Genomic DNA, 55,451 nt, shown 5'->3' with positions numbered 1-55,451 from the left:
GGTGGGACGGGTTGCACTCGGGGTGCCCGTGACGCGACGGACCGTCGCCGGACGGGGGCTCCGGTACGCCGCCGGGCGCACGCGTGCGGACCCCGGTACAGGGACCGGGGTCCGCACGACGCCAGGGGCGCTAGTCCTCCTCCCCGCGGTAGGTGTAGAAGTCGTCGACGAACCGGCGGGCAAGCCGGGGTACGCGGCTGGTGACGCCGAAGTAGCCCCGGGCCCCGAGCAGCGCCAGCCGGCCGACGACCGGCTTGTACATGCGGTCGTCGCCGCTGGTGCCGCTGCGGTTCAGGGAGTCGGCCACCCGCGCGAACCCGTACGGCACCATGACCGCCTCGTAGTCGGCGACCGCCTGCACCAGCGTCTTCTCACCCGCCGCGGCGAGCCGCAGCTGCCGGCACAGCAGCGCGGCGTCCCGCAGGGCGGTGTTCGCGCCGACCCCACGACCGGGTGTCATGGTGTGGATGGCGTCGCCGAGCAGGGTGACGGTGCTGCTCTTCCACGGTGGCACCGGCTCGCTGGTGGCCACCTTGATCGGCAGGGCGCTGTCCGGGTCGGCGTGGGCCAGCAGTTGCCGCAGGTGCGGGTGCCAGTTCCTGGTGAGCTCCAGGGCGAGCCCGATCAGTTCCTCGCCGCGGCGGTGCATGACGTCGGGCGGGAACCGGCGGGCGGTGCTCCAGATCACGAGGTTGACGTTGTCCCGGGTGCTGTCGTGGGCCCGCCCGGGCCATCGTTCGAGCAGCGCCGCGTCGGCCGGGTCGAGGCCGGGCTTGAGCGCGCCGTCGCGGTCCCACGGGAATTCCATGACGTGCAGGACGCCCATCATGCCGCCGGTGCCGAAGATGAGGGTGATGCCCTTCTCGATGCGCTCGGGCAGCAGCGCCCGCACCTCGGCGGTCAGCGGGATCCGGGTGGCGATGTTGATGGTGCCCGCGTCCCGGGTGACGGCGTGCGGGAGGTACTGGCGGCGCACCGCCGAGTGGGTGCCGTCCGCCGCCACCAGCAGGTCGCCGTCGGCGCTGCTGCCGTCGGCGAAGTACGCGGTGACGCTGCCGTCGTCGCGTTGCTCGTACCGGGTGAGGGTCTTGTCGAAGTGCACCACGTCCTCCAGGCCGGTGAGCAGGACCTGGCGCAGTGTCATCCGGGCGACCGACCGTTCGGTGTTCACCGGGTCGGTGTCCGGCCGCAGCGGGAACGACGCGGTCTGCCGCATCCGTTGCGTGATGACGGTGAAGTAGCGGGGGGAGCGGGCGCAGGTCGCGAGGTAGGTGCGGAACAGCTCCGGCGGGAGGCACTCCCGAAGTGCCCGGCTGCCGGTGGGCCCGATGCCCACCCGGTAGCCGAGCAGGCCCTCGTCGCGGGTGCGGTACCGCTCGTGGACGGACACGCTGATCCCCGCGCGGCGCAACCCCTGCGCCAGGCACAGCCCGCCGGTGCCGGCCCCGACGACCAGGACGTGTGGTCCGCTGGCGGACACGACGCGAGTCCCGGTTCAGCCGGCCGCGTGGGGCGCGGCGGCCTCCGCGGCGTCCCAGCGGTAGAAGCAGCCGGCGATCGCGTCGCGGGGCGAGCGCCAGGTCGGCAGGTACGGGGTGGTGTGCGCGGAGAGCCGCTCGTTGACCTGCCGGTAGAGCGGGTGGTTGCGGGCGCCGGCGAGGGCGTCCGGGTCGACGTCCGCGGTCTCCATCAGGTGGATGCACAGGTCGTGCAGGCAGTACAGGGACCGGTGCGTCACCCCGGTGAGGCTCGGCAGCTCGGTGGCGTCGGATTCGGCGAAGATCTGCGCCACCCGGCCCTCTGCGCCCGGGATGATCCTGCTGACGATGAGTAGACGGCTCATGGGACTCCTTCCGCCGGTGGCGCCCGGGCCGGTGGGCCGGGGCCGTGTGGTGCGGTCCACGCTGCCTGCGCGGCTGTCACCTGCCCGTCACGTCGGCCGCCGGCCCGGTGACGCGGGTCAGCGGGCGCGGGGGGTCGCCCGCGCGGCCGCCGGCCGGCGTACCGGGGTGTCGCGGCTGGCCTGCCGGATGGGTCCGAGCGTCTCGTCGAGCAGGGCGGTCATCGCGGCGGACGGTTCCAGCCGCAGTTCCCGCCGCAGCAGGTCGCGGTAGACGTAGAAGGCGTGCACGGCTTCGAACGCATTGCCCTCGGCGAGGTGGATGCGGACCACCAGGCGGTGCGGTGTCTCCCGCAGCGGCTCGGCGGCCATCGCCTCCAGGGCCGCCTCCAGGGCCTCGCCGTGCCGGCCCGCGGCGAGGTAGTGGTCGGCCAGGCCCTCCAGCATGTGCAGGCGCAGCTGCCGCAGCCGTTCGCGTTCGGCCAGCACCCAGTCGTCGTACCAGCCGGGGAGCAGGTCGTGTCGGCCGGCGGCGAGCGCGGCGGCGGTGCACGGGTCGTCGCCGTCGCGGACCCGGGCGGCGGTGCCGACGAGCGCGTCGACGTCGACCCGGACCTCCGGGCCGAGCCGTACGGTGTCGCCGCTGGTGGCGAGCGGGCAGCAGGGGTCCTGCCGCAGCCGCCACAGGGCGGTGCGCAGCGAGGACAGGGCGCGCTCCTCGGGGGCGTCCGGCCACAGCAACCCGGCCAGGTGGCTGCGGGTCGCACCGGGGCGCAGGCCGACCAGCGCGAGGACGCGTTGCAGGCCGCGCGGCACCACCACCGGGGTGTCGCCGTGCAGGAGCCGGAACCCGCCCAGCAGGTAGAGGCGGATGGGGGCGTCCGCGCGATCGCCGGTGGTCGGCATGGACGGATCAGCGGCCACGGCGTACCCCCTGCGCAACGCTCGTCGGAGAGTCCTCGACTGGTGTCCCCGGCGCGGCTGCCCATACCCCGGTGTCGGGTCCCCTGTGCCGCGGCACGGCGTCGCGCGTCACGGCCGCCGGGCTGACCGTGACGAAGATTATCAATCCGATCACTCTGAGTCAATGTATCGACGGGGATGTCGACAGCCGCGAAACCCGCTCTGAACTGCTCATTTTCGCTTCCGTCCGGTGTGGCTCCACAGCGGATGCACAGCCAGCGTCAACGCACCGTCACCAAACTGCTGGGTTCGGCGTCGGACCGTGACGCGGTGGTGACGCCCGCGGGGCCAAGGTGTCGCCAGTCGTCCGGCTCGGTCGGCGTCCGGCGCCACCGGCGTCCGGCGCCGTGGGGGGAGGCCCAATCCATGGACCGTTCGTTGATCGTCGCGAAGGTCGACCCGACCGCCGAGGCGCGCGTCGCGGAGATCTTCGCCGATTCCGACGCGACCGAGCTGCCCCGCCTGGCGGGGGTCCGGCACCGGTCGCTGTACCGGCTGCACGACCTGTACGTGCACCTGCTGGAGACGGCGCTGCCGGGGGAGGGCGCGGTGGCGACGGTCCGGGGCCACCCGGAGTTCGCCCGGGTGAGCGACCGGCTGCGCCCGTACGTCTCGCCGTACCTGCCGACGTGGCGGGAACCGCGCGACGCGATGGCCCGCTGCTTCTACCGCTTCGACGCCCCCGGGGCGGGGTCGTGACCGCCACCGCGCCCCGCGACGAGCAGCTCTGGTCGCGCTGCGCCGGCTGCGCCAGCCTGCTCTACCGCAAGCGGCTGCGGCGCAACCTGGACGTCTGCCCCGACTGCGGCACGCACGCCCGGCTCGACGCGCCCGCACGGCTGGCGCAGCTGGTCGATCCCGCCTCGTTCACCGCCCTGCCGGACCACGCCGCCCAGGTGGACCCGATCGGGTTCGTCGACGTGCTGCCGTACCCCCGCCGCCTCACGGCCGCGCGGGCCGGTACCGGGCTGGCCGAGGCCGTCGTCTGCGGCACCGCCGCCATCGGCGGGCACCGCTGCGCCCTCGCGGTGATGGACTTCCGGTTCCTCGGCGGCAGCCTGGGCTGCGCGGTCGGGGAACTGATCACCCGGACCGCCGAACGGGCCCTCGCCGAGCGGGTCCCCCTGGTCCTGGTCACCGCCTCCGGCGGGGCGCGCATGCAGGAGGGCGTCCTGTCGCTGATGCAGATGGCCACCGTCAGCCAGGCCATCGCCGCGCTGCGGGAGGCCGGCGTGCCGAGCGTCAGCGTCGTCACCGACCCGACGTACGGCGGGGTGGCCGCCTCCTTCGCCACCAACACCGACATCGTCATCGCGGAGAGCGGCGCCCGGATGGGTTTCGCCGGCCCCCGGGTGATCCGCCAGGTCACCGGTCGGGACCTGCCCGACGGCTTCCAGACCGCCGAGTTCCTGCTGCGGCACGGCCAGGTGGACATGGTGATGCCCCGGCACGCCCTGCGCGGCCGGCTGGCGGCGCTGCTCGCCGCCGTCGGCGGCGGGCTGCGGGGGCCGCGTCGCGGCGTACCCCGGCAGGAGCGCCCGCCGGTCGAGGCGGGACCGGCCGGCGGGGCGGGCGTGGCCCGCGGCGGCGAGCGGGACGCCTGGGAGACGGTACGGCTGGCACGGCATCCGGACCGGCCGACCACGCTGGACTACCTGGAGTCGGCGTTCGACGGCTTCGTCGAGCTGCACGGCGACCGGCTGGGCGCGGACTGCCCGGCGATCGTCGGCGGGCTCGCCGAGCTCGGCGGCCGGCCGGTCATGGTGATCGGGCACCAGAAGGGCCACACGACCGCCGAGTTGATGGCCCGCAACTTCGGGATGGCCAGCCCGGCCGGGCACCGCAAGGCGCTGCGGCTGATGCGGCTCGCCGCCCGGTGGGGCCTGCCCGTGGTCACCCTCGTCGACACCCCGGGCGCCGACCCGGGGGTGGGCGCCGAGGAGCAGGGCCAGGCGGCGGCGATCGCGGAGAACATCCTCACCCTCACCACCCTCCCCACGCCCGTCGTCGCCGTCATCACCGGTGAGGGCGGCAGCGGCGGCGCCCTGGCCCTGGCGGTCGCCGACCGGGTGCTGATGCTGCAACACGCCGTCTATTCGGTGATCAGCCCCGAGGGATGTGCGGCGATCCTCTGGCCGGACCGGTCCGCCGCCCCCCAGGCGGCCCGGGCGTTGCGGCTGACCAGTGGGGACCTGCGCCGCCTCGGCGTGGTCGACGCCCTGGTGCCCGAGCCGGCCCCGGCCGCGCACGACGATCCGGCGGCGGCCGTGCGGGCGGTGCGGGAGGCGGTGCTGGCGCACCTGCTGCCGCTGCTCGACGTGCCCACCGCGACCCTGGTCCGCCGGCGCCGGCAGCGGTTCCGTCGCTTCGGCGCCGCCCGCCTCGGCGCCCGGGTGGGTGCCCGGTGACCGCCGGGACGGCGCCGGTCGGCGTACCGGCGGTGAACGGCGGCCCGGGCGACGGACCCGCCGGTGCCGGCCGACCCTCTGGCACCGGGGTCACGGCCGGCACCGGCGTCCCCTCCGGCGCCGTGGCTCCGGCCGGCACCGGCGTCGTGGCTCCGGCCCGCGTTCCAGGGGAGCTCGGCGCGGCGGGTGCGTCCTCGGCCGGCCCGGCGTCGGACGTCGCGCTGGCCGCGCTGCGCCGGCACGTGCGGGACCTCGTCGGGGACCTCGACGGGCCGGTACGGCGGATCCTGCTGCGCAGCGGCGACACGGTGCTGGAGGTGGAGTGGCAACACCCGGCGGAGAGCGCCCGGCCGCCGGCGCCGCCGGCCGTGCCGCCCGCACCGCTCCCGGCGTCGGCCGACGCGCCGCCGCCCGTCCCGGCCCCGGCCGTCGCGCCGGCCCGGCACGCGGTGCGCTCGCCCATCGTCGGCACCTTCTACCGGGCGGCGGAGCCCGGCGCGGCGCCGTTCGTCGCGGTCGGCGACCGGGTCCACCCGGGCCAGGTCGTCGGGATCGTCGAGGCGATGAAGCTCATGAACGAGGTGACCGCGGACCGGGCCGGGCGGGTGGCCGAGATCCTCGCCGACGACGGCCAGCCGGTCGAGTACGACCAGCCGCTGCTCGCGCTGGACCCGGCCTGAGGTGATGGGGGCCATGTTCGAGAAGGTGCTCATCGCCAACCGGGGCGAGATCGCCCTGCGGGTTCTGCGCGCGTGCCGCGAGCTGGGGATCCGGACCGCCGTCGTCTACTCCACGGCGGACGCCGACTCGGTCGCGGTGCGCCTCGCCGACGACGCCGTCCTCATCGGACCGGCGGCGAGCCGGCGCAGCTACCTCAACGCCGCCGCGATCGTCGAGGCCGCCCGCCTGGTCGGGGCGCAGGCCGTGCATCCCGGGTACGGGTTCCTCTCCGAGGACGCCGACTTCGCCGAGATCTGCGTCGACAACGGGCTGACGTTCATCGGCCCGCCCCCGCACGTGATGTCCGCGCTGGCCGACAAGTCGTCGGCGCGGGCGCTGATGCGCCGGGCCGGGCTGCCCCTGCCGCCGGGCAGCGTCGCGCCGGTGCCGACCGCTGCCGACGCCGCCCGGGTGGCCGCCGAGGTCGGCTACCCGGTGATCGTCAAGGCGGCCGCCGGCGGGGGCGGGCGCGGGATGACGGTCGTGCACACCCCGGCCGAGCTGCCCCGGGCGTACGCGCGGACCCGGGCCGCCGCGCAGGTCGCGTTCGGCGACGACCGGGTGTACGTCGAGCGCTACCTCACCGGCGCCCGCCACGTGGAGGTGCAGGTGCTGTGTGACGCCCACGGCAACGGGGTGCACCTGGGCACCCGGGACTGCTCGGTGCAGCGCCGCCACCAGAAGCTCGTCGAGGAGGCCCCGGCGCCGGCGTTGTCGGCCGGCACCCTGGACGCCATCGCCGACTGCGCCCTGCGCGGCGCGCTGGACGTCGGCTTCACCGGCGCCGGCACCCTGGAGTTCCTCGTCGACGCGGAGGAACACTTCCACTTCCTGGAGGTCAACTGCCGGATCCAGGTCGAGCACCCGGTCACCGAGATGATCACCGGCATCGACCTGGTGCACGAGCAGCTGCACGTCGCCGCCGGCGTCCCGCTGCGCTGGCGGCAGGAGGACATCCGCCCGCACGGCGTGGCGATCGAGTGCCGGGTCAACGTCGAGGACCCGGACCGCGACTTCGCGCCGACCCCCGGCCGGCTGGAGCGCTTCGTACCGCCAGGCGGGCCGTTCACCCGGGTCGACACCCACGGGCACCCCGGTTACCTGGTCGGGCCCCACTACGACTCGCTGCTGGCCAAGGTGGCCGTCTGGGCGCCCGACCGGGAACTCGCCCTGAACCGGCTGGAACGCGCGCTCGACGAGTTCGACATCGCCGGCCCCGGAATCCGCACCACCATCCCGTTCGTCCGCCGCGTGCTCGACGACGCCGGCTTCCGCAAGGGGCGCTACTGCACCGGCCTGGTCGACCAGCTGCTCGCCGTCCCGCCCGACGCACCGAGGAGGAACACATGACCGTCACCCACGGCCGCCCGCTGACCGCCGACATCACCGACATCCTGGTGACCCACTGCGGGCTCGACGCCGACGCCGCCGCACGCGCCCCGGCCGCCTCCCTCGAGGAGCTGGGCATGGACTCGCTCGCCCTGCTCGAACTGTCCGCCGTCGTGGCGGACCGCTGGCAGGTGCGGATCCCGGAACAGACCGGCCAGCTCAGCATCGCCGCCGTGGCCGAGCTGGTCGCACGGCGCGCCGAGCCGCCCGGGCACACCGAGAACAGCGTCCACATCGCCGCGCCGCTCCCGCTGGTCTGGGACGTCACCAACGACGTGGCCGGCTGGCCGCGGCTGTTCACCGAGTACGCGCTGGCCGAGATCCTGCACCGCGACGGGGACACCGTGCGCTTCCGCCTCACCATGCACCCCGACGAGAACGGCATCGCGTGGAGCTGGGTCAGCGAACGCACCGCCGACCCGGCCACCCGGGAGGTGTGGGCGCACCGGGTGGAGCCCGGCCCGTTCGAGTACATGCGGATCCACTGGCGCTACGCCGAGGAGGCCGGCGGCACCCGGATGACCTGGGTGCAGGACTTCGCGATGAAGGCCACCGCGCCGGTCGGCAACGCCGAGATGACCGACCGGATCAACGCCAACAGCGCCGTGCAGCTCGCGGTGATCAAGGAGAAGATCGAGCGGCTGGCCGCGGGGACGGGGGCCGGCGATGAGTGAGCAGACGAGGCGGCCGGTCGCCGCCGCCGACGTCGCCGCCGACACCCGTCGCGGTGGCGAACTGCGCGTGCTGCTCGGCCCCCGCACCGTCGGCAGCACCTCCGGGTTCATGGGCGTCGCCACGCTGCGGCCCGGCGAGCGCATCGCCGAGCACTACCACCCCTACAGCGAGGAGTTCCTGTACGTGGCGCGCGGCGCCATCACCGTCGACCTCGACGACGAACCGGTGGCGCTGGCCGCCGGCGAGGCGCTGTTCGTGCCGGTCGACGTCCGGCACCGGCTGCGCAACACCGGCACCGAGGACGCCGAGGTGGTCTTCCACCTGGGCCCCCTCGCGCCCCGCCCCGAACTCGGTCACGTCGACACCGAACTGGTCGCGCAACGGGGCGGGTCGTGACCGGGCGCCGCTCGGTGGTGACCGGTGTCGGGGTGGTCGCCCCCGGCGGCGCCAGCCGGGACCGGTTCTGGAAGGCGATCACCGAGGGGCGCACCGCGACCCGGCGAATCACGTTCTTCGACCCGTCGCCGTTCCGGTCCCAGATGGCCGCCGAGTGCGACTTCGACCCGGTGGCCGCCGGGCTCACCGAGACCGAGCGCCGCCGCGCCGACCGGTACGTGCAGTTCGCCCTCGCCTGCGCCGCCGAGGCCGTCGCCGACGCGGGACTCGACCTGACCGACGCGCAGCGCGACCGCGCCGGCGTCGTGCTCGGCACCGCTGTCGGCGGGACGATGGCGCTGGAACAGGAGTACGTCACGGTCAGCGACGGCGGGCGGCGCTGGCTGGTCGACGCGACGCGCGGCGGCCCGTACCTCTACCAGGCGCTGGTGCCGAGCAGCCTCGCCGCCGACGTGGCCTGCCGGTACGGCCTGCACGGCCCGGCCCAGGTGGTCTCCACCGGCTGCACGTCCGGCATCGATGCCATCGGGTACGCCCACCAGCTCATCGCTGACGGCGAGGCCGACCTGGTGCTCGCGGGAGCCGCCGACTCGCCCATCTCCCCGGTCACCGTCGCCTCCTTCGACGCGATCAAGGCGACCAGCCCGGACAACGATGACCCGGCCCACGCCTCCCGCCCGTTCGACGCCGACCGGCACGGCTTCGTGCTCGCCGAGGGGGCCGCGGTGCTGGTGCTGGAGGAGGCGGAACACGCCCGGCGGCGCGGCGCGCACGTCTACTGCGAGGTGGCCGGGTACGCCAGCCGCAGCAACGGCTACCACATGACCGGTCTGCGCCCGGACGGGCTGGAGATGGGGCTCGCCATCACCGCCGCCCTCAAGCAGGGCCGGATCCGCCCCGACGAGGTGTCGTACATCAGCGCGCACGGCTCCGGCACCCGGCAGAACGATCGGCACGAGACCGCCGCGTTCAAGCGGGCACTCGGCGAGGCCGCGTACCGGGTGCCGGTCAGTTCGATCAAGTCGATGGTCGGGCACTCGCTCGGCGCGATCGGCTCGATCGAGATGGCCGCCTGTGCCCTCGCGATCGAGTTCGGCGTGGTGCCGCCGACCGCGAACTGGACCACCCGCGATCCCGAGTGCGACCTGGACTACGTGCCCAACGAGGCCCGCGAGCTGCCGGTCGACGTGGCGCTGTCGGTGGGCAGCGGGTTCGGCGGCTTCCAGTCGGCCATGGTGTTCCGCCGGCTGCCGGCGGTGACGCCGTGAACGGCGCGCGTCGGCGCGGGCGCGCCGCCGGCCGGCGCGGCGGGGTGGTGCGGCGGTGACCGCGCGGGCGGTGGTGACCGGGATCGGGGTGGTCGCGCCCAGCGGCATCGGTGTCGAAGAGCACTGGCGGACCGTGCTGGCCGGCACCCGGCGCACCGGCCCGATCACGCTGTTCGACCCGACCGGCTACCCGACCCGGTACGGCGGGGAGGTGCCCGGTTTCGACGCCGCCGCGTACGCCGACAACCGCCGGCTCGTGCAGACCGACCGGTGGACCCACCTGGGGTTCGCCGCGACCCGGCTCGCCCTGGCCGACGCCGGGCTGCCCGAACGGGCCCCCGACCCGTACGGCTACGCCGTCACCCTGGCCAGCTCGTCGGGCGGGAACCTGTTCGGGCAGCGGGAACTGCAACGGCTGTGGGGCGGGCCGACGCGCACGGTCGGGGCGTACCAGTCGATCGCCTGGTTCTACGCGGCGAGCGTCGGCCAGCTCTCGATCCACCACCAGTTCAAGGGCCCGTGCGGGGTGCTGGTCGCCGAGACGGCGGGCGGGCTGGACAGCCTGGCGCACGCCGCCCGGGCGGTCCGCCGGGGCACCCCGGTGGTGATCGCCGGGGCGACCGAGTGCCCGCTGAGCCCGTACGCTCTCGCCTGTCAGCTGGCCTCCGGGATGCTGAGCGACGTCGCGGACCCGGAGGGGGCCTACCAGCCGTTCGACGCGGCGGCGAGCGGCTACCTGCCGGCCGAGGGCGGCGCGGTCTTCGTGGTGGAGGAGCTGGGGCACGCGCTGGCGCGCGGCGCCCGGGTGTACGGCGAGGTGACCGGCTGGGGCGCCACCCACGACGCCGTCCACACCGGACCGGACAGCGCCGGCGACCCGATGCAGTACGCCCGCGCGATGCGACTGGCCCTGGACCGGGCGGACGTCGGCGCCAACGACGTGGACGTGGTGCTGCCCGACGCGCTCGGCGTTCCCCGGTACGACCGCAGCGAGGCGACCGCGCTGCGTGCCGTCTTCGCCGACCGGCCGCCCCCGGTCACCACGGCCAAGCCGCTGACCGGGCGGGCCCACCAGGGCGGCGCGGCGCTGGACGTGGCGACCGCTCTGCTCGCCTTCGCCCACGACACGTTGCCGGCGTCGACCGGTCCGGACGAGGTGGCGCCGGGCTGCGAGCTGGACTTCCTGCGGGCGCGCCGGCGGCCCCGCAGCCGGGTCGCGCTCGTCTGCGCGCGCGGCTTCGACGGTTTCAACAGCGCGCTGGTCCTGCGCGGGGCCGCGCCGACGGAAGGAACGGCGGCATGAGCGAGCAGCGGGCGCGGGTGGTCTTCCTGGTACGGGTGCCGGAGGAGCGGACGGCGGCGTTCCTGGCCGCGTACGAGGCGGTGCGGCACCTGGTCGCCGGCGGGGTGCCGGGGCACCTGGTCGACCAGGTCTGCCGCTCGGCGACCGACCCGGAGCAGTGGTTGATCACCAGCGAGTGGGTGAGCCTCGCGGACTTCGAGGCGTGGGAACGCAGCCCGGAGCACCGGGACCTGGTGCGGCCGATGCGGGAGTGCTTCACCGACGCCCGCTCGCTGCGCTTCCACATCCACGCCCAGACTCCCACCCTGGCCCCCGCCTGACCCCCGCTTGATCCCTGGCGCCAGCCGGCCCGCCCGCCGGCCCGCCCGCCGGCCCGCCCGCCGGCCCGCCCGCCCGCAACGGCGTGCCGCCGCGGTGCCGATCCCGGGTGTCGGGGGAGAACCCTCACCAGGTAGCTGTCGAGCTGCCCCATCCATGAGACCAACGCCCAGTGGAACGCCATGGGTGTCGGCTGCCGGGATGACATCCATGGCGTTTCACCCGGCTCGGCGCCGGCTCAAGGACGGCTGGTCTCACGGGTGGGGCAGCTCGACAGCGTTGCGTCGCCTTTACCCGGCTTCGAGGGTCGGCTCAAGGATGGTTGGTCTCACGGGTGGGGCAGCTCGACAGCGTTGCGTCGCCTTTACCCGGCTTCGAGGGTCGGCTCAAGGATGGCTGGTCTCACGGGTGGGGCAGCTCGACAGGGTCGCATTGCCCTACCCGCCTTCGCGTCCGGGTCGGCATTCGCGGGCGTCGGAACGAGCCGTCCGCGCCCGGCGGTCGCACCCCGGGGACGCCGACGCCGGAACCGGCGTCCGCCCGTGCTGGCCGCCCGTCTGGGTGACGGGCACCACGGGTGGCCCGGCCACGGGATCCCGAAACCGCCATCGGCCGTCCGGGTGGCCGGGCGCGCCGTACGCACGAGGCGTCATCCGGCGGTTACCCTCTGCGGGCGCACCCGCCCGATCCTGCCCCGCGAAGCGGCTGTCGGCAATCCGGCCGGCCGCCCTTTCTGATCTAGCCATTTGCATCTAGCAATGGATCTGAGGCCTGCCGTAGGGTCTGCCGCAGCACCCCGACGATCGCTTCTTATGGGCAGAGATGCCCTATTTGTGCTGGGCGGTGAACGGCAGTGAGCGTGGACCCCTCGACCGACGATCCTAAGGCGACAGACCCCGAATGGGTCGACGACATTCTGTTCACCGGTCGGCCGACCGACGTTTGCCTCCGTCTGCCCGACCCGGTCGACCGGGGCGCGCTGCACCGGCTCGTCACCGAGGCGCAGACCCGCCTCGCCGATGCCGGGCTGCGCCCCGGCGGTGCCGCCGCACTGCGGATGCCGCCGTCGCTGGCGTACGTGGTGAACCTGCTCGCCACCTGGCGCAGCGGCGCGCAGGCGATCCTGCTCGACCACCGCCTCACCGACCACGAGGTCGGTCGCGCGCTGGAGCGGCTCACCCCGCAGGTGGTCGTGGCGCCGGTCCGCAGCGGCGGCGGGGCGCTGCGCGTCTTCGTCGACGTCACCGAGGGCGTCACCCCGTACGCCGACCGCCCGGCGGTCAGCGGCCACGCGGTGATCCAGCTCAGCTCCGGCTCCACCGGCCCGTCCAAGGTGATCGGCCGCACCGCCGCCGACCTGGTCGCCGAGGTGTACCGCTACACCCGCATCGACGGGGTGGCGCTGCCCGGCGAGCGGATCATCCTGCTCCCGTCGATGGTCCACGTGCTCGGCCTCGTCGGCGGCCTGCTCTACGGGCTGCACGCGGGCGTCGAGCTGGTCCCGCCGGAGCGGCTCAGCGGCGACGCAGTGCTCGCCGCGATCGCCGCCGGCGACACCCCGGCCACCGTGCTCGGCGTGCCGTTCCACATCGGACTGATCGCCTCCACCCGGCCGGACCGCCCACTGCCGCAGTTCAAGCGGATGACCACCGGCGGGGAGCTGGTGCCGGCGGCGGTCGCCCGCGCCTTCGCCGACCGGTTCGGCGTGCCGCTGGGCAACATGTACGGGATGACCGAGGTCGGTGTCATCGGCACCGACCTGTACGGGCGGCACCGGCCGTCGATCGCCCCGGCTCCCGGCATCGAGGTGCGCGCGGTGGCCGGCGAGCTGTGGGTGAGCTGCCCCGCCTCCCCCTACGTCGGGCTCACCGACCCCACCCGGTGGTCCGACGGGTGGCTGCACACCCGCGACGCCGGCACCGTCGATGCGGACACCGGGCTGGTCACCGTGCGGGGCCGGCTCGACTCCCAGGTCTCCGTCGGTGGCATGAAGGTCGACCTGACCGAGGTCGAGGCCACCGTCGCCGAGCTGCCCGGGGTGGCCGCCGCCGTGGTGGTCTGGGACGACGGCATCACCGCGTACGTGCAACCGGACGGGCCGCTGTCGGAGGAGGTCCTGGACAAGCTGCTCGCCGAGCGGCTGGCCGGCTACAAGCGCCCCCATACCCTGCGCCTGCTCGATCAGCTGCCGCGCACCACCACCGGCAAGCTGGTCCGGTCGACCGATGCGCTGCGGACGGCGGCGACGTCGTGACCGGCCCGCTGCACCGCCTCGAGGACCTCTCGGTCCCGCCCGACCGTGGCCTCGACGACGATCTCCACCGGGCCCGACAGGTCGGCGACCGCGACCGCCAGCACGAGGCCCGTGCCCGTGCACGGATGACCGACCCGGACCGTCCGGCTTCCCGGCACCGGTCGCAGCAGTGGTCCCTCGCCGTCGGGCGCGGGCATGCGCCGACGCAGACCACCGTCGCGCAGGCCGACGCCGAGCGCCTTGCCGACGGCCTCCTTCGCGGTCCACAACCGCAGGAAGTCCCGGTCGCGGCCGGACGGAGGCCGGCCGGCGAGCCAGGCCGCCTCGGCCGGGTCGTACCAGCGGCGGGCGAGGTCCAACGCGGGCAGCGGCCGGCACCGTTCGACGTCCACGCCGACCGGCCCACCGGACCGTACGGCGACCGCCACGACCCCGCCGCTGCGGCTCAAGCTGGCCGGCAGCTCGACCGGTCCGGAGTCCACATCGGACGATGCGCCGAGGCGGACCAGCGGGATCCCGCCGGGCCGGTGACCGACCACGAACTCCGCCTCGGGGCGGTCCAGCAGCGCGGCGGCGGCCCGCCGCAGCAGCCGCCTGGCCGGGGCCGGCCGACCGCCGCAGTCCCCGCCGACCCACACGCACACGGTGTCCCGACCGGGCACCGGTAACTGGCTCACGGAAAGAGGTTAACCATGAGAGCCGAGGTCCGCGCCTTCGTCGTCGAGCAGCTCGCCGACATGAACTACGACGTGGAGGACATCGACGACGACACCACGCTCGGCCCGTCCGGGGTCGACCTGGAGTCCCTCGCCCTCGCCGACCTGGCCGTCCGGGTCGAGGACCGGTACGGGCTGAAGTTCGCCGACGACGAGTCCGAGAAGCTGGCCCTGATGACCGTGGGCGAGTTCACCACGATGGTCGCCGACCGGGTCGCCGGGGCGACGAGCGACCACTCCTGATGGCCGGTCAGCCCGACCTGGGGCGAGCTGACCTGGTGACCATGCTCGCCGACCTCACCGGCCGACCGACCACCGACGTGCCCGAGCGCATCGGCTCGATGGAGCTGGCCTGGCTCGTGCACCTGGTCGAGCAGCGCTACGACCGGCGGCTCGACCTCACCGACGACCAGCTCGCCGGGATCCGTACCGTCGACGACGCCCTGGCGGTCTTCCGGACCTCCCTGACCGTCGCCGCCGATGGCTGAGCGGGCCGGCGTCCAACTCACCGGTGTGTACGCGACCAGCGCCCTCGGCAGGGGGGCCGAGGCGCAGATCGCCGGGGTGCTCGCGGGGATCCCCGCGTTCCGACCGGTCCGCCGGTTCGACACCGGGCCGTGCCGGGTCGACGCCGCCGCCACGCTGCCGGAGGTCGGCGACCTCGCCGACGAACTGGCCGAGGCGGTGGAGGCGGCGTGTGGGGCGGCCGGACTCGACGCCGGACGGCGCGCGGGGGCGGCCCTGCTGCTGGCGGTGCACGGCGGGGCAGCGGTGCCGGCGCTGGGGGCCGACCTCGCCGCCGCCACCGGCTTCCGGGGCGTGCGGACGTACACCACCGCCTGCGTGTCGGCGACCAGCGCGGTCGCCGACGCGGCGGCGCTGATCCGGCGCGGCGACGTCGACCGGGCCGTGGTCGCCGCGGGCTACCTGGTCGAGCCCGACCAGTACGCGCTCTTCGACACCGGCCGGGCCCTCGCCACCGACGCGGCGGTCCGCCCGTTCAGCGCCGGGCGCACCGGGCTGCTGCTCGGCGACGGCGTCGCGGCGGTCGTGCTGGAGCGTGCCGACGTCGCCCGGCGGCCGGTGGCGGACCTGCTCGGCTGGGGCCGCGCCGGGGACGCCTTCCACCCGTGCCGGCCGGAGCCGACCGGGCGCGGCCTGGCCCGCGCGGTGGCCGCCGCGCTGCGCCGGGCAGCGCTGACGCCGGAGGCGATCGGGTACGTCAACGCCAACGCCACCGGCACCGGGTACAGCGACGCCGCCGAGGCGGCGGCGCTGCGGACCGCCCTCGGGCCGGCGGCGGCGCGCACCCCGGTCAGCTCCACGAAGGCGCTGCACGGGCACGCCCTGGAGGCGTCCGGCCTGCTGGAACTGGTGGTGACCGTGCTGGCGCTGCGGCACGGCAAGCTGCCGGTCAACGCCGGCTGGCTCGGCCCCGACCCCGACTGCCCGCTGGACGTCATCCGGGACGCGCCCCGTCCGGCCGCCACCCCGTACGCGCTCACCCTCAACGCCGCCTTCGGCGGCGCCAACACGGCTCTGCTGGTGGGTGCCGCATGACCGGGACGCGAACGCCGGGTGTGCACGCCGAGGCGGCCTGGCCGGAGCCCGGGGACGGCGCGCCGCCACCGCTGCCCGGGTTCGTCCACTCGACGTTCAACCCGCTGGTCGCGGCCGTCGCGGACCGGTGCCTCACCCGGGCGTACGGGCGGGCGCCGGCACCGGACGGCGAGCGGACCGCGGTGGTGCTGGTCAGCGCGACCGGTGACGAGGCGAGCGCGGCGCACGTCCGAGCCACGGTGGCCGGCGGCGGCCGGCCGGGGCCGCTGTTCTTCTTCCAGTCGGTGCCGAACAGCGTGGCCGGTCACGTGGCCGCCCGCTGGGGGCTGGGCGGACCGGTGGTCTGCCTCGCGCCGGCCGGCGACCCGCGCGCCGCCGCGTTCGCCGAGGCCGACCTGCTGCTGCACGACGGCGACGCCGACGCGGCGTTGCTGGTCCTGATCGAGAAGGCACCGGACGGCGGTGCGGAGTCAGCCGTCGCGGTGCTACTGGGGGGAGACCGACCATGAGGACGAGGGGACTGCGCGGCGTGCTCGCCGCCGACGACCGGCTCGGCGCCGGCAACGTGCTGGCCCGGGTGCTGGCGCACGGCGCCGACCCGGACGGGCCCGGCCTGACGTTCGACACCGCCGTCGACGGGCACCCCGCCGAGACGCCACTGACGCTGGGGCAGCTCGACGAGCGGGTCGCGGCCCGCGCCGCCTGGCTGCGCGAACGCGGGATCGCGCCCCGCGACCCGGTGCCGGTCTGGGCCACCGCCGCCGCCGACATGGTGCTGAGTTACCTCGCGCTCACCCGGCTCGGCGCGATCCCGGCGCTGATGAACGGCAAGCTGCGCCCGCAGATCGCCGCCGAGTACATCCGCCGGCTGCGCGGCGTCGCGGTGCTCGCCGACGACGCGCACGCCGCGCTGCTCGCCGGGCATGACCTCGGCGTGCCGGTTCTCGGTACGCCGGCCGAGGCCGGCACCGGCGACCCGACCGCCGCCCCCGCCCACCACCGGCACCACCCGGACGATCCGGTCGTCATCACCCACACCTCCGGCACGACCGGCGTGCCGAAGGCGGTGCTGCACTCGCACGCCAGCCTGTTCGCCGCGACGCGGCACCTGCTGTCCATGCCGCAGGCGCAGGGCACCAGCCGGATCCTCAACGCGCTGCCCGCCCCGCACACCGCCACCGTGCTGATGGTCAACCAGGCCCTCGGCAACCGGGCGGAGATGTTCCTCCTGTCCGACCAGGACGGTGAGCGGGTGCTCGACGCGATCCAGCGCTGGCGCCCGGACGGCGTGTTCGGCTTCTCCGTCACCTGGGCGGAGCTGGCCCGTTTCGACCTGTCCGCGTACGACCTGGACTCGGTGCGGCTGTGGTTCAACACCGGCGACTCCTCGCACGAGCCGCACATCCGCCGCCTGGTGGCGGTCGGCTCCCGGGACGTGGTGACCCGCGACGGTGTCACCCGGGTGCCCGGGTCGGTGTTCATCGACGGCCTCGGCTCGTCCGAGATGGGGCACTCGATGTTCCACGTCACCCACACCCGTGACACGAACCGGTACGGCCGGTGCATCGGCCGCCCGTACCGGTTCACGAAGGTCGCGGTGCTGGACGCCGACGGCGACCCGGTGCCCACCGGCGAGGTGGGCTGGCTGGGCATCGACTCACCGTCGCTGTTCCGGGGCTACTGGAACGACTCGGTCACCACGTACCGGTTCCGGCAGCGCGGCTGGTACCTGACGGGCGACCTGGTGTACGCCGACGCCGACGGCCGCTACTACCACCTGGACCGGGCGGTGGACTCGGTCGACGCCGGGAACGGGAAGCGCTTCTACACGGCGCTGTCCGAGGAGCGGATCCTCGCGGCCTGCCCCGACGTCACCGACTGCACCGTGGTCATCCTGAAGGAGGGCGACCGGGTCGTCACCGACGTGCTGCTGGAACTGGCGGCCGGCGCGGACGAGACCGAGGATCGCACCGGCGCGGTGCGGGCCGCGCTCGGCGCCGACGTCGGCGCGACCCTGCGCCGCGTGGTGCCGGTCCGCTCCGACGACATCCCGGTCACCGTCACCGGCAAGGTGCGCAAGGTCGCCCTGCGGGAGCGCTACCTGAGCGAGGCGGCCTCATGACGGCAGTCATCACCGGGATGGGCCTGTTCACCCCGGCGGGCCGCGGCGTCGAGGCCACCTTCGAGGCGCTGTGCGCCGGCCGCTCCGGCCTCACCCGACCGCCGGAGGGTCACCCGGCGGCGGGCTCGCTGGAGGTCGCCGGGGTGCTGCCGGAGATCGACCCGCGGACGGTCTCGTCCGGTCCGGACACGAAGGTGCTCGACCGGATCGTGGTGCTGGCCCTGCTCACCGCCGCCGACGCGCTCGCCGACGCCGGCATCGAGGTGGGCCGGGACGTCGCCCCGGAGCGGATGGCGGTGATCGTCGGCGGGGTCGGTGGGATGGCCACCCTGGAGGCCCAGGTGCTCAGCCGGGCCGCCCGGGGCCGGGCCGCCGTCAACCCGTACCTGCTGACCGGGATCCTGCCGAACATGCCGTCGGCGCGGATCGCGATCCGGTACGGCATCCGCGGATACAGCTCGTCCGTCGGGACCGCCTGCGCCTCGGGCGCCCAGGCCGTCGCCGACGGGGTGCGGCTGATCCGGGCGGGCGAGGCCGACGTCGTGCTCTGCGGGGCCAGCGAGGCGCCGCTGTTCCCGACGTTCGCCGACACCTTCGGCAACGCCCGGGCGCTGGCCCGGGGCTGGGACGACCCGGCGGCGGCGAGCCGCCCGTTCGACACCCGCCGCAACGGCTTCGTGCTCGCCGAGGGGGCGGCACTGCTGGTGCTGGAGAGCGCCGAGCATGCCGCCGCGCGTGGCGTCAGCGGGTACGCCGAGGTCGCCGGCTACGGCGTGACGACCGACGCCTACCATCCGACCGCACCGCGGCCGGATGGCGCCGGCGCGGCGGAGTGCATGCGGCGGGCCCTCTCCGGCGGCGGGGTGCCGGCGGCGCAGGTCGGCTACGTCAACGCGCACGGCACCGGCACCAAGCTGGGCGACGTCGCCGAGACCACCGCGCTCACCGAGGTCTTCGGCGACCACGGCGTGCCGGTCAGCTCCACCAAGGCGCTCACCGGTCACCTGCTCGGCGCCTCCGGCGTGCTGGAGGCGGCGGCCACCGCGCTGGCGCTCGGGCGGGGCCTGCTGCCGCCCACCTGGAACCTCGACGACCCGGACCCGGCCTGTCCGGCCGACCACATCCGCAAGGAGCCCCGGGCGACCGAGACCGGGTACGCGCTCACCAACTCCTTCGGCTTCGGCGGCCAGAACGTGAGCCTCCTGCTCGCGCGGGCCGCCCGGCCGAGGAGATGACGGCACACGATCCGCGGGCGGGGAACGCCCGCCCGGCAAGTCACGGGGGGAACCGTGCGAAGGGCTGGGACATGGACATCCGTGGGATAGACCACATCGAACTCTACGTGGGGGACGCCCGGCAGGCCGCGTTCTACTTCGGCCGGGCGGTGGGCTTCCACCTCTGCGGCCAGGGCGGACCGGAGACCGGGCTGGCCGGGCAGCGGTCGCTGCTGCTCCGGCACGCCGACATCCGGATGGTGCTCACCTCCGGGCTGACCGCCGAGCACCCGGCGTCGCGGTACGTGCAGCGCCACGGCGACGGCATCGCCGTCGTCGCGATCGAGGTCGACGACGCCGCCGGGGCGTACGCCGAGCTGGTGGCCCGGGGTGCGACCGGCGTCATGCCGCCGACCATCGTCACCGGCGCGGACGCCGAGGTCGTCGTCGCCGAGGTGGACGGCTTCGGCGACGTCGTGCACCGCCTCGTCGAGCGGCGCGGGGACCGGCGGGAGTTCCTGCCGGGCCTGGTCGAGATGCTGCCCCCGGAGGACGACACCGACGAGCAGCTGCTCGCCGAGATCGACCACCTGGCGGTGTGCGTCCCGGCGGGGCAGCTCGCCGGGACGGTCCGGCAGTACCGGGAGGTGTTCGGCTTCGCCGAGATCTTCCACGAGTACATCGAGGTCGCCGGCCAGGCGATGAACTCGACCGTGGTGCAGAGCCCGTCGGAGCGGGTGACGCTGGTGGTGCTGGAGCCGGACACCACCCGGCGGGCCGGGCAGATCGACGCGTTCCTCGACCAGCACGCCGGCGCCGGGGTGCAGCACCTCGGGCTGCGCACCGACGACATCGTGGGCGCGGTCGAGACGCTGCGCCGGCGCGGGGTGCGCTTCGCCGGCACCCCGGGCAGCTACTACGACGCCCTGGAGGCACGGGTCGGCCGGGTCGACGCGCCGCTGGAGCGGCTGCGCGAGCTGGGGGTGCTGGTCGACCGCGACCACGGCGGGCAGCTGCTGCAGATCTTCACCGAGTCCATGCACGTACGCCGGACGCTCTTCCTGGAGCTGATCGAGCGGCGCGGTGCGCGGACCTTCGGCAGCGGCAACATCAAGGCGCTCTACGAGGCCAAGGAACGGGAGCTGGCCGCGGCGGGGGCGACCGCCGCCGTCGCGGCCGCCACAGCCCAGGGGGTGACGGCATGACCACGACCGAATTCGACCCGACGCTGACCGCCGAGGAGGAGGCGCTGCTCCCGTCCGACGAGGACGTGGCGTTCTACGCCGAGCACGGCTGGTACCTGTCGAAGAAGCTGCTCACCGACGACGAGGTGGACGCCCTCACGGCGGCCGCCGACCGGTACTACGCCGGGGAGCGGGACCGCCGCCTGCCGGTCCGCCCGTCGAAGCTCGCCTACTGGGAGCCGTCGAAGGGGCCGGTGCAGCGGCACAACGACTACGTCCACCACGAGCACGACGGCCTCGGCGCGCTCCTGCGAAAGCCGCTGATCGGGGCGGTCGCCGCCCGGCTCGCGCGGGCCGACGAGATCCGCGTGTTCCAGTCCACGCTGATCTACAAGCCACCCATCAACGGCGAGCCGTCGAACATCGTGCCCTGGCACTTCGACAAGCACTACTGGGCGTCCTCGTCGTCGGAGCGGATGCTCACCGCGTTCATCCCCTTCCACGACTGCGGGGAGGAGATGGGCACGATCACGATGGTCGACGGCTCGCACCGCTGGCGGGAGATCGGCGCCGACGACACGGTGGTGCGGCACTTCGCCGACCGCGACCGCGACCAGCTCGAGGAGATGCTGGCGCGCAACGCCGCGCACAACGGCGCCGAGATCCGCAAGGTCCCGATGGTGATCCCCAAGGGACACATGAGCTTCCACCACTGCCGCACCTACCACGGCAGCGGCGCCAACGTCAGCGGACGGCCCCGGCAGGCGATCTCGCTGCACCTGCAGGACGGCGACAACGCCTGGCGGGCGTACCCGCTCTCCGACGGCACCCTCGCCGCGTACAACCACGACGTGCTGGTCCGCCGCACCCACGACGGGCGGCCGGACTACGCGGACCCCGAATACTGCCCGGTCATCTGGCGCCACCGCGCCCAGCAGGGAGGCTGAAGCATGTCACGCTACGACTGGGGCCGGACGCACCCGGGGATCGAGCGGCTGGAGAAGGCGGTGACCGCCCGCCGGGACGTGGTGGTGCAGCACCCGCTCTACGCCAACCTCGACACCCACGAGGCGCTGGTCACCTTCATGGAGCACCACGTCTTCGCGGTCTGGGACTTCATGTCCCTGCTCACGTCGTTGCAGCGGCAGCTCACCTGCGTGACGGTGCCGTGGATCCCGACCGGCCCGACCGGCAGCCGCCGCCTCATCAACGACATCGTCATGGTGGAGGAGAGCGACGAACTGGGCGACGGCTACATCAGCCACTTCGAGCTGTACGTCCAGGGCATGCGGGAGGCCGGCGCCGACACCGGCCCGGTGGAGAGGCTGATCGACCTGCTGCGCGCGGGCCGGCCGGTCACCGAGGCGCTGGCCGAGGCCGGGGTGCCGAGCCCGTCGGCGGCGTTCGCCGCCACCACCTGGCGGATCATCGAGACCACCCCGGTGCACTGCCAGGCCGCGGCGTTCGCCTTCGGCCGCGAGGACCTGATCCCCGAGATGTTCACCCAGGTCGTCGCCGTCAACGAGCGGACGCACCGGCTGCACAAGTTCGTCGACTACCTCGAGCGGCACATCGAGGTCGACGGCGAGCAGCACACCCCGATGGCGATGCAGATGCTCGCCGACCTGTGCGGCGACGACGACGTGAAGTGGCAGGAGTGCGCCGACACCGTCAACACCGCACTCGCGGCCCGCGCGAAGCTGTGGGACGACATACTGGCCGCGATCAAGGGGAACGCGTGACCGACGCCGAGCCGGTCCGGCTCTACCGGACCGTACGGCTGATCCGCCGGTTCGAGGAGCGGGCGATCGAGCTCGTCCGCTCCGGTCACGTCGTCGGGGGCATCCACCCCTATCTGGGCCAGGAGGGGATCGCCGCCGGTGTGTGCGCGGCGCTGCGCCCCGGCGACGTGGTGGCCGGCACCCACCGCGGGCACGGGCACGTGCTGGCCAAGGGCGCCGACCCGGCCCGGATGATGGCCGAGCTGTGCGGCCGCGTCACCGGCCTGAACCGGGGCCGGGGCGGGTCGATGCACGCCGCCGACTTCGGTGTCGGGGTGCTCGGCGCCAACGCGATCGTCGGTGCCGGCGGCGCGATCGTCACCGGGGCGGTCTGGGCGCGCCGCCGGCGCGGCGAGGACCTGGTCGGGGTCAGCTTCCTCGGCGACGGCGCGGTCAACGAGGGGATGTTGCTGGAGGCGTTCAACCTGGCCGCGCTGTGGCGGGTGCCGGTGCTGTTCGTCTGCGAGAACAACGGCTACGCCACCACGATGCCGGTGGCCGGCGCGGTGGCCGGCAGCATCCCCGGCCGGGCCGAGGCGTTCGGGATCCCGGCGTCCGTGGTGGACGGTCAGGACCCGGAGGCCGTCCGGGCCGCCACCGCGGCCGCCGTCGGCCGCATGCGCGCCGGGGGCGGCCCCGAGTTCCTCGAGGCCCGTACCTACCGCTTCGACGCCCACCACACCTTCGAGCACGCGGTACGCCTCGAGTACCGCCCGCCGGAGGAGGTGGCGCGGGGCCGGTCCCGGGACCCGGTGGACATCGCCGGTTCCCGGCTGGCCCCCGACCGGCGCGCCGAGGTGGACGCGTCGGTGGAGACGGTGCTCGACGCGGCGGTGGCGTACGCCCTGGCCGGCCCCGAGCCGGATCCGGCCGGCGCGCTGGAGCACCTGTACGCCAGCGGGCTCACCGCCCGTGCCGGAGGTGGGTAGATGCCGAGGCTGTCGTACCGCAAGGCGCTCAACCGGGCGCTCGCCGACGAGCTGGCCCGCGACGAGGAGGTCTTCCTGCTCGGGGAGGACATCCGGGTCGCCGCGTCGAACGTCACCGCCGGGCTGCTGAAGCGCTTCGGCCCCGAACGGGTCCGCGACACCCCGCTGTCGGAGCAGGCGTTCACCAGCTTCGCCACCGGCGCGGCCCTCGCCGGGGCACGACCGGTGGTGGAGTTCCAGATCCCGTCGCTGCTGTTCCTGGTCTTCGAGCAGATCGTCAACCACGCGCACAAGTTCCCGCTGATGACCGGCGGGCAGTGCGCGGTGCCGGTCACCTACCTGGTGCCCGGTTCCGGCTCCCGTACCGGGTGGGCGGGGCAGCACTCCGACCACCCGTACAGCCTGTTCGCCCACGTCGGCGTCACCACCGTGGTGCCGGCCACTCCGGCGGACGCGTACGGGCTGCTGGTGTCGGCGATCCGCTGCGACGATCCCGTGGTGGTGTTCGCCCCGGCCGGCGCGATGGAGGTCCGGGCGGACGTCGACGACCTCGCACCGGTGCCGCTCGGCCGCGGGCGGGTGCACCGGGCCGGCGACGACGTCACCGTGGTCGCCGTCGGGCACCTGGTGCACGACGCGCTCGCCGTCGCCGACGACCTGGCCGACCAGGCGTCGGTGGAGGTGTTCGATCCGCGCACGCTGTATCCGTTCGACTGGGACGGCCTGCTCGGCTCGGTCTCCCGCACCGGGCGGCTGGTTGTCGTCGACGACTCCAATCGGTCCTGCGGCATCGCCGGGGAGGTCATCGCCACGGTGGTCGAGCGGGTACGGCTGCACGCGCCCCCGCGCCGGGTCACCCGCCCCGACGGCGCGGTGCTGCCGTTCGCTCCGGCGCTGGACCGGGCCGTGCAGCCGGGCCGCGAACAGCTGCGCTCCGCCATCCAACACGTCTTGAAGGACGGGTGAGACATGACCGACGTCGACTACCGCTGGCCCTCCGCCGCGCAGGCGTGGCTGGACCTGCCCGCCGACCTGCGGGCCGACCTGGTGGCCGCCGGGGCCGCGTCCTGGCGGGAGATCTTCGACGGCCGGGCCACGTACAACAAGCAGTGGCGGCTGGCCCGCCCGCCGGTGATGGACGAGACGTCGCTCGGCGTGCTCAACGCCGTCTGCGACCGGCTGGCCCAGCTCATCTTCGAGGCCTGCCGGCGGCGGGCCGGCACGGCGGGGGAGCTGCGCCGGCTGCTCGGGGTGCCCGAGGGCGAGACCCGGCTCCTCGACGACGCCGAGCCGCTGAGCGACGCGCTGCTCGCCGCGTTCCGCCCCGACGTCCTGCTCAGCGACGGGGTGCCGCGGGTGGTGGAGTACAACATCGACAGCAGCCTCGGCGGTGCGTTCGACGCCGACACCACCGTCCGGCGGTTCGTCGACGTCTACCGGCGGCGCGGCCTCACCGACCGCGCCCGGCTGGAACCGGCCCCCTCGGCGGTCGACCTCCGGTTCGCGGCCATCCGGTCCGGCCTGGCTCTGCCCGACGGGGCACGGGTGGCGATGCTGATCGACTTCGACGCCGAGTACCCGGGGCTGGACGACCCGGAGCGCTTCTTCCGGCTGCTGTCACCGGTGGTCGAGCGGGCCGCCGCGTTCGGCCTGGACCTGGTCATCACCCCGGTCTCGCAGGTGACGCTGGACTCCTCGTCGCGACTGGTCGCGCGCGGCGCACCGGTCGACGCGGTGTTCCGGCTCTTCGTGCCCAACCGGGTGACCCCCGGCGCCGGCGTGGACGCCCTGGAGGCGGCGGTACGGGCGCGGAGCGTACCCATGTGGGTGTCGGCCGCGGCCTGGCTGATCGCGAACAAGCAGGCATTCGCGTGGCTCTGGGACGACGCCGACGCGCTGCCGGCGGCCGACCGGGACCTGGTCCACCGCTACGTGCCGCGCACCTGGATCCTGACGCCGGACCTGGTGGACCGGGCGGTGGCCGACCGGCACGACCTGGTGGCCAAGCCCGCCGACGGCTCCGCCGGGGTGGACGTGCTGATCGGCCGGGAGACCGACGCCGAGACCTGGCGGGAGGGGGTGAGCCGGTTCGCCGCGCGGGGCGGCTTCATCCTCCAGAGCTACGTGAAGGCCGACGACGTGCCGCTGGACTTCGTGCACATCGAGACCGGCGAGACGGTCTCCGCGGACGTGCCGCACAGCATCGCGCCGTACCTGTTCGGCCGCCAGTCGGCCGGGGCGTGCATCCGGACCGGCTTCCCCGGCTGCGACGGCGTCCTCAACCTGGCCCGCGGCGTGCTCCTCTCCGGCCTCCTGGTGGTGGACTGACACCTCGGCCGGCCCTCGTTGATCAAGAGGTTTGCGTCCTTCCCCACCGCGTGTCGTGCCGCAAACCTCTTGATCAACTCATCCGGGCCTTCCGGGTGCGGAGGTGGTGCGACAGGCGGCGGAGGGTTTCCGCTGCGGCGATCGCGTCGCTGCGGGCGCTGCCGTGGCGGCCGTCGCTGCTGTAGATCGACGGGTCGGCGGTCAGCGGGTGGTCGGTCAGGTGCACGTGGACGGTGCCCAGCCGCTCGGCCAGGGCACGGGTGTGGTCGGCCAGGCGCCGCATCCGCGTCCCGAGGTTGGCGCGGTGCACCTCCGGGACGGCCGGGCTGTGCGAGACGTCGAACATGCCCACCGTGATGACGTCCGTCCCGGCCGCCTGCAACGCCTCGACCATCGCGGTCAGCTCGGCGTCCACCGCGTCGGCGTCGTACGCCGGCCGGAACGCGTCGTTGCCGCCGCACACGACCAGCGCGAGATCGGGCCGGAACTCCAGCGCCGGGCCGAGCTGGGTGGCCCGGACCTCGTGCGCCCGCAGCCCCCGCGAACCGAGATTGAGGTACGCCAGATCCGGCGCGGCTGCGCGCAGCTCGGCGGCGATCCGGTCGGCCCACTGCACGTCCGGATAGCCGTCGACCGGCTCGCAGAGCCCCTCGGCCACGCTGTCGCCCAGCACCGCGAAGCGCCGCCACGGGTGCCCGCTCAGCAGCGCCGCGCTCTCGCCCTCCCGCAGACACCACGGATCCGTCGCCTCGGTCATCGTCGATGTCATGCCGGGACGCTAGCGCAAGGAAGGGCCCCTTGTTAACGCCTCCGGTACAGGAAGGGCCCCCTGTTAACACCTTGCCCCGGGCAGGATGGGTCCGTGGTTCAGGTGGCGGTGTGCGGGCCGGCGACGGCGACGGACGTCGAACTGGCGCACGCCCGCCGGGTGGGGGAGTTGCTGGCCGAACGCGGCGCGACCGTCCTCTGCGGAGGCGGGGGAGGGGTGATGTCCGCGGTCGCCGCCGGCGCGCGATCCCGTGGCGGCCTGGTGATCGGCGTACGCCCCGACGACGGCACCGCCCCCGGACCCGTCGCCGACGTCACCGCCACGGTGGTCACGAACATGGGGCAGGCCCGCAACGCGATCCTGGTGTGGAGCGCCGACGCGGTGATCGCGGTCGGCGGCTCCTGGGGGACGCTCAGCGAGGTGGCGCTGGCGATGCGGCGCGGCACCATTCCGGTGGTGGTGCTCGGCGGCTGGCGGATCGTCGACGCCACCGGCACCCCCGTGCCCGGCCCGTTCCACGTATTGACGCCGGAGGAGGCGGTCCACGCGATCGACGTCTAGTGCACCGGCCGGCTGCTTCCTCGTTGCCCGCGCTGATCAGTCCGGAAGAGGCATCATCAGCGACGCCAGAACTGCCGTGGTGCGTACCCCTCACGCCGTAGCCAGTGCTCGGTGTAGACGATCCGCTCCGCCTCGATGACCACGAGCGTGTCCTCGGGCGGTTCGGACAGCGGACGCCCACGCTCCGCGTGTGCGCTCTCCCACCGGAACGCCGCCCAGTAGTGCGCGCGGTCGGGATGCTCCGGTCCGAGCACCCGGGCGGTCCCGAACACCTGCGCCCCGCGGCAGCTTGCCAGCCCGACCAGAGGTGCGAAGATGCCGACGGACACGCGCGGGTCGCTGGATGCGTCGCTCGGCGATGGTCAGCCCAGCAGGGCCAGCAGGTTGCTGGGATGGACAGCGGTCAGGTCGGCGGGACCGGACGGGTCGTACTGGTGGCCCCAGCCGGCCGCGACGGACCGGGCACCCGCGGACCGGGCGGCCCGGAGGTCCAGTGTCGAGTCGCCGACGTACGCGCTCCTCCCCGGCTCGACGCCGAGACGCCGGCAGGCGAGCAGGACGCCTTCCGGGTCCGGCTTGGGCCGGTCGACCTCGTCACCGCCGACGACGACCGTGAAGTGCTCCGCTAGTCCGGTGCGGTCGAGCAGGATCTCCGCGGCGGCGTGGCTCGCGCCGGTGAACAGGCCCACCGGCACCCGTCGGGCGGCCTCCGTCAGCAGGGCCGCCACCCCGTCGTAGACGGTCACCCGATCGGCCACCGAGGCGAGTTCGTCGTGGTACCGCGCCACGTCCGTGTCGCTCGCGGGCCGGCCGAGCAGTGCGGTGAGCAGTGCCGCGGGCGCGCCGAGCGGATACCCGGCGATGATCTCTTCGTCGGTGTGCTCGCGGCCGCCACCGGCGACGACCGCCGCCCGGTACGCCGCGGGGACCGCGGCGTGCGACTCGATCAGCGTTCCGTCCATGTCGAAGACCAGCCCCGCCACCGGGACCCCCGCGAGTGCCACGGGTCGAGGTTAGCGGAGCGTGATCGAAGGCGGCCTCGGCGCCGGGCTAGCCGGTCTCGGCGCGGTGGGCGGCGGCGAGGCGTTTCGGGGCTCGGGCGTACCAGGCCTCCACGATGAGTTCGGTCAGCTCCGCGACGCCGATGCGGTCCAGCCGGACCAGGACGGCGGGGTATCCGTCGAAGTGCGGGGTGGTGAAGTAGACGGCCGGGTCGTCGGCGAGCAGGGCCTCCTTGACGCCCAGGTCCGGGACCTGTGCGCCGAGGATCGGGCCGTCCGGCGCGGCGGCGCCGAGCGCGTCGAGGTCGGCCGGGCGCAGCGGCCGCTCCCACACGAAACCCTTGCCGCGCACCTTCCACGCGGGCATCCCGTCGTACGAGGGCGCCTCGGTCGTCTCCGGCAGGGCCAGCGCGATGCGGCGCACGTCGTCCCAAGTGGCCATGCGCCTGACCATACGCGGGCCGAACCCGCCGCGCGGGCCCGTCGCCAGCCGTTAAGAGGGGACCCCTTCTCTACCGGAGGCGTTAACAAGGGGCCCTTCCTTACCGCGCAGCGGTTGGGGGCGGAGGGCGGCGGCCAGGGGAAGGGCGGTGACCACGAGCGTGAACAGGGCCGCCACCACCAGCGCCGGCCCGAGGCCCAGGGCGGTGACCGACCAGCCGCCGAGCAGGGCGCCCAGCGGCAACCCGGCGAACGCCAGCGAGCCGGCCAGCCCGATCACCCGGGTCTGGAGGTCGGCCGGCGGACGCTCGTAGAGCGCCACGCCGAGCAGTGGGTTGACCACGGCGATGCCGATGCCGGACACGAACGTCACGGCGAGTACCACCGGCAGGTCCTCGCTGAACGCCAGCACCAGAAGCCGGGGTGGGCCGCTGACGGCCGCGCCGACCGCGAACGTCAGGTCGCGGCGCAGCCGGGGGCCGAGGACCGTGAACAGCAGGTTCCCCAGTAGCGCGCCGGCCGAGAACGCCCCGAGCACCAGCCCCAGCCCGGCGGGCGTGCCGAGCACGTCGGCCACCCACAGCGGGATGTAGACGGCGATGCTCGCGTTCACCACCATGTTGAGTGCCGAGATCACCAGCAGCATGGTGAGCAGGGTGCGGTCCCGCCGGAGGTAGCGGAATCCGCCGCCGAGCGCGCGCAGGTAGCTCTGCGCGGCCGACGGTGCCGCGGTGGCCGCCGGCGGGCGGACCAGCGCCGCGACGATCAGCGCGCAGACCGCGAAGCTCGCCGCGTCGATGAGGATCGCCCAGGTGACCCCGAACCACCAGATGAGCAGGCCGCCGAGGCCCGCCCCGAGCAGGGTGACCACGCGGCCCAGCCCGTCGTAGACGGACGTGAGCCGGATCAGCTTCACTCCGGCGGCCTCGGCGACCGGTCGGAACATCACGTGCTTGATCCGGTCGCCGACGCCGCGCAGCGCGCCCACCACGGCGACCAGCGCGATCAGGGCGCCGAAGCCGATCCACGGGGTGAGGGCCACCGCCACCATCAGGCCGGCGCTGCCCACGTCCGCGAGGATCGAGGTGCGGCGCAGCCCGATCCGGTCGGCGAGGGGCGGGCCGAGCGCGCTGGAGAGCAGGTACGGCAGCGTCTCGGCGGCGGCCACCACGCCCATCTTCGTCGGGCTGCCGGTCGTCTCCAGCACCAGCCAGGGGATGGCGACGACCGAGATCCGGCTGCCCAGGTTGGACAGCAGGTCGGCCCCGACCAGGGCGACCAGCTCCCGCCGGGGGGTCACGTGCGGCTGCCGATCGAGGCCTCCGGGTGCTCGACGGCGGACGGGTGGTCCGCCGCGTACCGGGTGCGCAGCGCCCGCTTGTCCACCTTGTTCGACCGGTTCAGCGGCAGTGCGTCGACGAACTCCACGCCGCCCGGCGCCCACGTGTCGCTGAGCGTCGCGGTCACCAGGTCGATCAGCTCCGCGCCGGTCACCGTCGCGCCGGGGGTCGGCACGACGTACGCGTACGGCAGTTCGCCGGCCACCTCGTCCGGCACGCCGATCACCGCGGCGGCCCGGACCTCGGGGTGCCCGGCCAGGACGTCCTCGATCGGCCGGGAGTAGATCGGCCAGCTGCGCTGCCGGGTGAGGATCCGGTCCTGGAGACGGTCGACGAGGTAGAGCCAGCCGTCGGCGTCGAGGTGCCCGATGTCGCGGGTGCGGACCCACCCGTCGACCAGCGTGTCGGCGGTCAGCTCCGGCTGCCCGTGGTAGCCGGCGAAGCGCAGCGCCGTGTGCACCCACACCTCGCCGTCCACGCCGGGCGGCAGCACCGTGCCGTCCTCAGCCCGGATCTCGATCCGCACGTCGCCGTACGGCTTCCCGCAGGAGCGCAGCCGCTCCGGGTGGGCCGGGTCCTCGGTCAGCCCGGGCTGGGCGGTGACGACGACCGCCTCGCTGAGGCCGTACACGATGCGCAGCACCGGGCCGAAGCGCGTGATCGCCTGGCGCAGCCGGGCGGGCGCGGCGGGCCCGGCGCCCACGTTGAACATGAACATCGATGAGAAGTCCGCACCCGGCAGGTCCGGATGGTCGAGCACCTCGTACAGCATCGGCGGGGTGACGAAGGTGGAGTTGATCCGCTCGGCCGGCACGGTGCGGAGGAAGGCCGCCGCGTCCCAACCGTCGCGCGGGAACAGCACGCCGCCGGTGAACAGGTTGAACAGCGTGGTGATCTGGCCGCTGGCCAGCCACATCGGCGAGTACGACAGGTGCCGCAGCAGCGGGAACCCGGCGGCGCGGAAGTCCGCGGCCAGGGCGAGGATCTGCGCGTAGAAGCTCTCCCGGTGGTGCACCAGTTTCGGGGTGCCGGTGGTGCCGGAGGTCTGGAGGAACGACTCCGGCACCGGCACGTCGACGGGTAGGGCGGACGCGTCGGGGCCCGCCGTCAGGTCCAGGTCGGCGCCGAGGGCCAGCACGGGTACGCCCGGCAGCCCGGCGGCCACCTCGGCGCCGACGTTCGCCGGATCGCGGGCGTCGTGGACGAGGGCGTCGGGGCGGGCCAGCCGCACGAACTCGTCGATCTCCCGACGCGAGGTGACCGGCGCGACCCACATCGTCCGGCAGCCCAGCAGGTGCAGGGCGAGCTGGACCAGCGGCGCCTCGACCGGGTTGCCGAGCGACACGAGCACCGCGGCACCGGGGCGTACGCCGCGCCGGATCAGCGTGGCGGCGAGCCCTCGCACGGCGGCGTGCACGTCCGCGTAGGTCAGCCGGCGCCCGCCGCCGACCAGCGCCTCCCGGTCGCCGTACCCGGCGAACAGGTCCAGCGCGCGGTGCACGTACCCCGGCTGCGGTCGGTCGGTCATCCGGACGCCCCCATCCCTCGCACGCCGCGCGGTGCCGAACGGCGTGCGCAGGCTGCGGCGACCGCGCCGCCGATTGCGAGCCTAGGGTGACCGGGCGAGGACGGACAGGAGCCGAAGGGGCCTCCGGCGCGCTCCGGCGGGACATTTGATCACGTCGATCAGGTCGATTGACGCCCGTCAGCGGCGGCGGCTAGGTTCCGGACCATCGCCCTGGTGAGTGCCGTCGATGGACGGAACCCTGGGCTGCCGACGATGGAGGTTCAATGTCGACCCCGAAGAGATGGCATGTCGTCACGGCCGCGGCGGCACTGCTGGTGGCGGGCACCCCCGCCGTGGTGGCGAGCGCCGGTCCGTCGTCCACGGAGGCGGAGCGCGGCCGGACGACCTGGGCGGCCAGTTGGGCGACCGCGGTCACCCGCGGCAACGCGACCGGCCTGACCAACACCGGCCTCAACAACCAGAGCGTCCGCATGGTCGTGCACACCACCGTCGGTGGGCCGGTCCTGCGGGTCCGGCTCAGCAACATGTACGGCGAGCAGGCCGTCAAGGTCGGCCGCGCGACCATCGCCCGCCCCGACACCGCCACCCCCGCCGACGTGTCCGACATCGACCCGGCGACGCTGCGCGAGCTGACCTTCGACGGCGCCACCTCGGCGACGATGAACCGCGGCGCTGAGCTGCTGAGCGACCCGATCGCCTTCCCGGTCGGCGACCAGCAGGACCTGGTGCTCACCGTCCATTTCCCGACCCCGACCGGCCCGGTGACCTTCCACGGCCAGTCCCGGCAGACCAACTTCATCGGCGCCACCGACCTCACGTCCGCCGCTGACGGCGCCGGTTTCACGATCCGGCCGAACTGCTGCTGGTTCTTCCTGTCCGGCATCGACGTGCAGCGCCGGCACAGCCCCGGCTCGGTGGTGGTCTTCGGCGACTCGATTGCCGACGGCAACGGCAGCACCGTCAACGCCAACAGGCGCTGGCCCGACCTGCTCGCCGACCGGCTGATCGACGCCCGCCCCGACGTCCGCACCCCGGGCGTGCTCAACGCCAGCCTCGCCGGCAACCGGCTCAACCATGAGGGCCCGGAACCGGGCGCCGGTGGCTTCCCCGGCTACAACGAGCTGGGGCCGAACGCGCTCGCCCGGCTCGACGAGGACGTGTTCGCCCAGACCGACGCCCGGACGGTGATCACCCACCTGGGCATCAACGACATCTGGATGTCGAACGACTCCGCCGACGCCGTCATCGCGTCGCTGCGGCAGGTCAACAGGCAGGTCAAGGCGCGCGGCCTGCGCAGCCTCGTGGCCACCCTGACGCCGTACGAGGGGCACGGCAACCCGGGCGTGTGGACGCCGGAGAAGGAGGCGACGCGGCAGGCGGTGAACGCGTACCTGCGCAGCAGCACGGAGTTCGACGGGCTGCTGGACTTCGACCAGGTGCTGCGCGACCCGGCGCAGCCCAGCCGGCTGCTGCCCGCGTACGACTCGGGGGACCACATCCACCCGAACGACGCCGGCAACCAGGCGATGGCGGACGCCGTGCCGTTGCGCCTGCTCGATCTGTAACACCGGTGCGGGCGGCGGGCCATCCCCGCCGCCCGCACCACCGAATCCTGGGGAGGATATCGTCCATGGCGGACGTCGAACAGCTGCTGACCCGTCTCTACAGCGACGAGGGCCGGCAGGACCCGTACCCCTGCTACGCCGGGCTGCACGCGCTGGGGCCGATCACCGCGCTGCCGCCCCGCCCGGAGCACCGGGCGATCGCCGCGGTGGCGGTCGGCTACGACCTGGTCGGCGCGGTCCTGCGGGACCCGGAGTGGTACAAGCAGCCCCCGCCGGGCTGGGAGGAGCAGGAGATCCTGCGGACCTTCCAGACCTCGATGATGTTCGTCAACCCGCCGGACCACGGCCGGATGCGGCACGTGTTCGCCGGCACCTTCACGCCGCGCCGGCTCGGCGCGCTCGAACCGGTGATCCTCCGGGTCGCCGACGAACTGCTGGACGCGATGGCCGACGCCGGGGGCGGCGGCGTCGACTTCGTCGCCGACTTCGCGTACCCGCTGCCGGCCCGGGTGATGGCGGAGTTCATCGGCATCCCCGAGGCCGACCTGCCCTGGTACCGGGAGCGGGTCGACCGGATCGACGAGTTCCTGGACGTGGCCGGCAAGACCCCGCAGCGGCTCGCCGCCGCCAACACCGCCGGCGCCGAGCTGCGCGCCTTCTACGCCGACCTGCTGGCCCACCGCCGCCGCAACCCCGGTGCGGACCTGATCAGCGGGCTCGTGGAGGCGGTCGACGCCGGCGGGGTCGAGCTGACCGAGGACGAGCTGATCAGCAACCTGATCGTGCTGTTCAACGCGAGCTTCGTCACCACCGTCTACATGCTCAGCAACGGCCTGCCGCTGCTGCTGGCCCACCCGGAGGTGGCCGCCGCGCTGCCCGGGGATCCGGAGCTGACCGCCGGTGCCGTCGACGAGATCCTGCGGCTGGAGGCGCCGGTGCACTTCCTGGCCCGGGCCGCGCCGCGCGACGCCGTACTCGGCGGGGTGCCGGTTCCGCGCGACCAGAACGTGCTGCTGATCATCGCCGCCGCCAACCGCGACCCGGCGCGCTTCCCCGACCCGGACCGGTTCGACCCGCGCCGCTCCGGCCCGCCGTCGCTGGCGTTCGGCATCGGCCCGCACTACTGCCTCGGCGCCGCCGTGTCCCGCCTCGAGGGCCGGCTGGCGCTGCCCCGGCTGCTGTCCCGCTTCCCCCGGCTGCGCATCGAGGGACGACCGGCCTACAGCGGCAGCCTCTTCCTGCGCGGCATCGACAAGCTCCTGGTGAGCACCGGGGGAGAGGAGAGCCCGTGAGCGAGCGGAGCGAGCGAACCATCAGGCACAGCGGCGTAGTGCCTCGCGCCGCTGCCGAGCGAAGCGAGGTGGCGGCGTGAGCTTGCATCCGCAGGCGGAGGCGTACCGGGCCGCCCGGGCGGCCGCCGGCACGCCACCGCTGTACACCCAGACCCTCGCCGAGGCCCGCGCCGCCGACCTCGCCGCGATCCGCGCCGGCTCCGGCGCGGTCGAGCCGGTGCACGAGGTACGCGACACGCACGTGCCCGGCCCGGCGGGCGACCTGCCGGTCCGGGTCCACCGCCCGGCCGGCGCCGGGCTGCTGCCGACCCTCCTCTACTTCTTCGGCGGCGGGTGGACGCTGGGCAGCGTCGACACCGCCGACGGGATCTGCCGGCGGCTGGCCAACGCGGTGCCCTGCCAGGTGGTCACCGTCGGCTACCGGCTCGCCCCCGAGGCTCCGTTCCCGGCGGCGGTGCACGACTGCCACGCGGCGCTGCGCCACGTCGCCGCGCAGCCGGAGGAGTTCGGCGCCGATCCGGCGCGCCTCGCCGTCGGCGGGGACAGCGCGGGCGGGAACCTCGCCGCCGCGGTCACCCTGCTGGCCCGCGACGCCGGTCCCCGGCTGGTGGCGCAGCTGCTGGTCTACCCGAACACCGACCAGACCGCCGAGCCGGCCGGCGACGACGACCCGCTGCTGTTCAACCGGCGCTCGGTCGCCTGGTACCGGTCGCACTACCTCGCCGACCCGGCGGACGCCCGGGACCCGCTCGCCTCGCCCCTGCTCGCCGACGACCTGAGCGGCCTGCCGCCGGCGCTGGTGGTCACCGCCGGGCACGACCCGCTCCGGGACGAGGGCGAGCGGTACGCCGACCGGCTCCGCCACGCCGGCGTGCCGACCACCCTCAGCCGGTACGCGGGGATGGTCCACGGTTTCTTCGCGATGCCCGGCACGTTCGACGACGGCCGGCGTGCCCAGGACGAGGCGGCCGCCTTCCTGCGGGAACGGTTCGGCCTGGACGCCACGGTGGACGGCCGGCCCCCGGTGGGCGCCGACGCCACCAGCCGGCTCGGGACGGTGGCCGGGGATGTCTGAGACGACGCTGCCCAAGCCGGACGTGCCGCTGGGCGAGCCGCCCGCCCCCGCGGGGCTGGCCGACTTCGCCGACCTGGCGCGGGCGGTGCTGCCCCCCGAGGTGTGGGACTTCGTCGACGGCGGCAGCGGCACCGAGACCACCCTCACCGCGAACCGCCGGGCCCTGGACCGGGTCGGTGTCCTGCCCCGCGTGCTGCGCGGCGTGCCCACCCCGCGCACCGCGGCGCGGCTGCTCGGCGCGACCCACGCGCTGCCGGTGGCGATCGCGCCGATGGCGTACCAGCGGCTGCTGCACCCCGACGGCGAGATCGCCCTCGCCGGCGCGGCCGGCGCCGCCGCCATCCCGTACGTGGCCAGCACGCTGAGCAGCGCGCCGATCGAGGAGATCGCCGCGGCGGGCGGGACGGTCTGGTTCCAGCTCTACTGGCTGCGCGACCGGGGGCTCGTCACCGACCTGCTGGACCGGGCGCAGGCGGCGGGCTGCGCCGCGCTGGTGCTCACCGTGGACGTGCCGATCCTCGGCCGCCGGCTGCGCGACGTGCGGAACTCCTTCGCCATCCCACCGCACGTCCTCGCCGCGAACCTGCCCGCCGGCCGGGACGACCTCGCGCACGCCGCCATCCCGGGGGTGTCCGCGGTGGCCGCCCACACCGGGGAGGTCTTCGCGCCGGCGGTCACCTGGGCCGACCTGGACTGGCTGCGGGCGCGTACCCCGGTCCCGCTGGTCGTCAAGGGTGTTCTCGACCCGCGCGACGCCGTGCGCGCGGCGGAGGCCGGGGCGGACGCGGTGGTGGTCTCCAACCACGGTGGCCGGCAGCTCGACGGCGCGCCCGCCACCGCCGCCGCGCTGCCCGACGTGGTCGAGGCGGTTGCCGGCCGGTGCGAGGTGCTGCTCGACAGCGGTGTCCGGGGCGGCGTCGACGTGCTGCGCGCGCTCGCCCTCGGCGCGCACGGCGTGCTGGTGGGCCGCCCGATGCTCTGGGCGCTCGCCGCCGGGGGCCGCGCCGGCGCCGAGACCGCGCTGTCACTGCTTGCCGGCGAGTTCCGCGACGCGCTCGCGCTGGCCGGCTGCGCCGATCCGGTGGAGGCCCGGGACCTGCGGACGACGACTGTGGAGTGAACGTGACCGTGGACCTGCACGTGGCCGACCTGCACCCGGCCCTTGACGATCCCGCGCTGAACTCGATGAACTTCCTCAACGAGGTCGCGCAGCACTACCCGGACGCGGTGTCGCTGGCCGCCGGCCGGCCGTACGAGGAGTTCTTCGACGTCGCCGCGCTGCACCGGCACCTGGACACCTTCCGCCGGCACCTCGCCGACGACCTCGGGCAGAGCCCGGAGCAGGTGCACCGCACCCTGCTCCAGTACGGGCGCACCAAGGGGATCATCCACCAACTGGTCGCCCGCAACCTCGCGGTCGACGAGGAGCTGACGGTCGACCCGGAGGCGATCGTCGTGACGGTCGGCTGCCAGGAGGCGATGTTCCTGGTGCTGCGGGCCCTGCGCGCCGGCCCGGACGACGTCGTGCTCGCCGTCGCACCGACGTACGTCGGGCTCACCGGCGCGGCGCGGCTGCTGGACCTGCCGGTGCGCCCGGTGGCCACCGGACCGTCCGGAGTGGACGCGGCCGACCTGCGTGCACAGGTGCGCCGCGCCCGGGCCGAGGGGCTGCGCCCGCGCGCCTGCTACCTGATGCCGGACTTCGCCAACCCGTCGGGGACGAGCATCGGTGTGGCCGGGCGGCGCGCGCTGCTGGACCTGGCCGCCGAGGAGGACCTGCTGCTCATCGAGGACAACCCGTACGGGCTGTTCCCGGCCGGGGACACCCGGCGGCTGCCCACGCTCAAGGCGCTCGACACCGCCCGCCGGGTGGTCTACCTGGGCTCGTTCGCGAAGACCGTGCTGCCCGGCGCCCGGGTCGGCTACGTCGTGGCCGACCAGCGGGTGGCCGGCCCGGACGGCACGGTCGACCTCCTCGCCGACCAGCTAGCCAAGATCAAGAGCATGGTCACGGTGAACACCTCGCCGATCGCCCAGGCGGTGGTCGGGGGTGCGCTGCTGAAGCACGGGTGCAGCCTGGTCACCGCCACCGTCCGCGAGCGGGCCGCGTACACGCGGAACCTCCACCACCTGGTCGACGGCCTCGGGCGGCGCTTCCCGGCGGGGTCGCCGGTGCGCTGGAGCGTACCCACCGGGGGCTTCTTCGTCGTGGTGACCGTGCCGTTCCCGGTCGACGACGCGCTGCTGCACCGCTCGGCCCGCGAGTACGGGGTGCTGTGGACGCCGATGGCGCACTTCTACGGCGACGGCGCGCCGGTCCACGCGCTGCGGCTGTCGGTCAGCGCGGTCACCCCCGCCGAGATCGACGTCGGCCTGGACCGGTTGGCCGCGCTCGTCACCGACGAGATGGCCCGGCGGGACGCCACCGTCACGGTCGGCTGACACACCGCGTTCACCGCATGGCAATGCGCGACGGCCCGCGTTCCGCCGTCCTGGATGGACACTCATAATGGTTGCCATGGTCACCTGGGAGTACGCCCTGCTGGTCCGCCGCTATCAGGGGCAGGGCCGCAATTTCCACGTCAGCTTCATCTGGTACGGCCCGGACGGGTCGCGCCGGGACGTCACGGCGTACGGCGACACCGCGATCGCGCACCTCAACCGTGTCGGGCGCGAGGGCTGGGAGCTGGTCTCCGCGGCCGAGGACGTGAACAACGTGCAGGGCAGCACCGAGGTGCACCGCTACCACCTGAAGCGCCCCCTGCCCTGAGCACCGGCGCGGTGGCCGCGCGCGGAGGGCCACCCACCCGTCACCTCCCGGTGACGACTTGCCGGATCCTCTCCCGAAAGGCCGATCTTGTTGACTAGGGTCGGCGGCATGAGATTTCGGCTGCTGGCGGCTGCCGCGTGCACCCTCCTCCTGCCGGTCACAGTCCCCGCGGCGGCCACGGCCGCGCCGGGGCGTACCGCCGCCGTCGCCCCCGACGTGCCGTGCCCGCGCGTCGCCGTGCCGGCGCCCGCGCCGTCGCGTCCGCCCCGGCCGACGCCGCCCCCGGCGGTCGCCGAGGACCGGGCGGTGGGCGGGCCGGCGCTGGCCACCGCCGGCCTGGTCGTCCCGACCGACGCGCCCCGGCCGCCGGGCGTGACCGCGACGTCGTGGCTCGTCGCGGACCTGGACACCGGGCAGGTGCTCGGCGCCTGCGGCCCGCACGAGTACGCCACCCCGGCGAGCGTGCAGAAGCTGCTGCTGGCCGCCGCCGTGCTGCCGCGCCTCGATCCGGAGCAGGTCGTCACCGTGACCCGGGAGGACCTGGACATCGAGCCGGGCTCCTCGGCGGTGGGCCTGGTCGTCGGCGGGCGCTACCGGGTGGAGACGGTCTGGCTCGGTCTGCTGCTCCAGTCCGGCAACGAGGCGGCGAACGTGCTCGCCCGCCTCGGTGGCGGCGCCGAGGGCCGGGCCGGCGGGGTCCGGGCGATGAACGAGACGGCCCGCCGCCTGGGCGCCCGGCAGACGCGTGCGGTCACCCCGTCCGGACTGGACGGGCCGGGGCAGTTCACCAGCGCGTACGACCTCGCCCTGGTCGCCCGGGTCTGCTTCGCCGACCCCACCTTCCGGCGGTACGCGCTGACCGAGACGCACCAGATCCCCGCCCAGAGCAAGCCCCGCACCAAGGGTTTCCAGATCCAGAACGAGAACCAGCTCATCCACCGGTACCCGGGCGCCCTCGGCGGCAAGACGGGCTTCACCGACCTGGCCCGCCACACGTACGTGGGTGCGGCCGAGCGGAACGGCCGGCGACTGGTCGTCACGCTGCTGGGCGCCGAGTCCCGGCCCGCCCGCGGTTGGGAGCAGGGTGCCGCCCTGCTCGACTGGGGTTTCGCCCTGCCCGGGGACGCCGCCGTCGGCCGGCTCGTCGAGCCGGGCGAGCTGGACGCGGCGGCGTCCGCCTCGCCGGCCCCCGAGGGTGCCCGTCCGGTGGCCGCCGGCGATCCGCTCCCCGACGGGCTGACCGGGCCGGGGCCGCTGCTGGTCGCGGCGGTGGCCGGGGTGGGCGGCCTGCTGACGCTGGTGGTGCGCCACGCCCGGTCACCCCGGAGACGCCGCCGGGGCCGGCGCCGCGCCTGAAAGTTCCAGGCGTCTACCGGAAGTGATGACGGCCGGGTCAGGAGCCCGGGGGAGGGGCGGAGCTGTCCCGGACGACGAGCGCGGTGGCGAGCTCCACCCGGGGCGAGTCGATGGCCTCGCCCTGGGCCAGCCGCAACGCCGTCCGCGCCGCCAGCCGGCCCATCTCGACGAGGGGCTGGCGGACGGTGGTCAGCTGCGGCGACGCCCACCGGGCCTCGGGCAGGTCGTCGAAGCCGACCACGCTGACGTCGTCCGGCACGCGGAGGCCCCGGCGGCGGACGGCCTCGTACACGCCGAACGCCATCTGGTCGCTGGCCGCGAAGATCGCGGTCGGCGGGTCGTCGAGGTCGAGCAGGGCCGTCCCGGCAGCGAACCCGGAGGCGTGGTAGAAGTCGCCGGGCTGCACCAGGCGGTCGTCCACCGCCACCCCGGCCGTCTCCAGCGCGGCGCGGTGCCCGTCCAGGCGCGCCCGGCTGCACAGCAGGTGCGGCGGGCCGGCGACGAAGCCGATCCGCCGGTGCCCCAGGGAGAGCAGGTGCTCGGTGGCGGCGAGCCCGCCCGCCCAGTTGGTCGCGCCGACCGTCGGCACGTCGGTGGCCGGCACGCCGGCCGGGTCGACCACCACCACCGGCACGTTGAGCCGGCGCAGCTGCGCGTGCAGCGGCGGGCTCAGGTGCGAGGTCACGAAGATGACCGCGTCGGTGGCCCGCGCCCGCAGGTTCTGCAACCACTGCCGGGCCGACGCGGGCTGCCGGTGGATCGCCGAGACGACGGTGCCGACCCCGGCGCCGTGCCCCACGTCCTCCACGCCGCGGATGATCTCCACGGCCCACGGGCTGTCCAGGTCGTTGAAGACCAGGTCGAGCAGGCCGGCCCGGTGCACGGTGCGGTTGCCCGGTCGCCGGTAGCCGTGGTGGCGTAGCAGTTCCTCGACGCGCTCCCGCGTCTCCGGTGCGACGTCGGAGCGTCCGTTGAGCACGCGGGAGACGGTCGGCACCGAGACGCCGGCCTCCCGCGCGATCGCGGTGATGGTCACCCTGCGTCCCTCGTCCGTGTCCACCCGCGCCTCCTTAGCGTGCGAGCAGTTACGGAAACTCCCCGGAAGCTTGTCGGACACCTTTCGGTCCGCCCAGCCCCCACCCCCACCACCACGGTTGAGCGTGCCCCGCCGGCCCGGCGCGCAGCCGTCCACGTACCTGACGCCCCGGCTCGGCCAGGCGAGCCACGTGTCCAACGTCGACCCCACACCGGCGTACGGGTTCGGGCACTGCCTCACGTACACCACCTTCACCTGGACCGACCTGGCGGTCGACGTGCCGGCGGCGCCCACCGACGGCGAGCTTCGGCTGCACTTCACCCTGACCAACACCGGCGACCGCGCGGGGAGCGAGGTGATGCAGGTCTACGCCCACGACCCGGTGGCGTCCGTCGTGCAGCTCAGCCGCGAAGATCCCGCCGCCGGAGGCCGGCCACGCCCACACCGGTGGCGAGCAGCGCCAGCGCGGCCATGGTGAGGGCCGCCGGCCAGTTCGGCCCAGTGGCGGGCACGGCCGAGAGGTGCGCGAACGGCGACAGCTCGCCCACCCCGTCGGGTGCGTCGACGCTGTCCGCGAGGACCTGGAGCAGGAAGCCGCCGGCGGCCGGCAGGGCGCCGATCCCGGCCACCGCCCCGGGCATCCACCCGAGGGCCAGCACCGCGGCGCCCACACAGAGCAGCACGACCGGCAGGACGTTCAGCGTGCCACCGAGCGCCGCCCCCAGCGGCAGGTCCGCGTCGACGACCGCCGCCCCGGCCCAGGTGGCGGCCGCCGCAACAGTGAGCAGCACCACCGACCCGGCCAGGACGGTGGCCACCTCGGCGCCCAGCAGACGCAGCCGGGTGACCGGCAGGGCGTACAGGGGGGTCAGGCGTCGGTCGGCCTCGGCCGCCGCGAAGGCGGCGAGACGGACCGCGGCGAAGACGCCGACCGGCACGGCGAGCAGGGCGAACAGGGTGGCCGCGTACCCACGGACGCTGCCCAGGCCGGCGAACCCGGCCTGGGCAGCCAGGTCGGCGAAGCGCGGGTTGTCGGTGAGGAACCGCGTCATCGACGTGGCGAGGATCCCGATCAGCAGGAAGTACGCGCCGACGCCGGCCGCCCAGCCGCCGAGCGGGCGTAGCAGCCGGCGCAGGGCGAACCCCGGCACCGAGCCGAGCAGGCGGAGGCGGGGCGGCCGGCCGGTGGCAGCGGCCACCAGCCCGCCGCCGACGTCCCGGCGGCCGGCGAGGAGCACCGCCGCGGCCGCGACCGCGACCGTGGCGGCGGCCAGCACCACCAGCGGCAGCGTCCGGTCGTCCAGGTACGGCCGGGTCAGCGCCAGCAGCCCGAACGGGGACAGCCACCGCAGCCAGGCCAGCGCGTCCACCCCGTCGCCGACCATTCGGGACAGCAGCCCGACGCCGAGCACCGCCACCGTGGCGCCGGTTGCCCCGGCCCGGGTGGGGAACACCTGGGCGGCTAGGGCGGCCAGCGCGACCGCGAACGTCCCGGCCAGGGCGAGACCGGCACCGTGCCGGACCGCCCCGGGGACCGGGGTGCCGACGGCGGTGAGCGCCCCGGTGACGGCCGCGCCGATCGCCGCCATGACGGCGACCAGGACGAGCAGGTGCCGGCGCAGCACGGCCGGCGGGGCCAGGCGCCCGGCGAGCAGCAGGCTCCACCGGCCGGACTCCTCCTCGCCGCGGGTGGTCCGGGTGGTCGCGAGCAGCCCCCATACCGACAGGAGGACGGCGAGCACCGTCCCGGTGCGCCAGACGGTGAAGCCGCCGGGGGTGTCCAGCGCGACGGGCTCGCCGAACAACGTGCGGATCGCCGGGTTCTCGGCCAGGGCGGCCAGCGCCGCGGCGTCAGCCTCGGTGCCCATCGTGCTCTCGTACGTGGTGGCGACCAGGGCGGACATGCCGGCCGCGACGGCGAGCACGACCAGCCCGCCGCGCCGGACCTGGTGCGCCGCGAGGCGGGTGACGGCCCGCCGCGCCGCCGTGGTGGTCACCGGCCCTCCCCGTAGTAGTCGAGGAAGATCTCCTCGAGGGTGGGTTCCCGCATGCTCACCGCGCTGACGTCGGCCGCCGCGATCTGCCGCAGCGCCGGCCCGGGCGGCCCGCTCAGCGTGAACCGCACGGCACCCTGGCCGGTGTGCTCCACCGCCTGCACGCCCGGCACGTCCGCGAGGTCCGGCACCGGGCCGGCGAACCGGATCTGGACCTCGCTGCGGTGCAGGGCCCGCAGGTCGGGCACCGCCGCCACGTCGACCAGCCGCCCGGCGCGGAGGATCCCGACCCGGTCGCAGACCGCCTCGACCTCGGCCAACTGGTGGGAGCAGAGGAAGACCGTCCGCCCGTCGGCGCGGGCGTCGGCCACCGCCCGCCGGAACTCGCGCTCCATCAGCGGGTCCAGCCCGCTGGTCGGCTCGTCGAGGACCAGCAGCGGGGCGCGGGTGGCGAACGCGGTGACCAGGGCGACCTTCTGGCGGTTGCCGGTCGAGTAGGTGCCGGCCGGCTTCGACAGGTCGAGCGCGAACCGCTCCACCAGCTCGTCCCGGTAGGCGCGGTCGACGCCCGGGCCGACGGCGCCGAGCAGCTCCAGCACCTCCGCGCCGGTCAGCCGCGGCCAGAGCGCCACATCGGCCGGCACGTACGCGAGCCGCTGGTGCGCGGCGGCGACGTCGGCGGCGTCGACGTCGAAGATCCAGGCCCGGCCGGCGGTCGGGCGGGCCAGCCCGAGCAGCAGCCGGATGGTCGTGGACTTCCCGGCGCCGTTCGGGCCGAGGAAGCCGAAGACCTCGCCGGCGGGAACGGTCAGGTCCAGCCCGTCGAGGGCGGACACGGGGCCGTACCGCTTGGTCAGGCGTTCGGTGCGGATGGCGGGTGCGCTCACGGCAGCCTCCCGGGTCGTCGGGGCTCACGACTGCCGACCAGACTTCCCGGCACACCGGGGTCAGCGTAGCGCCTGTCGTCAAACGGCGGCCGGCACCGTCCGCGCGGGTGGTAGACGGTCCATGATCGGGTACGGTGCGTCGGACGTACGGCAGCGGGGAGGGGTGCGCAGTGGCCACCGAACGGATCGGTCCACCGGTCACCGGGGACGAGCGCGAGATGCTGCGCGCCTTCCTCGACTACCACCGCGCCACCCTCGGCATGAAGTGCGACGGCCTCGGCGACGAGGACCTGCGCCGGCGGTCGATGCCGCCGTCGACGCTCTCCCTGCTCGGCCTGGTCCGGCACATGGCCGAGGTGGAGCGCGCCTGGTTCCGCCGGGTGATCGCCGGCGAGGACGTCCCGCTCGTCTGGTCGGACTCCGGCGACTACCAGCAGGCGTACGACGCCACCGGCGCCACCCGGGCGGAGGCGTTCGCGGCCTGGCAGCGCGAGGTGGAGCACGCCCGGCGCGTCGAGCGGGAGGCCCCGTCGCTCGACGTGACCGGCCACAACGCCCGGTCCGGGGAGACCGTGTCGCTGCGGTTGGTCATGCTGCACCTCATCCACGAGTACGCGCGGCACAACGGCCACGCCGACCTGCTCCGCGAGGGCGTCGACGGCACGGTGGGCGCCTGACCTCCCGCCCGGTGGCGCCTCCGCTCGACGCCCCTCAGCCGGCGGGCCGTTCGCGCAGCGGCAGCCAGGCGAGCACGTCCTGGATCTTCGCGTCCCAGTACGCCCAGTCGTGGTCACCGGGGGAGAAGTCCACGGTCAGCGGCACCCCCCGTTCGCGGGCGACGTCGACGAAGCGCAGGTTGTCCTCGTACAGGAAGTCCTCGGTGCCGCAGGCGACGTAGAGCGCCGGCCCGTCCGCGTCGTACCGGTCGAGCAGCGCCACCGTGTCGTCGTCGGTGTCGGCGACGGTGCGCTCCCCGAAGACCGTGTGCCACACGTCGGCGTCGACCGGCCGGGTGGGGTGGTGCCGGCGGGTGGCGACGTTCAGCGCGCCGGACAGGCTCGCCGCCGCGGCGAACCGGTCCGGGTGGCGCAGGGCCCACTTCACCGCCCCGTATCCGCCCATCGAGAGCCCGGCGACGTACGTGTCCTCCGGCCGCCGGGACAGGCGGAAGAAGTCGTGGCAGGTCGACGGCAGCTCCTCGGTGAGGAACGTCCAGTACCGGTTGCCGTGCTCCTCGTCGCGGTAGAAGCTGCGCCCCGCCTGCGGCATCACCACCGCCAAGCCGAGCGGTGCCACGTACCGCTCGATCGAGGTACGCCGCAGCCAGATCGTGTCGTCGTCGGTCAGGCCGTGCAGCAGGTAGAGCACCGGCGGGTCACCGGCCGGCGCGGCGCCGGCCATGCCGATCTGCGAGGCCGTGCGCTGCGGCAGGATCACCGTCATCGACGTCGAGAGACCGAGGACGTCGGAGTAGAAGTCAACGCGCATCAGGGCCACGGCAGCCGATGCTACGCGGTGGGCCGCCCGGAACGGTGCGGCTCAGCGGTCGGGGCTGTCGGCGGTAGCCACCACCCGCAACGCGTTGGCGTCCAGGCCGATCCGGATCGGGGTCTCACCGTACAGTTCGCCGTCGACCTCCACCGGCGCCGGCCGGTCGGTCTCCAGCCAGAGTTGACGTACCGCGAGGAACGGCTCGTCACCCAGCGTGCGGCGATGCCCGGTCGCCGCGTTGCGGGCGGTGTCGCGCAGCAGTTCACGCCGGTTCGGACCACCCACCGGGTACGCGACCAGCAGCCGGTCGTCCGCGTTCGCGTCCGCCGTGATCGGCCGGCCGGCGTGGAAGCCGCCGTTGGCAACGTACAGCTGATGGGTGACGAACTCGTGCTCCCGCCCCTCGGCGCGCACCCGGGCGCGCAGCGGACGGTGGCGGGCCAGCAGCGCCAGGGCCGTGACCGGGTACGCGAGCCGGCCGCTGAGTCGCTTGAGACGCGGCGGCGTGCTGGCCATCACGTCGGCGGAGAGGCCGATGCCGACGTGGTTGGCGAACCGCAGGTTGCCCACGAGTCCGAGGTCGACGTCGACCACCTTCCCGTTGGTGAGGACCGTGACGGCCGCGTCCAGGTCGAGCGGGATGCCGACGGTGCGGGCGAAGTTGTTGGTGGTGCCCAGCGGCAGCACGCCGAGCGCGATGTCGCGGTGGGCGAGCAGCCGCGCGGCCGTGCTGAGCGTGCCGTCGCCGCCGCCGGCGACGAGCAGGTCCGGCCCGAGCCGGATCGCCTCGGCGAGGCTCTCCTCCAACTGCCCGGGCCGGTCGACGGGGTAGGTGCCGAGCAGGTCGAAACCGGACGCGACCAGCCGCGTCCGCACCCGGTCGTAGTGCTGCCGACCGCGGCGGGAGCGGGCGTTGATGACCAGCGCCGCCCGCCGGTCCCGCCGGATGGCCGCGCCCAGCTCCTGCTTGGTCCGCATGGGCACGACCCTATCGCCGGCAGCCCGGCCAATATCCATTGCGGCCATCCCCGGCCGGCCGTAGTGTCCTCCCCGCAAGCCCACACCGGACCGAGGGAGCCCACCGTGACGCAGCTAGTCAGCACCCGAGCCACGCGGCCCGCGCCGCGCGGTGGTGCGACGGCCGGCGAACGGGCCGGCGGTCGCCGCCTTCAGTGCCGGCGACCCGGGTGGTGTGACTGACGTCCGCACAGGACGCGGTCGCCGCCCACCCCACCGGGTACGGGCGGCTTTTTCGTGCCCCCGACACGGGCCGTTGGAGCAACGGGAAGCTCACCCGGTTCTCAGCCGGGAGGTTGCGGGTTCGAATCCCGTACGGCCTGCGCGGCGACGCCCCACGGCGTCGCGCGGATCGCGGTTGTAGCGCAGCCCGGTAGCGCGTCACCTCGCCACGGTGAAGATCGCCGGTTCGAATCCGGCCAGCCGCTCTGCCTTCCGGTCCCGCCCCGAGCGCGGGACCGTCCCACGACACGAGGAGACGACGATGGGCTTCACCCCGCTGGCGGGCACCCGCGCGCCGGTCCGGGTCTGGACCGACCCGTACGGCATCGAGCCGCAGGCGGCTCGCCAGCTGCGCAACATCGGCGCGCTGCCGTGGGTCGAGGGCGTGGCCGTCATGCCGGACGTCCACTTCGGCAAGGGCGCCACGGTCGGCTCGGTCATCGCCATGCGGCAGGCCGTGTCGCCGGCCGCGGTCGGCGTGGACATCGGCTGCGGCATGTCGGCGGTCCGGACGTCGCTCACCGCCGTCGACCTGCCGGACGACCTGGCCGGCCTGCGGTCGGCGATCGAGGCGGCGATCCCGGTCGGCTTCGCCCAGCGGAACGACCCGGTGGATCCGCGGCGGGTCCGCGGGCTGGAGCAGCGCGGCTGGGACGACTTCTGGCGGCGGTTCGGCGACCTCGACCGGCGGGTGACCCAGCTGGAGACCCGGGCGCGGCGGCAGATGGGCACCCTCGGTGGCGGCAACCACTTCATCGAGGTCTGCCTGGAGCAGGGCGGCGCGGACGCCGGCCGGGTCTGGCTGATGCTGCACTCGGGTTCGCGGAACATCGGCAAGGAACTGGCCGAGCGGCACATGGCGGTGGCGCGGCACCTGCCGCACAACGCCGACCTGCCCGACCGGGATCTGGCGGTGTTCATCGCCGGCACGCCGGAGATGGACGCGTACCGCCGGGACCTGTGGTGGGCGCAGGAGTACGCGAGGCGCAACCGGGCGGTCATGCTCGCCGTGCTCTGCGAGGTCGTCCGGGAGCAGTTCCCGCAGGTGCGGTACGACGAGCCGGTGAGCTGCCACCACAACTACGTGGCGGAGGAGACCTACGACGGCGTCGACCTGCTGGTCACCCGCAAGGGGGCGATCAGGGCGGGCCGGGGGGACCTGGGCATCATCCCCGGGTCCATGGGGACCGGCTCGTACATCGTGCGCGGTCGGGGCAACCCGGATGCGTACCACTCGGCGTCGCACGGTGCGGGGCGGCGGATGTCGCGGGCCCAGGCGAAGCGGACGTACAGCGCCGCCGACCTGGCCGCGCAGACCGCCGGCGTGGAGTGCCGCAAGGACTCCGGGGTGGTCGACGAGATCCCGGCCGCGTACAAGGACATCACCGAGGTGATGGCGCAGCAGGAGGACCTGGTCGAGGTGGTGGCGCACCTCAAGCAGGTGGTCTGCGTGAAGGGCTGAGCGACGACCGGCGCCCGGTGGGGCGGGCGCCGGTCGTACGCCCCGGTGGCTCAGCGGAGAGAGCGCCGGTCTACGAAACCGGAGAGCCCAGGTTCGAATCCTGGTCGGGGCACGGCCGTCTCTGCCGGACCGCCGCCCGGCGGCGTCGTCTTCCGTCGGGGCGGTGGTAGGGAGGACGGAGGCGCCCCCGCCGGACATCCGGACGGGGGCGCCTCTCGGGTACGTCGGATCGAGGTCAGCCGCGTCCGAGTGTCGGCCGCACCAGGAAGAGACCGTCGTAGCCGTGAACGGCGACGAGGCCGTTGTCGAAGAACGGGTAGTTGCTCCACGTACCGTGGCTGAACGCCGCGTCATCGTCCTCTGGCCAGGTGTCGAGGTAACCGACCTCGGTGAGCCGGCCGTTCGCCAGGTTGTCGGCGCGCAGGATGCGCAGTCCGGAACGGTAGTTGGACTGGAAGACCAGGTCACCCACCACGTACAGGTTGTGGTCGATGGCCGTGGTGTCCGCGGTGTGTGCACCCACCAACCGTGGGGCCGTCAGGTCCGACACCTCCCAGATCCACGTCCGGGTGTTCACCTCGTACCGAAGCTCGTCCAGTTCGTCGCCCATCAGGAAGTGCCGGCCGTCCTTGCTCAACCAGCCCTGGTGGCTGTACGCCGAACCCTCGTACGGAACTCGGGACAGCATCACTGGCGCCGCCTTGTCGGTGACGTCGGTGATGGTGAGGGTGTCCTCGTTGGAGCTGAAGCAGATCTCGCGTCCGTGGAAGCGGCTGTCCGGACCGTCGTAGTTCACGCACTGCGTGTCGTGCGTGTAGCCGTCTGCGGCGTAGCAGCCGGCGAAGGTGGGTTGAGTGGGCGTCCGGATGTCGATCATGTGCAGGCCGCTGGCGCAGGCATGGGTGTCCTCGCGTACACCCACGGCGTACGCGAAACCGGAGTCCTCGTTGATGGCGAGGTTGTGGGCGCGGCCGAAGTCACGGTAGGTGGTGGTGGCGGTGAATGTCACGGGCGCGGCGGCACGATCGACGGTCCGTAGCTGCCGCAGGTCGAACACCTGCATGCCGTGCTCGCGTGCCTCGGCCACGATGAACGCGTGATCGTCGTACACCTTGATGTCGCGCCAGATCACGTTGTTGGTGCCGGAGGTGGGCAGGTTGCCGAGGTACACGGGCTTGCGTTCGTTCGTCACGTCCACGAACGAGGTGCCGGTCTCGCGCCCGGCGATGACGTAGCGACGTTCGGTCTCGGGATCCGTCCATCCCCAGACGTCCGAGCCGCGCCCACCGCCGATGGCTGACATCGGCAGGTAGCTTGCCAGGTTGACGTTGTCGCACGGGAAGTAGCCCGCCTGCCCGTCGACGCATGGGGTGCCGTTCGGCGCGCCGACCAGGGCCGCGGCCGGGAAGTTCGGGTCGACTTCCCCGATCGCGTCCTTGCCCTCACCCTCATGCTCGCCGTCATGGGCCGTCGCCGGACCCGTTGCGAAGAGCAGGCTTACGACGGCCACTCCGGTGATCAGCAGGGATCGTCTCATGCCACCTCCACTCCCTTGTAGATGCGGTGAGCCATTGATTACAACGCACGTCAAAGGTTGAAACAAGACCGGATGCGGCCGGAGAGATCTTGTGAGAGCGACCCCTACCGGCCTGGTGGCGGGTCGGGCCCGGCCGCGAACAACGGCGTCCGGCATGGCGGCCGCCTCGGTGATCGACCCCCGGCTGACCGTGGTGCCGGTGTCGCCGTCGGAGCCGAATCGGACCATGCGGCCACCTGGGTAGCCGCACGGCAACCTTCGGCAGGTGTCGTCAGCGGCGGGGCGTGAGTCGTACGGGCACCGCGACGACCTTGGTGCGCGAGCCGTCCTCCGGGGACACCTCGTACACCTCGACGGTGCCGGCCTGCTCCCGGTCCACCCGGTAGCCCACCGAGACGCGGTAGTCGCCCCGGCAGCCGGTGCCGCAGGTGGCGGTGGTGAACGTGGTGGCGATCTCCCGGCCACCGGAGTCGAGGACGCGGACGCTGACCGTCGCCTCGAACACGTCGGCCGTGCCGGTGACGGTCACCGGGCCGGTGACGCGCGCGCCGATGATCGGTGCGGTCACGACGATCGGCGGCAGCAGGTCGGCGTAGTCGGCCCGGTCGACCGGGGCGCCGGCGCCGAAGCGGACCCGCCGGACGGTGGGGAACTGGGTGAGCGTCCAGACCACCTGCGCCTCGCGTAGCCGTACCGCCGCCGACCCGCCCGTGGTCGGCAGGACCGCGAGCATCGCCGTCCCGTCGGCGATGCGGGTGACGTCGGTGCCGTTGGGCACCAGCGTGGCCAGTCCGGTGGCGGTCTCCGCCGCCGTCGGTCGGGCCGCCAGTTCGGTCAGCGCGAGGCGGGACGTGGCCACGGTCGCCGGCCGAGTGCGCCGGGTCGGGGCGATCCGGCCGTCCCGGACGTACCACAGCTCGATCGTGACCGTGCCCGCCGGCGGCGCGGCCGTCCCGCTCGGAGCCGGCGGTGTGGTGACCGCGGTCGGGCTCGGCGGCCCGGTCGCGGGGCCGGTGGGGGACGGCTCCGGGGTGGTGGCGGGCGGGGTCGACGTGGCCGGCGGCGCCACGGTCGGGGCCGGCCCGAGCGAGCCCGACCTGGGCTCCCCGCACCCGCTCATCGCGAGCAGGGCGACAATCCCCACCGTGACCGCCGCGCGCCTCACGGCGCACCTCCCGGCGTCCACCGGTCCGCGCCCGGTTCGCGGGGCCGAGGGGCGGCACCGGTCGGCGCGGCGTCGGCGGTGGGTGCGGCGGCCTCCGGGCGTGTGGTGGCGAGCGCGAGCCGGAAGAGGGTGCCGACGCCCGGGGTGCTCGACACGCTCAACCGGCCGTCGAGCAGGCGGGCGTTCTCCCAGGCGATGGCCAGACCGAGACCGCTGCCGCGGCCGGAGCGGGCCGGGTCGACCTTGTAGAAGCGGTCGAAGAGCCGGGGCAGGTGCTCGGCGGGGATGCCCGGGCCCTGGTCGGTGACGTCGAAGACCACCTCGGGCCCGGCGCGGTGGACGGTGACCCGTACCGTGCCGCCGCCGTGCTCGACCGCGTTGGCGACGAGGTTCGCGAGGACCCGTTCCAGCCGGCGGGGATCGGTGCGCAGGTCGACGGGAGCCGCGTCGACGATCACCCGCTCCGCCCACCCGCGCGCCCGCAGGATCGACCGCAGCAGGGCGGCCGGGTCGACCGCGGTCACGGCGAGGGCCTCCCGGCCCGCGTCCAGGCGGGAGATCTCCATCAGGTCCTCGACCAGCCGGCGCAGCCGGACCACGTCGGTGACCAGCAGCTCTCCGGCGCGCCGGGCGTCGTCGGGCAGCTGGTCCAGGTGGTCGCCCAGCAGCGAAGCCGCGGCCACCAGGGCGGTCACCGGGGTACGCAGCTCGTGCGCGACGTCGGCGGTGAACCGCCGCTCCCGGGTCTGCGCCCGGGACAGGGCCTCGATCCTGTCCTGCAGCGCCTCGGCCATCTCGTTGAACGAGGCGGCCCACACGCTGAACTCGTCCCGGCCGCGTACCGGCAGGCGCGTGGCGAGCAGCCCCTCGGTGAGCGCGCGGGCGGCGCGACTGGCCCGACCGACCGGGTCGAGGGTGCGGCGGGCCAGCGTGTGCCCCACGGCGGCGGCGAGCAGCACGACCAGCACCCAGCCGGCCAGCAGCGCGGTCCGCAGCTGGTCGAGGTCGGCGGCGATGTCGTCCTCCACGGTGACCACGTACAGCTCGGCGGTCGAACCGGGGACGCGGCCGCCGACCACGAGCAGTCGGGGCCGGGCCGGCGGCGCCGTGCGCTCGTAGCCGAGCTGCCCCGCCGTCACGGTCGCCCGCAGCGCCGCGCCCAGCGGTGGCGCGTACGACGGGTTCGACGGATACGCCTCACCGTCGACGAGGATCACGTGCCGGCCGCTGCCCTCGAAGCTGGCCAGCAGCTCACCGCGGCGCTGCGCGGTCAGCGGAACGAACTGCCCGGCGAGCACGAGTTGGTAGCGGGCGTCGGCTGCGGCCTGCTGCACCGAGCCGTCGAAGCGGGCCTGGCGCAGCAGCGCGTACGACCCGCCGGCGAGCAGCCCGGCGGAGACCCCGGCGACGAGCACGAAGGCGACGGTCAGCCGGCGCCGCAGGCGACCGGGGACGACCGGATCCGCTGTCCGCACCGGGCACCTCCTCACGTCGGTGACAACTTGTAGCCGGCACCCCGGACCGTCCGGACCAGCCGGGGGTTCGCCGGGTCGTCCTCGATCTTGGCGCGCAGCCGCTGCACGGCCACGTCCACCAGCCGGGAGTCGCCGAGGAAGTCGTGGTTCCAGACCCGCTCGAGAAGCAGCTCCCGGGTGAACACCTGACCGGGCCGGCGGGCCAGCTCCAGCAGCAGCCGGAACTCGGTGGCCGTCAGCGCCAGGTCGCGCCCGTCCTTGCGGGCCACGAAGCTTGCCGGGTCGATCTCCAGTCCGCCGACCTCGATGGTGGTCGGGGCCGGCGTGGAGCTGGCCCGGCGCAGCACCGAACGGACCCGGGCGACCAGCTCCGGCAGGTCGAACGGCTTGCGCAGGTAGTCGTCGGCCCCGCACTCGAGCCCGACGACCACGTCGATGGTGTCCGTCCGGGCGGTCAGCATGAGGATCGGCACCTGGCTGGTCCGCCGGATCTCCCGGCATACCTCGAACCCGTCCAGGCCGGGCAGCATGACGTCCAGGACGATCAGGTCGACCGGCCGGGCGCGCCACGCGGCGAGCCCCGACCGGCCGTCGACGGCGGTGTCCACCCGGAAGCCGGCGCGGCGCAGGCCGAGGGCGGTGACCTCACGGATGGAGGCATCGTCCTCGACGACCAGCACCCGGCCTTCCATGCGCTGAGCGTAGCCCCGCTGCGGTCCCGGCTGACCTGGCGAAACGGCCGGTGTGGAGGGTCCGGCCGGTGCCGGACCCTCCGCCGTCGTCACTCCTGCCACTGGTGGGCCACGTCGAGGACGATCCGGCTGTGCGTACCGGGGCCCGCCAGGACGAACACCCGGAACGGCAGGCGCGCCCGCACCCCGACCGCGAAGGTGCTGTAGCCCTCGAAGCTGCCGCCGAACACCACGTCCCGCAGCGTCCGGTAGCGCAGCACGTTGGCGGTGTGCTCGCCGACCCGGTACGGGACGGTGGCGAGGTGCTCGTCGTCGTACGCGGGGGCCTGCAGCGAGACCCGCAGCAGCTCGTCCCCGGCGGTGTACGGCGACAGCGGCAGCCCCTCACCCTCGGTCCACGTCTCGCCGTAGGTGACCGTGTAGCCGGTCACCGGGCCGGCGAACTCGAAGACCACCCGGTCGAAGCAGTCGTGCCGCCCGGTCCGCACGTCGATGAGCGGGGCGCTGCTCAGCGAGCCGGCCGACTTCGTCAGGCTGCCCCAGGTGATCCCGCAGTACGGCGACCCCGTCGCCGCCGCCTTCGTCGTGCCGGTCGTCGTCGCGGCCGTGCCGGTGCCCGCGCCGGCGACCAGGCCGGCGAGTACGACCACCAGCACCATGAGTCCACTCTTGATCCGCATCTGTCTCCTCCTTGTCTGAGCTGCTGTCCGTCGGTGCCGGACCCCGTCGTCCCGTCACCACGAGGTCCACGGTGGAGCCGGTCCACGGCAGCAACTTCGCCGTGGCGTAACGCCGGCGTAACAGCACGGGGCATCCGGTCGGCGGCTGGCGACGCGGCGGCAAGGCCTGATTGCCGCCGCCAGTCGCTCGCCGGTATGACTCTTCCGCTATGTCGGACATCGGTGACGTTCGATTTAACATCCACGTACATCGATGGATGGCGGCGGTGCCGCCGACGACAGGGGAGTGAGATGCTCAGACGACAACTGCTGCGCGCGGCCGGAGCCGTGCTGGCGGCGGTGCTCGCGGCGGCCGGGGTGCAGGTCGCCACCGGTGCCCCGGCCTCCGCCGCCCGCACCGTCTACTACGACGCGAGCCGGGCCGGCGAGTTCCGCACCAACTTCGACCAGGCCGCCCAGATCTGGAACGGCTCGGTCAGCAACGTCCGGCTGGTCCCGCGTACGCCGGGCAACGTCACCATCTACGTCGACAGCGGCTGGCCGCGGGCCCAGGTCACCGGGCTCGGCTCCGGCCGGATCTGGATGGGCTGGACCGCGGTGAACCAGGGGTACGACCGCACCCGCATCGCCAGCCACGAGTTCGGCCACATCCTCGGCCTGCCCGACCGGCGTACCGGCCTCTGCTCCGACCTGATGTCCGGCAGCAGCGCACCCGTCTCGTGCCGCAACGCGTACCCCAGCAGCGCCGAGGCCTCACGGGTTAACTCGTTGTTCGCCGGCGGCCGCGCGACGGTCACCACCGGCACGTTCACGTGGGCTTCCGACGAGGTCACGCCGTTCGTGGTCGGCGGCCGGCCGGCCACCGAGAACTACCCGTGGCTGGTCTACACGTCCGGCTGCACCGGCACGCTCATCAAGGCGAACTGGGTGGTCACCGCGCGGCACTGCTCGACGCCGTCCTCGGTACGCGTCGGCAGCGTCAACCGCAGCAGCGGTGGCACGGTGGTCCGGGTGAGCCGCTCGGTCAGCCACCCGACGATCGACGTCAAGCTGCTGCAACTGTCCAGCTCGGTCGGGTACGCCCCGGCGCCGATCCCGACGACCTCCGGCGCGGTCGGCACCGCGACCCGCATCATCGGCTGGGGCCTGACCTGCCCGAACCGGGGCTGCGGCTCCGCGCCGACCATCGCGCACGAGCTGGACACCTCGATCGTGTCGGACAGCCGCTGTATCGGCATCAACGGCCCGTACGAGATCTGCACCAACAACACCGGCGGCAACTCCGGCGCCTGCTACGGCGACTCCGGCGGCCCGCAGGTGCGCAGGATCAACGGCGTGTGGAACGTGATCGGGGCAACCAGCCGGTCGGGCAACAACAACGCGACCTGCGCCACCGGTCCGTCCATCTACGGCGACCTGCCGTCGATCCGCTCCTGGATCAACACCCAGGTCGGCGGTCTCCCTGCCTGAGTGGTGGACGGCCCGGCCCGAGCCGGTGGTGGTCTTCCGGCCCGGGCCGGCGCGGAGGGTCCCTTGTGCGCGCACGAGGGGCCCTCCCCGCGTTGCGGGCGGTGTGAATGTCACTGTCCGGTCACCGAGTGCGGTACGGTGCCTCACACATCGATTTCCACCGAGGTGAACATGCCTGCCGTGGCCGCGCTCGCCCTCACCTTGGCGCTGGCTCCCGCGCCAACCCCGTCCGCCTCCCCGTCACCATCCAAAGGGGTGGTCGGCGACCTGCTCGGCGGTGTCGGCGGCGTGGTCGGCGACCTCCTCGGCGGTGGTGCCTCGCCGAGCCCCGACGAGGAGTCACTGACCCCGGGTGCCACGGTCCCCGCACAACCCGCCACGCCGGGGCCGTCCGCCGCGGGGGCGTCGCCGATGCCCGGTCGCACCGCCGGCGCCCGGGCGGGTGTTCCCGCCGGCGGCGCTCCGGGGGCTTCGACGGCGCCGGGCGGGTCCGCGCCCGTTCCGGAGGCTCTCCCGGGGCCGGCCGATGCCGCGGAGGAGTCCGACCGGTTGCTGCTCTACGCCCTCGCCCTGAGCGCGGTGGCGGTGCCGGTGCTGCTGCTGATGCGGCGGCGCCGCCCTCCGACGGCGGTGGCGCCCGCCGGCGCGCCGCGCCGCCCGGCGGGGTCGGTACCGGATCCGGAGCCGGCGCCCGACAACGTGTCCCGGCTGCCGACCGACCTCAACGCCATCTACGAACTGGGTCGCCTCGACGAGCGTCTGAGCCAGGAGCGCAAACGCCGTCGGTGACGCTGAAGTCCGGGCTCGCTCCTTGATCGACTCGATGCCGGCGGCATCGGGGTGTCCGGGTTGGTCGCATGCCGCGATGCCGCCGGCATGGAGTGGATCATGTGCCTCGGGCGGCGTTCGGGGACGACGAAAGGGCCGGCCCCTGGGTGGGGGCCGGCCCTTTCGGCTGTGCCGCGTGTGTCAGGAGGTGCTGTAGCCGCGGGTGGCGATCCAGTCGGCGAGCGCTTCGGTGGTCATCCAGTACTCGGCCTGGTTGGGGTCGGCGCTGTCGGCGATCTTCACCTGGTGACCGTTGTCGCGGTAGCCGGTGACGGAGATGTAGTGGCCGCCCTCGAAGGAGTGCACGCCGCCGTCGGTGTCGGTGGCGGTGCCGGCGATGTTGGCGACCAGGGCGCGGCCGTCGTCGACGGTGCGCACGACGTCCTCGCGCAGCTTGTCGGTCTGCTTGTCGTCGGCCTTGGCGTCGGT

54 protein-coding genes, 3 tRNA genes and 2 pseudogenes are annotated in these 55,451 nt (G+C 74.4%); 38 read left to right on the top strand and 21 right to left on the bottom strand.

Annotation, left to right across the window (positions count from 1 at the left end; all coding sequences use genetic code 11):
- Positions 1-130: 130 nt before the first annotated feature.
- The 3 genes from ACTMS0_RS14230 to ACTMS0_RS14220 form a co-directional block, all read right to left on the bottom strand.
- Positions 131-1,480, bottom strand: a complete 1,350-nt coding sequence (locus ACTMS0_RS14230) for an FAD-dependent oxidoreductase (protein WP_441155642.1) — start codon at positions 1,478-1,480, stop codon at positions 131-133.
- 15 nt (positions 1,481-1,495) lie between these two features.
- Positions 1,496-1,843 (bottom strand): TcmI family type II polyketide cyclase, encoded by a 348-nt coding sequence (locus tag ACTMS0_RS14225; protein WP_441155641.1) that lies wholly within the window; start codon positions 1,841-1,843, stop codon positions 1,496-1,498.
- 117 nt (positions 1,844-1,960) lie between these two features.
- Positions 1,961-2,764, bottom strand: a complete 804-nt coding sequence (locus tag ACTMS0_RS14220) for an AfsR/SARP family transcriptional regulator (protein WP_441155640.1) — start codon at positions 2,762-2,764, stop codon at positions 1,961-1,963.
- A 405-nt stretch (positions 2,765-3,169) separates the two neighbouring features.
- On the opposite strand from ACTMS0_RS14220, the gene ACTMS0_RS14215 reads away from it, so the two are divergent.
- The 10 genes from ACTMS0_RS14215 to ACTMS0_RS14170 all read left to right on the top strand — a co-directional run bounded on the left by ACTMS0_RS14215 (position 3,170) and on the right by ACTMS0_RS14170 (position 13,534).
- A complete protein-coding gene (locus ACTMS0_RS14215) occupies positions 3,170-3,502 on the top strand; it encodes a TcmI family type II polyketide cyclase (protein WP_441155639.1) in 333 nt (110 codons plus the stop codon).
- On the top strand, positions 3,499-5,211 hold the full coding sequence (locus tag ACTMS0_RS14210) for an acetyl-CoA carboxylase carboxyltransferase subunit alpha (RefSeq protein WP_441155638.1): 1,713 nt from the start codon (positions 3,499-3,501) through the stop codon (positions 5,209-5,211). Before ACTMS0_RS14215 ends, ACTMS0_RS14210 begins: the two co-directional genes overlap by 4 nt.
- Positions 5,208-5,891 (top strand): acetyl-CoA carboxylase biotin carboxyl carrier protein, encoded by a 684-nt coding sequence (gene accB / locus ACTMS0_RS14205; RefSeq protein ID WP_441155637.1) that lies wholly within the window; start codon positions 5,208-5,210, stop codon positions 5,889-5,891. The genes ACTMS0_RS14210 and accB overlap by 4 nt, the downstream gene beginning before the upstream one ends.
- Before the next feature lie 13 nt (positions 5,892-5,904).
- Positions 5,905-7,281 carry an acetyl-CoA carboxylase biotin carboxylase subunit gene (locus ACTMS0_RS14200; RefSeq protein ID WP_441155636.1) on the top strand — a complete coding sequence of 459 codons (1,377 nt, stop codon included), beginning with the start codon at positions 5,905-5,907 and terminating at the stop codon, positions 7,279-7,281.
- Complete coding sequence (locus ACTMS0_RS14195; RefSeq protein WP_441155635.1) at positions 7,278-7,994, top strand: SRPBCC family protein; 717 nt, start codon at positions 7,278-7,280, stop codon at positions 7,992-7,994. The genes ACTMS0_RS14200 and ACTMS0_RS14195 overlap by 4 nt, the downstream gene beginning before the upstream one ends.
- Positions 7,987-8,391, top strand: coding sequence for a cupin domain-containing protein (locus ACTMS0_RS14190; protein WP_441155634.1), 405 nt, complete (start codon positions 7,987-7,989; stop codon positions 8,389-8,391). Before ACTMS0_RS14195 ends, ACTMS0_RS14190 begins: the two co-directional genes overlap by 8 nt.
- On the top strand, positions 8,388-9,659 hold the full coding sequence (locus ACTMS0_RS14185; protein ID WP_441155633.1) for a beta-ketoacyl-[acyl-carrier-protein] synthase family protein: 1,272 nt from the start codon (positions 8,388-8,390) through the stop codon (positions 9,657-9,659). Before ACTMS0_RS14190 ends, ACTMS0_RS14185 begins: the two co-directional genes overlap by 4 nt.
- A gap of 55 nt (positions 9,660-9,714) precedes the next feature.
- Positions 9,715-10,962 carry a beta-ketoacyl synthase N-terminal-like domain-containing protein gene (locus tag ACTMS0_RS14180; RefSeq protein WP_441155632.1) on the top strand — a complete coding sequence of 416 codons (1,248 nt, stop codon included), beginning with the start codon at positions 9,715-9,717 and terminating at the stop codon, positions 10,960-10,962.
- On the top strand, positions 10,959-11,282 hold the full coding sequence (locus ACTMS0_RS14175; protein WP_441155631.1) for an antibiotic biosynthesis monooxygenase family protein: 324 nt from the start codon (positions 10,959-10,961) through the stop codon (positions 11,280-11,282). Before ACTMS0_RS14180 ends, ACTMS0_RS14175 begins: the two co-directional genes overlap by 4 nt.
- A gap of 851 nt (positions 11,283-12,133) precedes the next feature.
- A complete protein-coding gene (locus ACTMS0_RS14170) occupies positions 12,134-13,534 on the top strand; it encodes a class I adenylate-forming enzyme family protein (protein ID WP_441155630.1) in 1,401 nt (466 codons plus the stop codon).
- Here ACTMS0_RS14170 and ACTMS0_RS14165 read toward each other — a convergent pair.
- Positions 13,462-14,211 carry a 4'-phosphopantetheinyl transferase family protein gene (locus tag ACTMS0_RS14165; protein WP_441155629.1) on the bottom strand — a complete coding sequence of 250 codons (750 nt, stop codon included), beginning with the start codon at positions 14,209-14,211 and terminating at the stop codon, positions 13,462-13,464. The two genes, ACTMS0_RS14170 and ACTMS0_RS14165, sit on opposite strands and share 73 nt — an antisense overlap.
- 15 nt (positions 14,212-14,226) lie before the next feature.
- Here ACTMS0_RS14165 and ACTMS0_RS14160 point away from each other — a divergent pair, with 15 nt between their 5' ends.
- From ACTMS0_RS14160 to ACTMS0_RS14105, 12 genes are all read left to right on the top strand, one after another.
- The gene (locus ACTMS0_RS14160) at positions 14,227-14,493 is read left to right on the top strand and encodes an acyl carrier protein (RefSeq protein WP_441155628.1); all 267 of its coding nucleotides are present in this window, start codon (positions 14,227-14,229) and stop codon (positions 14,491-14,493) included.
- Positions 14,493-14,738, top strand: a complete 246-nt coding sequence (locus ACTMS0_RS14155) for an acyl carrier protein (protein WP_441155627.1) — start codon at positions 14,493-14,495, stop codon at positions 14,736-14,738. Before ACTMS0_RS14160 ends, ACTMS0_RS14155 begins: the two co-directional genes overlap by 1 nt.
- The gene (locus tag ACTMS0_RS14150) at positions 14,731-15,810 is read left to right on the top strand and encodes a beta-ketoacyl synthase N-terminal-like domain-containing protein (protein WP_441155626.1); all 1,080 of its coding nucleotides are present in this window, start codon (positions 14,731-14,733) and stop codon (positions 15,808-15,810) included. The genes ACTMS0_RS14155 and ACTMS0_RS14150 overlap by 8 nt, the downstream gene beginning before the upstream one ends.
- Positions 15,807-16,319, top strand: coding sequence for a beta-ketoacyl synthase chain length factor (locus ACTMS0_RS14145; protein WP_441155625.1), 513 nt, complete (start codon positions 15,807-15,809; stop codon positions 16,317-16,319). Before ACTMS0_RS14150 ends, ACTMS0_RS14145 begins: the two co-directional genes overlap by 4 nt.
- Positions 16,316-17,932: a class I adenylate-forming enzyme family protein gene (locus ACTMS0_RS14140; RefSeq protein ID WP_441155624.1), complete on the top strand. Its 1,617-nt coding sequence runs from the start codon at positions 16,316-16,318 to the stop codon at positions 17,930-17,932. The genes ACTMS0_RS14145 and ACTMS0_RS14140 overlap by 4 nt, the downstream gene beginning before the upstream one ends.
- A complete protein-coding gene (locus tag ACTMS0_RS14135; protein WP_441155623.1) occupies positions 17,929-19,167 on the top strand; it encodes a beta-ketoacyl-[acyl-carrier-protein] synthase family protein in 1,239 nt (412 codons plus the stop codon). The genes ACTMS0_RS14140 and ACTMS0_RS14135 overlap by 4 nt, the downstream gene beginning before the upstream one ends.
- A 71-nt stretch (positions 19,168-19,238) precedes the next feature.
- Positions 19,239-20,351: a 4-hydroxyphenylpyruvate dioxygenase gene (gene hppD, locus ACTMS0_RS14130; protein ID WP_441155622.1), complete on the top strand. Its 1,113-nt coding sequence runs from the start codon at positions 19,239-19,241 to the stop codon at positions 20,349-20,351.
- A complete protein-coding gene (locus ACTMS0_RS14125; RefSeq protein WP_441155621.1) occupies positions 20,348-21,277 on the top strand; it encodes a phytanoyl-CoA dioxygenase family protein in 930 nt (309 codons plus the stop codon). The genes hppD and ACTMS0_RS14125 overlap by 4 nt, the downstream gene beginning before the upstream one ends.
- A gap of 3 nt (positions 21,278-21,280) precedes the next feature.
- The gene (locus ACTMS0_RS14120) at positions 21,281-22,072 is read left to right on the top strand and encodes a DUF3050 domain-containing protein (protein ID WP_441155620.1); all 792 of its coding nucleotides are present in this window, start codon (positions 21,281-21,283) and stop codon (positions 22,070-22,072) included.
- A complete protein-coding gene (locus ACTMS0_RS14115; protein WP_441155619.1) occupies positions 22,069-23,040 on the top strand; it encodes a thiamine pyrophosphate-dependent dehydrogenase E1 component subunit alpha in 972 nt (323 codons plus the stop codon). The genes ACTMS0_RS14120 and ACTMS0_RS14115 overlap by 4 nt, the downstream gene beginning before the upstream one ends.
- Positions 23,041-24,006 carry an alpha-ketoacid dehydrogenase subunit beta gene (locus ACTMS0_RS14110; RefSeq protein WP_441155618.1) on the top strand — a complete coding sequence of 322 codons (966 nt, stop codon included), beginning with the start codon at positions 23,041-23,043 and terminating at the stop codon, positions 24,004-24,006.
- Between the two features lie 3 nt (positions 24,007-24,009).
- On the top strand, positions 24,010-25,368 hold the full coding sequence (locus ACTMS0_RS14105) for a hypothetical protein (RefSeq protein WP_441155617.1): 1,359 nt from the start codon (positions 24,010-24,012) through the stop codon (positions 25,366-25,368).
- Between the two features lie 73 nt (positions 25,369-25,441).
- Here the strand turns inward: ACTMS0_RS14105 and ACTMS0_RS14100 are convergent, their stop codons facing one another.
- Complete coding sequence (locus tag ACTMS0_RS14100) at positions 25,442-26,137, bottom strand: SGNH/GDSL hydrolase family protein (protein WP_441155616.1); 696 nt, start codon at positions 26,135-26,137, stop codon at positions 25,442-25,444.
- A gap of 93 nt (positions 26,138-26,230) precedes the next feature.
- On the opposite strand from ACTMS0_RS14100, the gene ACTMS0_RS14095 reads away from it, so the two are divergent.
- Positions 26,231-26,698 (top strand): LOG family protein, encoded by a 468-nt coding sequence (locus tag ACTMS0_RS14095; protein WP_441155615.1) that lies wholly within the window; start codon positions 26,231-26,233, stop codon positions 26,696-26,698.
- Positions 26,699-26,754: 56 nt separating this feature from the next.
- On the opposite strand, the pseudogene ACTMS0_RS14090 reads toward ACTMS0_RS14095, so the two are convergent.
- The 5 genes and pseudogenes from ACTMS0_RS14090 to ACTMS0_RS14070 all read right to left on the bottom strand — a co-directional run.
- A pseudogene (locus tag ACTMS0_RS14090) lies at positions 26,755-27,039 on the bottom strand (pyridoxamine 5'-phosphate oxidase family protein); the annotation flags it as partial.
- A 21-nt stretch (positions 27,040-27,060) separates the two neighbouring features.
- Positions 27,061-27,702, bottom strand: a complete 642-nt coding sequence (locus tag ACTMS0_RS14085; protein ID WP_441155614.1) for an HAD family hydrolase — start codon at positions 27,700-27,702, stop codon at positions 27,061-27,063.
- A 46-nt stretch (positions 27,703-27,748) separates the two neighbouring features.
- A complete protein-coding gene (locus tag ACTMS0_RS14080; RefSeq protein WP_441155613.1) occupies positions 27,749-28,141 on the bottom strand; it encodes an MmcQ/YjbR family DNA-binding protein in 393 nt (130 codons plus the stop codon).
- 51 nt (positions 28,142-28,192) lie between these two features.
- A complete protein-coding gene (locus ACTMS0_RS14075) occupies positions 28,193-29,440 on the bottom strand; it encodes an MFS transporter (RefSeq protein ID WP_441155612.1) in 1,248 nt (415 codons plus the stop codon).
- Positions 29,437-31,008: a class I adenylate-forming enzyme family protein gene (locus tag ACTMS0_RS14070; RefSeq protein WP_441155611.1), complete on the bottom strand. Its 1,572-nt coding sequence runs from the start codon at positions 31,006-31,008 to the stop codon at positions 29,437-29,439. The genes ACTMS0_RS14075 and ACTMS0_RS14070 overlap by 4 nt, the downstream gene beginning before the upstream one ends.
- A 263-nt stretch (positions 31,009-31,271) precedes the next feature.
- Between ACTMS0_RS14070 and ACTMS0_RS14065 the strand changes: the two genes are divergently transcribed.
- The 7 genes and pseudogenes from ACTMS0_RS14065 to ACTMS0_RS14035 all read left to right on the top strand — a co-directional run bounded on the left by ACTMS0_RS14065 (position 31,272) and on the right by ACTMS0_RS14035 (position 39,066).
- Entirely contained in the window at positions 31,272-32,573 is a 1,302-nt protein-coding gene (locus ACTMS0_RS14065) for an SGNH/GDSL hydrolase family protein (RefSeq protein ID WP_441155610.1), read from the top strand.
- 65 nt (positions 32,574-32,638) lie between these two features.
- A complete protein-coding gene (locus ACTMS0_RS14060) occupies positions 32,639-33,865 on the top strand; it encodes a cytochrome P450 (protein ID WP_441155609.1) in 1,227 nt (408 codons plus the stop codon).
- 76 nt (positions 33,866-33,941) lie between these two features.
- Positions 33,942-34,880: pseudogene (locus tag ACTMS0_RS14055) on the top strand (alpha/beta hydrolase); the annotation flags it as partial.
- A 52-nt stretch (positions 34,881-34,932) separates the two neighbouring features.
- Positions 34,933-36,060: an alpha-hydroxy acid oxidase gene (locus ACTMS0_RS14050; protein ID WP_441155608.1), complete on the top strand. Its 1,128-nt coding sequence runs from the start codon at positions 34,933-34,935 to the stop codon at positions 36,058-36,060.
- Positions 36,009-37,382 (top strand): PLP-dependent aminotransferase family protein, encoded by a 1,374-nt coding sequence (locus ACTMS0_RS14045; RefSeq protein ID WP_441155913.1) that lies wholly within the window; start codon positions 36,009-36,011, stop codon positions 37,380-37,382. The genes ACTMS0_RS14050 and ACTMS0_RS14045 overlap by 52 nt, the downstream gene beginning before the upstream one ends.
- 67 nt (positions 37,383-37,449) lie before the next feature.
- On the top strand, positions 37,450-37,710 hold the full coding sequence (locus tag ACTMS0_RS14040) for a hypothetical protein (protein ID WP_441155607.1): 261 nt from the start codon (positions 37,450-37,452) through the stop codon (positions 37,708-37,710).
- Positions 37,711-37,818: 108 nt separating this feature from the next.
- A complete protein-coding gene (locus ACTMS0_RS14035) occupies positions 37,819-39,066 on the top strand; it encodes a D-alanyl-D-alanine carboxypeptidase family protein (RefSeq protein WP_441155606.1) in 1,248 nt (415 codons plus the stop codon).
- Positions 39,067-39,103: 37 nt separating this feature from the next.
- Here ACTMS0_RS14035 and ACTMS0_RS14030 read toward each other — a convergent pair whose 3' ends face one another.
- Positions 39,104-40,126, bottom strand: a complete 1,023-nt coding sequence (locus ACTMS0_RS14030) for a LacI family DNA-binding transcriptional regulator (protein ID WP_441155605.1) — start codon at positions 40,124-40,126, stop codon at positions 39,104-39,106.
- A gap of 100 nt (positions 40,127-40,226) precedes the next feature.
- On the opposite strand from ACTMS0_RS14030, the gene ACTMS0_RS14025 reads away from it, so the two are divergent.
- Positions 40,227-40,580, top strand: a complete 354-nt coding sequence (locus ACTMS0_RS14025) for a hypothetical protein (protein ID WP_441155604.1) — start codon at positions 40,227-40,229, stop codon at positions 40,578-40,580.
- On the opposite strand, the gene ACTMS0_RS14020 is transcribed toward ACTMS0_RS14025, so the two are convergent.
- Positions 40,504-42,099 (bottom strand): ABC transporter permease, encoded by a 1,596-nt coding sequence (locus ACTMS0_RS14020; RefSeq protein WP_441155603.1) that lies wholly within the window; start codon positions 42,097-42,099, stop codon positions 40,504-40,506. The two genes, ACTMS0_RS14025 and ACTMS0_RS14020, sit on opposite strands and share 77 nt — an antisense overlap.
- A complete protein-coding gene (locus tag ACTMS0_RS14015; RefSeq protein WP_441155602.1) occupies positions 42,096-42,983 on the bottom strand; it encodes an ATP-binding cassette domain-containing protein in 888 nt (295 codons plus the stop codon). Before ACTMS0_RS14015 ends, ACTMS0_RS14020 begins: the two co-directional genes overlap by 4 nt.
- A 170-nt stretch (positions 42,984-43,153) precedes the next feature.
- Here ACTMS0_RS14015 and ACTMS0_RS14010 point away from each other — a divergent pair, with 170 nt between their 5' ends.
- A complete protein-coding gene (locus ACTMS0_RS14010) occupies positions 43,154-43,660 on the top strand; it encodes a DinB family protein (RefSeq protein ID WP_441155601.1) in 507 nt (168 codons plus the stop codon).
- A gap of 34 nt (positions 43,661-43,694) precedes the next feature.
- On the opposite strand, the gene ACTMS0_RS14005 is transcribed toward ACTMS0_RS14010, so the two are convergent.
- Positions 43,695-44,480, bottom strand: coding sequence for an alpha/beta hydrolase (locus tag ACTMS0_RS14005; protein ID WP_441155600.1), 786 nt, complete (start codon positions 44,478-44,480; stop codon positions 43,695-43,697).
- Between the two features lie 42 nt (positions 44,481-44,522).
- The gene (locus ACTMS0_RS14000) at positions 44,523-45,452 is read right to left on the bottom strand and encodes a diacylglycerol/lipid kinase family protein (protein ID WP_441155599.1); all 930 of its coding nucleotides are present in this window, start codon (positions 45,450-45,452) and stop codon (positions 44,523-44,525) included.
- Positions 45,453-45,741: 289 nt separating this feature from the next.
- Between ACTMS0_RS14000 and ACTMS0_RS13995 the strand changes: the two genes are divergently transcribed.
- The 4 genes from ACTMS0_RS13995 (at position 45,742) to ACTMS0_RS13980 (ending at position 47,287) form a co-directional block, all read left to right on the top strand.
- A tRNA-Glu gene (locus ACTMS0_RS13995) sits at positions 45,742-45,814 on the top strand.
- Between the two features lie 31 nt (positions 45,815-45,845).
- Positions 45,846-45,919, top strand: a tRNA-Gly gene (locus ACTMS0_RS13990).
- Between the two features lie 56 nt (positions 45,920-45,975).
- Positions 45,976-47,175 (top strand): RtcB family protein, encoded by a 1,200-nt coding sequence (locus ACTMS0_RS13985; protein WP_441155598.1) that lies wholly within the window; start codon positions 45,976-45,978, stop codon positions 47,173-47,175.
- 39 nt (positions 47,176-47,214) lie between these two features.
- Positions 47,215-47,287, top strand: a tRNA-Arg gene (locus ACTMS0_RS13980).
- Positions 47,288-47,410: 123 nt separating this feature from the next.
- Here the strand turns inward: ACTMS0_RS13980 and ACTMS0_RS13975 are convergent.
- From ACTMS0_RS13975 to ACTMS0_RS13955, 5 genes are all read right to left on the bottom strand, one after another.
- A complete protein-coding gene (locus ACTMS0_RS13975) occupies positions 47,411-48,712 on the bottom strand; it encodes a choice-of-anchor B family protein (protein ID WP_441155597.1) in 1,302 nt (433 codons plus the stop codon).
- A gap of 271 nt (positions 48,713-48,983) precedes the next feature.
- Positions 48,984-49,877, bottom strand: coding sequence for a Gmad2 immunoglobulin-like domain-containing protein (locus ACTMS0_RS13970; protein WP_441155596.1), 894 nt, complete (start codon positions 49,875-49,877; stop codon positions 48,984-48,986).
- Positions 49,874-51,352, bottom strand: coding sequence for an ATP-binding protein (locus ACTMS0_RS13965; protein WP_441155595.1), 1,479 nt, complete (start codon positions 51,350-51,352; stop codon positions 49,874-49,876). The genes ACTMS0_RS13970 and ACTMS0_RS13965 overlap by 4 nt, the downstream gene beginning before the upstream one ends.
- A gap of 11 nt (positions 51,353-51,363) precedes the next feature.
- Entirely contained in the window at positions 51,364-52,044 is a 681-nt protein-coding gene (locus ACTMS0_RS13960; protein ID WP_441155594.1) for a response regulator, read from the bottom strand.
- A gap of 89 nt (positions 52,045-52,133) precedes the next feature.
- A complete protein-coding gene (locus ACTMS0_RS13955; protein ID WP_441155593.1) occupies positions 52,134-52,724 on the bottom strand; it encodes an AMIN-like domain-containing (lipo)protein in 591 nt (196 codons plus the stop codon).
- A gap of 291 nt (positions 52,725-53,015) precedes the next feature.
- Between ACTMS0_RS13955 and ACTMS0_RS13950 the strand changes: the two genes are divergently transcribed.
- Both ACTMS0_RS13950 and ACTMS0_RS13945 read left to right on the top strand, forming a co-directional pair.
- Positions 53,016-54,194, top strand: coding sequence for a snapalysin family zinc-dependent metalloprotease (locus ACTMS0_RS13950; protein WP_441155592.1), 1,179 nt, complete (start codon positions 53,016-53,018; stop codon positions 54,192-54,194).
- A gap of 171 nt (positions 54,195-54,365) precedes the next feature.
- Entirely contained in the window at positions 54,366-54,983 is a 618-nt protein-coding gene (locus ACTMS0_RS13945; protein WP_441155591.1) for a hypothetical protein, read from the top strand.
- A gap of 180 nt (positions 54,984-55,163) precedes the next feature.
- Here the strand turns inward: ACTMS0_RS13945 and ACTMS0_RS13940 are convergent.
- Positions 55,164-55,451: C39 family peptidase (locus ACTMS0_RS13940; protein WP_441155590.1), on the bottom strand; the 288-nt coding region annotated here is incomplete at its 5' end.

Origin of the sequence: Micromonospora sp. H33 (assembly GCF_052068455.1) — a bacterium.
Classification (GTDB): domain Bacteria; phylum Actinomycetota; class Actinomycetes; order Mycobacteriales; family Micromonosporaceae; genus Micromonospora.
This window is presented reverse-complemented; position numbering and strand designations above follow the sequence as displayed.

What these genes read in the sequence shown, in the direction of transcription:
- ACTMS0_RS14225 (WP_441155641.1), bottom strand. Translation starts at nt 1,843, where the DNA reads ATGAGCCGTCTACTCATCGTCAGCAGGATCATCCCGGGCGCAGAGGGC.
- ACTMS0_RS14215 (WP_441155639.1), top strand. Translation starts at nt 3,170, where the DNA reads ATGGACCGTTCGTTGATCGTCGCGAAGGTCGACCCGACCGCCGAGGCG.
- ACTMS0_RS14200 (WP_441155636.1), top strand. Translation starts at nt 5,905, where the DNA reads ATGTTCGAGAAGGTGCTCATCGCCAACCGGGGCGAGATCGCCCTGCGG.
- ACTMS0_RS14195 (WP_441155635.1), top strand. Translation starts at nt 7,278, where the DNA reads ATGACCGTCACCCACGGCCGCCCGCTGACCGCCGACATCACCGACATC.
- ACTMS0_RS14190 (WP_441155634.1), top strand. Translation starts at nt 7,987, where the DNA reads ATGAGTGAGCAGACGAGGCGGCCGGTCGCCGCCGCCGACGTCGCCGCC.
- ACTMS0_RS14175 (WP_441155631.1), top strand. Translation starts at nt 10,959, where the DNA reads ATGAGCGAGCAGCGGGCGCGGGTGGTCTTCCTGGTACGGGTGCCGGAG.
- ACTMS0_RS14160 (WP_441155628.1), top strand. Translation starts at nt 14,227, where the DNA reads ATGAGAGCCGAGGTCCGCGCCTTCGTCGTCGAGCAGCTCGCCGACATG.
- ACTMS0_RS14155 (WP_441155627.1), top strand. Translation starts at nt 14,493, where the DNA reads ATGGCCGGTCAGCCCGACCTGGGGCGAGCTGACCTGGTGACCATGCTC.
- ACTMS0_RS14150 (WP_441155626.1), top strand. Translation starts at nt 14,731, where the DNA reads ATGGCTGAGCGGGCCGGCGTCCAACTCACCGGTGTGTACGCGACCAGC.
- ACTMS0_RS14145 (WP_441155625.1), top strand. Translation starts at nt 15,807, where the DNA reads ATGACCGGGACGCGAACGCCGGGTGTGCACGCCGAGGCGGCCTGGCCG.
- ACTMS0_RS14140 (WP_441155624.1), top strand. Translation starts at nt 16,316, where the DNA reads ATGAGGACGAGGGGACTGCGCGGCGTGCTCGCCGCCGACGACCGGCTC.
- ACTMS0_RS14135 (WP_441155623.1), top strand. Translation starts at nt 17,929, where the DNA reads ATGACGGCAGTCATCACCGGGATGGGCCTGTTCACCCCGGCGGGCCGC.
- hppD (WP_441155622.1), top strand. Translation starts at nt 19,239, where the DNA reads ATGGACATCCGTGGGATAGACCACATCGAACTCTACGTGGGGGACGCC.
- ACTMS0_RS14125 (WP_441155621.1), top strand. Translation starts at nt 20,348, where the DNA reads ATGACCACGACCGAATTCGACCCGACGCTGACCGCCGAGGAGGAGGCG.
- ACTMS0_RS14120 (WP_441155620.1), top strand. Translation starts at nt 21,281, where the DNA reads ATGTCACGCTACGACTGGGGCCGGACGCACCCGGGGATCGAGCGGCTG.
- ACTMS0_RS14110 (WP_441155618.1), top strand. Translation starts at nt 23,041, where the DNA reads ATGCCGAGGCTGTCGTACCGCAAGGCGCTCAACCGGGCGCTCGCCGAC.
- ACTMS0_RS14105 (WP_441155617.1), top strand. Translation starts at nt 24,010, where the DNA reads ATGACCGACGTCGACTACCGCTGGCCCTCCGCCGCGCAGGCGTGGCTG.
- ACTMS0_RS14100 (WP_441155616.1), bottom strand. Translation starts at nt 26,137, where the DNA reads ATGACATCGACGATGACCGAGGCGACGGATCCGTGGTGTCTGCGGGAG.
- ACTMS0_RS14080 (WP_441155613.1), bottom strand. Translation starts at nt 28,141, where the DNA reads ATGGCCACTTGGGACGACGTGCGCCGCATCGCGCTGGCCCTGCCGGAG.
- ACTMS0_RS14070 (WP_441155611.1), bottom strand. Translation starts at nt 31,008, where the DNA reads ATGACCGACCGACCGCAGCCGGGGTACGTGCACCGCGCGCTGGACCTG.
- ACTMS0_RS14065 (WP_441155610.1), top strand. Translation starts at nt 31,272, where the DNA reads ATGTCGACCCCGAAGAGATGGCATGTCGTCACGGCCGCGGCGGCACTG.
- ACTMS0_RS14060 (WP_441155609.1), top strand. Translation starts at nt 32,639, where the DNA reads ATGGCGGACGTCGAACAGCTGCTGACCCGTCTCTACAGCGACGAGGGC.
- ACTMS0_RS14050 (WP_441155608.1), top strand. Translation starts at nt 34,933, where the DNA reads ATGTCTGAGACGACGCTGCCCAAGCCGGACGTGCCGCTGGGCGAGCCG.
- ACTMS0_RS14040 (WP_441155607.1), top strand. Translation starts at nt 37,450, where the DNA reads ATGGTTGCCATGGTCACCTGGGAGTACGCCCTGCTGGTCCGCCGCTAT.
- ACTMS0_RS14035 (WP_441155606.1), top strand. Translation starts at nt 37,819, where the DNA reads ATGAGATTTCGGCTGCTGGCGGCTGCCGCGTGCACCCTCCTCCTGCCG.
- ACTMS0_RS14000 (WP_441155599.1), bottom strand. Translation starts at nt 45,452, where the DNA reads ATGCGGACCAAGCAGGAGCTGGGCGCGGCCATCCGGCGGGACCGGCGG.
- ACTMS0_RS13985 (WP_441155598.1), top strand. Translation starts at nt 45,976, where the DNA reads ATGGGCTTCACCCCGCTGGCGGGCACCCGCGCGCCGGTCCGGGTCTGG.
- ACTMS0_RS13975 (WP_441155597.1), bottom strand. Translation starts at nt 48,712, where the DNA reads ATGAGACGATCCCTGCTGATCACCGGAGTGGCCGTCGTAAGCCTGCTC.
- ACTMS0_RS13960 (WP_441155594.1), bottom strand. Translation starts at nt 52,044, where the DNA reads ATGGAAGGCCGGGTGCTGGTCGTCGAGGACGATGCCTCCATCCGTGAG.
- ACTMS0_RS13955 (WP_441155593.1), bottom strand. Translation starts at nt 52,724, where the DNA reads ATGCGGATCAAGAGTGGACTCATGGTGCTGGTGGTCGTACTCGCCGGC.
- ACTMS0_RS13950 (WP_441155592.1), top strand. Translation starts at nt 53,016, where the DNA reads ATGCTCAGACGACAACTGCTGCGCGCGGCCGGAGCCGTGCTGGCGGCG.
- ACTMS0_RS13945 (WP_441155591.1), top strand. Translation starts at nt 54,366, where the DNA reads ATGCCTGCCGTGGCCGCGCTCGCCCTCACCTTGGCGCTGGCTCCCGCG.